Below are 57671 nucleotides of genomic sequence, written 5' to 3' on the forward strand. Positions count from 1 at the left end.
GAAAGATCTTTGCCGTTATTGCTCACCGGAGATTTCATTCCAAGCAAGGGCTGTTTCCCAAATGGAAGTTTACTTTTGACGCTGAGCAAGAGATGTACATCTGTCCGGCCGGCCAAGGACTGAAGTACCGCACAACGGACCGCAAAGGCTACCAGCAGTATGCGTCCGATCCGGAACAATGCAAAAGTTGTCCGTTTTTAAACCAGTGTACGCAGTCCAAAAACCACCGAAAAGTGGTAACCCGGCATGTCTGGGAGGACAGCAAGGATTGGGTCCGGAACAACCGGCTCAGCAAGTCAGGCAAGCAGTTGTATCGCAAACGAAAAGAAACCATTGAGCGAAGCTTCGCGGATGCTAAAGAGCTCCATGGGTTTCGCTATTGCCGGTTGCGCGGACTACCAAATGTCAGGGAACAAGCGCTGATGACGGCAGCTGTGCAGAACATGAAGAAGATGGCGATCCACCTGGATCACCGGGAAAAACGGGGTTAATCCCCTCATTTTCCCGTTTGCAGGTCGTTATTGAAATACAAAAGAAACCCATGTCATTTAAAGACCTGGGTTTCTCGACAATCTGAGCACAAACCAATGGTTTGTGCTTTTTTTCTAACAACCTCATTTGCCCTGAGAGGCTTGCCTCAACATTATTCTTTATAATAATTCCTTCAGTACATTTTTCGCCACGCGTATCTTCTCATTAGAACTGAGCGTTCATTGAAGCGTTGAATAAGGAAATTAATCGCAGGCAAGCAGATATAGTTTGAAATTGTTAACAATTAGAAAATTTCAAAGATTGCTCTCTTTTTCCTTGGCCAAAAACCAATCTTAAAATCACAAAATTTTAGAATCGAAGAAAACTTGCCTTACTTATGATACGGTTCTCCGCATTTCACCAGATGGTAAACCAAGTATTGAAGAAAACCAGAAGGTTATCTTCTTGATATCCTTCCGGTTCTGCTCCATTTGAATCTCTTTAACAATAGAACGTATCAAAGCTTTTTTCTCTTCCGCAGATGCAATTCCAAATAACTCGTTGAAATTTATCAATGCTTCGGAGATAACTTCTGTACTTACACTATTACTGTGGTTTATTTTTTCAATCTCTCGATTTAAAATTGCTATTGATTTATCAAGCTCATCAATCTTCACATGATATTTGTCAGACAGTCGACTAAATGTGGACGCCGTAATCTCATCATTCTCATATTCATTTTCTGCCTTCAATAGTTTTGCTTCTGTTGCTCTCTTTTCTTTTTTCAATATTGATATTTCTTTTGATTGCTGAGCGAATCCTTGTTGCTTTTCAAACTCGAATTTTTCGACAATCCCATTCATTATTTCAGTATTGTTAACCAACTTCCTAATAGCATCCAACACTTTGCTTTCGACATCTTCTCTACGTACAAGATTTGACTGACATGCCGCACTGCCCTTTGAATGGGAGGCTTGACACATATAATAATAATGATATCCTTCACCATTCCTCATCTTGCTTTTGCTCATTACCGTTCCCGCCCCACACTTCGGGCATCTTAGGATTCCGGTAAGAAATAGATTGCCTTTAAAATTTCGATTGGTGCTGTAAGCCTCACTCTGTGCCTCGTCTACCTTTTTGACTTTATGCCAAAGCTGCATATCAATAATGGGCTTATGTATCCCTTTAAGAGTTTGCTTCTTCCACTTAAGATTTCCTATATAGACTTCATTATTAAGAATGACTCTTATCGCAGAAATGGTGAACATTTCTGCTTTTTTCTTTTTACTCTCTTTAGTTCGATAGCCTCGGTCATTCAATGTTGCCGCTATCTTCTTGTACCCTATACCTTCTGAACGCATTGTAAATATGCTCTTAACGATTTCCATTTCCTGTTCATTCACTTCAAGAGAATCATTAATACTGTCATATCCTAATACAATGCCGCCATTCCATTTCCCGAGTTCAGCCCTCTTATCCATTCCCAAATGTACTCTGTCGATTATAGTTTCACGTTCATATTCTGCAAAAGTACCAAGCAACGAAATGAACATGCGCCCTGTTGGAGTTGATGAATCAATATCACAGGTACTTACAAGGATTTTCTTTTTCCTTGGATTAAGGTCTTTATCTATTAAAGACATTATGTCAGAGTTGTTCCTTGATAGTCTATCCACCTTCCAAATAAGGATGGCATCCAATTTATCATCAATCAATATATCCTTAAATAGCCGTTGAACTTCAGGTCTTTCATAATCTTTACCTGAATATCCATCATCGCAATATACGTCAACCAACTCGTACCCCATTTTCTCACAGTATGCCCGCAAGACAGCGTCCTGAGCTTCCAACGAAAAGCCCTCTGCTTGTTCTTCGAGGGAAACCCTATAGTAGTTACCTACACGCAGCTTTTTGGATTTCGCTTTCATCTCTATTTTCATTGTCATTTCTCTCCTTTGCTCTTTTGATTGGCGTATTGTTTTATTAAACCTGCAAGGATTGTTACGAGTTCTGTTTTCTTTACTTCTTCTTTAGTTGGAATAATGGCTGTTTTCTCTGTAATGGTAATCATTGTTGTTCCCCCGTATTTTCGGTTGTCGTTTAAGGAAAGGGAACGGCGCCTGTTCACTTGTTCCTTGCAAGAGTAATATATCGAATTCATTTTCACTTTTGGGCAAATCGAGGATTTATTTTTGTGAATCGGTCATTTTTTTCGAATTTAAAAGATAATCCCGAGAATTCAACATTCCCTGTTTTTCTTTTGCTATAATTGTCTGTTTCTCATTCAGTAAAATTGAAAAAAAGCACCCCAATAGGTGCCTATTACTTGCTTGTTTTAAAGTGCTAACTTCCGTAACATCGTTTCCCAGTTAGCGTAATTAGACATGTTACAAACGAATGTTAGTCTACTTCCCACATTTCAATAATATCGCTCCAGAAAGGTATCCTTTTGATACTTTCAAAGTTTATTTCATCATATTTCTTCAAGTCGAACTCAACCATCAAGTAGGATTTCAAGTTTTCACCGTAATAAATGATGTCTGTTTGATAAACCGAGAAGATTGGATTCCCTGATTCCTGAGGTATCTGAGGGATATATCTGTGTGAGTAAATTGGAATTAGCTTCGGTGCTCTTTGAAATTGCTCAATACAAATCTTCTGGGCTGATTCTAAATCGTTTGGCTTAGTTTCCCATTCCTTCAACCAAAAATTATTATGTTCAATATCGAACAACATACCCTCCAAACACCAATCTAATCTTTCCTGTATTAATTGAACATTGCGTTCAGTCATATCTCTCCAATTATTAAATTCATCTGATATAGGCAAAGCAATCGACAGAAATTGCTTTAAATCAGGCGGGAATGTAATATCATATTTTTGTTCGATAACTTCAAATTCAGTTTCAGTTAAACCATCTGCAAACTTAACCCCTGCATTTTTCATCTTACGTATTAATTCAATATATTCCATTCGTGATTTCACTCCATATATGCTTGAGTATCCTGCCTAATAGCGGAATGATTACTTTCATTCGGCGTATCAGCCTTCCGCCATCTTGTCTTTCTCAATAATTAGAACACCATTTTCAATCGCCCTTACAATAAACTTGTCCTTTAAGGCGTCTGTAATTCGACTGTAAGCCTCTGGCGATACAATGCTGAATGGTTCTGTCGATGGCAGCTCACCGTCTAGGATGTCCTTATAACTTGTCGGAGCCCCTATTTCATGATAGGTCTGGATTGTGTTTACTCCAAAGGACTCCCATATCTTTTCGGAAATATTAAATAGAGGCACTAATTTCGTACTGTCGTACTTTAAATATTTATTATCTAAGAAGATATCATCCTCAGGAAGAATCAAATTTAAAACAATTTCATTGGATTCGTACATCCAATATAAACGAAGATGTCTGTATAATTCTGATTCAAGTAGCATTTGTTTATAATCATGCTTCACATGCTGGGTAAATCCCAGTTTGAATTTCTTAGCAAGTTTGGATGTATTCCAACTTACTATTTCTTCTAACGTGTTTTTCTCAGCCATCCAATAACCCGATTTAAATGGGAATTGGCTAAAAATCATGGTGTATATATCATTCACAAAGCTCTTATTGTACGTCGAATACGGAAAAGTATAATGAACAGAAAAATATGGTGGCATTGGAGCAACTCCTACTATTCGTTTTCTTAAATACAAATTAGTTTCCAATGCTGAAATTCCTCTTTTTGGGACGAGAAGTTTCTAATGTATCTAGAAAGAGAAAATCCTTTGTTAGCCCACTTGACATGGAGCCTCTATGAGCACGATTACTTGCGAATACCGGCGAATCGTATGAGATTCGCCTTGGCTTAGCAGCCTATCGTGCCCATCTCTCCATGTAAAGCTTATCCTAAGAGGCAATATTTTAAGCTTCTTCTATTTTCGTTAGAAAAGCCATAAAAGATTTATCTTTCTCTCTAAGAGAAAATTCAAAAGCAACTTTGGTTTTAGGAGGGATATCAAAATCCGGTTCCCCTAACATCGTTATTCTTTCAAAAGAATCCGGGTCAAAGAGGGTATACAGATTGAATTCCCCTTTGTTCGTTTTGATTTTTTTCGTATTTAATAAGATAAACGCTTCTTTATTGATTAGTTTCATTTTTTGCACACTCCATATTTAAATTAAAGGTTTCACAATTCCCTTGCCTAAGATAGGAATAAATTTTCTTCTTGCTTATTAATAAACTACTGGAATCCGATAAAAGCTGTTTCGGGCTCACACTTTCTTTCAATGGTGATTCAACTGACTCAAGCGCTCTTCTTATTTCGGCGTAAATAGCTTCCACTTGTTCTTCCGTTTCATCACAATGGTCATCGCTAATTCTATGCAACACTCCATAACCCTGTATCTGGCGCTTGCTATGGAGCGATTCCCGTAGCACATTAAATTGCGCATAAGTCATTTTTCCATTGTCATTCTTGGTAATGTATTTAAATAGTTCACCATAATCTTCATCGCGGAATTTATCTATCATACAGGAATAGCCAAGCTCAACATTTTCTATATTCTTTAATGTTACTGTTTGTCCGGTTATCAATAGCAACCATATCTTCTGAATAATTATTTCTTCGAGACTAAATTTCCTGACCATCTTCCCACGCTTCAATGAATATACATTCCGCTCGGTTTTATCTGATAGAAAGTTATTTTCACATATCAACAAACAATGAAGATGTGGATGGTAATTATCCTGTTTATACGTGACCTCCAGAGACCTTAGTCCACCTAAATAACCCCAATTTTCAAACGATATTCCCTTTATCTTCTTATCTCCACGGATGTATCTATTTAGCTTTGAAAAGGCAGAAAACATTTCGTTTATTGCTTTTAAAAGCTCTGTTCCTTTTACACTCGGTATCGTTAACACCAGATGAAACATTTGATTATTCGTTGAGCATTCCTCTATGTACGGGATAAATCGAGACATTCGTGAAGCCTGTTTTAGCTTTTTGCAATTTGAACAGAATTTTTCCTTACAAGTCGAAGTACCTAAATAGTCCTTCACCGCTTGTTTTGAAAAGTTATCTATCCTCCAGAACCGATTACATCCTGAAATCCGCTCGATTTTGCACCAAGTTTTCCATTTTGACGAGGAGTCTGTCTGTTCACCATATAGTCGCTTATAATGCTGAATAATTAGCTCATTCTGTTTAATATTCTTATTTACTTTAGAAAGCAATTCCGCCTCAACTTCAAATGACTTCAACTTGCTATGAATACAAAAACTCCATTCTTTCTGCAAAACGCACTTTCCATGCTGAATATTGCAAAGGAGACAGCCGGCGTAGTTCCTATGAACGCCGCGTCTCATGCAATATCAGCGATATTCACTCTGTTATTTAGTTGATGCAATATCCATTAGGACATCATTTAAGCAATACAACGCCGAGTAACCACGAAATCCATTCATTCTTAGGAAACCAACCACATCTAATCGTTCTCGTTGTTCCTTAGATAAGGTTATTCCATAATTCTTCAACTCTTTAGTCGTACACATCATTATTGAAATTGGCGCTTCGCTGTCTATTGTAAAATCAAATACAGGAAGACCTGTTTTCTTTATTTCATCTTTCATAAACATTCCAAAGCCATTCGGTCGAATCGTTATATTCCGCATATCGTTTCACCTCCTTCCCACGCATAGTAGTTTTCAACCTTTTGGAATAAATCCTTTTTTCGATTTTAAAAATCTTAATAACATTTTCAAAAATGTCAATCATTTAGTGATAATTGAACTCGGAATTCTTGTTTTTACAATAAAAAAGCCAGGTTGCAAATTATGCAACCCGGCACACATCAGTCATATAGGTTTAATAACGAACAATCAACTGACAATTCCACTTTCTGCTTTACCATCACTTGTGGTACGGTTCTCCGCAGTAAATCTTCAACGAATCCCCCAGTAACCCTTCATTAAAAAGCTTCATTTTTTAATTTTTTTCTATTCCCTATAAGCCCCCCACCCTTGCTTCAAAAGCATCCCACTTAGTATCAAAACCTACACCGTAGTTCCATCCGCTGGAGCGCAGCTCCTCCCCTAGACGAATGTAATCTGCCCGCTGCTTATCCGTTAAGCAACCGACAAGGTCTCGTCCTGACTCTGAACTCTTTCAAGTAATCATGTAATTTCCACAGCGTAGCTTCCTTATCATCGTCTTCTTCCATTCCCATATGTAAAATAACCGAATCCATGGCATCATCCAATTCCTGAGGAACGAGAGGTTCTGTCTGCCAGTTATTATCTATTTGATGCTGCAGCGTGCTCACGATACCCGCTCAATCGCCTGCGGTAACGTTCTTTCATATTCCTTATGTAAAATATAACGTTGTGCGCCTCCCGATGCATCCACAGCTTCCCTCGCGTGTTTGACTGCAGCTTCGATGTCTCCCGCTCTGCGTTCCATTTCTGCAAGCAGTGCCGATCTCATCCAACGTTTCTTAATGGACTGCAGATGTTCCCGTGCCTGAGCACTTTTCCCGTCCTCCAACAATAGTACCGTTTCGTAATATGTCCGGTAATCCGGATAGCGGATAAGCGGTACAGCTTCCCCAGTAGCAGCCATATCTTTGCAGTAAAGCCCGTAAGCCGCCTTGTAAGCTGCCAATGCTTTTGAGTACTTATATTTTCTCATCAGCTTATCCATAGTCGTTTTTGCTTCGTCATCAAGCCTGTTCGCAAGAGCATAATGAATATAAACCCCAGGTTTATGTTTCTGGCTAAGTAAAAAATCCTCCACTCGCTCCACTCGCTTCTCCAGAACAAAAGGATAAACAAACAGAATCATATAACCAATCAGAGATCCCCCTACAGCAATCCCTACTGTCAGAGTAAGTGGATAGTCATTTAATCTCATAAATAATACAAAAACGAACAGCACGAAATAAAAGAAAAGTTTCCACAAAAAGCGCTTCATCATAAATCCCCTTTAACATCAAACTTAAAAACACATTTGGAAAAATTATACGTTGCTGCCTCCTGGCTAGTCAATGCACTAACGTTTATCTTATCCGGGCAGCCCTTCTAAATGCTGAGCCTAAGCAACTTATCCGCATAAACAACGTCCATATTAATATGGTAAACTCTTACTATTTGCAACAGGGAGGTTTATACATGCGTTATTTGACAGTGATTATATTGGCGGCTGCCATGCTCGCAGGATGTCAGCAGACGGATACAGCAGAACAAGCGGGCACTTCTTCGTCCCCTCCTCCGGCAACGCTCCAGACAGCTACAGTTACTCCGGCCACCCCTTCGTCCGCAGCATCCTTAACCCCGGAGGAGCCATTTCTCTATATTGAGCAGATGAAGATTCTGGGCGGAAACGGTCAAGTTGTGCAGGTGAAGTCCAATACCGATATTGACCAGGCTTCACTGGAGTCCGCACTGAAAAAAAGCCTGCAGATCAGCAATCCGCAGACAGCATTCAGCTATACGATGGAATGGGAGTCACCGAGGTTTGTGCAAATTCGTCTGCAGATGGACGAGGATACCGCTTTTTCCGGGACATTTAATCTGGATGAAGCTAACACAGCAGATGGACGAAGCTATGCGAGCACAGAGCAGCCTTACCGTAATACTGTCGTTGTCAGATCACTGACTGATCAGGGCAGTATACATTTCAAAGGCATCGTATCCGGCACTGAGCGGATGCTTCCAGTCTGGAAGACAGGCTGGGTCAAAACCGTCGATAACCAGCAACTCACCGGCCCCTCCTTTCTGTTCTATGGAGACGAAGAGCATCATCTGGTTCAGGCTCTGACAGGCCGGGAGCTTACGATTCCTTCTTTTCCCCGTGAGGAGGGCGCTTACGGCAATGACTACGGTTACCACGAAATGTATTCCGACCGCTTTTACCCCGGCTACACTTATATGGTATCAGGCAACAAAACGCTGTACCGGGTAGACCTCAAGGATTTCTCCCGCAAGAAGCTTCATGTTTTTGATAAGCCGGTCTATGGGATGTCTTCATCGCCGGACGGCACCCGTATCGCTGTATTGTACGCCCATAATGAATACATCGGCCCCGGAGCGGATTTGCTGATATTGGATCAGAAGGGAAATAAGCTGTTGTCCCGGGAGAACGCAGCTTTCCTCTCACACAGTGACGGCTTCCTGTTCGTGTATCCGCTGGCCTGGGAGGATAACTCGATCCTGATACTACCCGCAGACAACGATGAGAGCAACCCGCTAGGCAAAATCCGTTTTGACACCGGCAGCGGGGCTTCCAAAGTCTTGCCGGATGAGCGGATTACGGAGCAGGTTAAAGAGGATATTTGGAAACATGAGCGGCAGCAGGATTACTACCTTCTGTCTACGCTCCAATGGTCGCGGGACGGCAGGTTCGCAGCTTACATGTCCGGTACAGGTACAATCCTGCTGTATGACAAAAATGAAAGGACGATTGCTTTCGTGGCAGCAGGGGTTCTGCTTGGGTGGATGCCGGATGGAACGCTGGCCTGGGCCGATGTTGGCGGACATGCTTATACTTTTTGAGCAAACTTCCGGATTTGGCGGCACCAGAGTAACGAGATTACAACTGCCGGGTGTGAATTTTAATTATAATCATTTAATACATTGATAAATTTTCCATAATAGGATACTTTAAAGAAAGCTTAGCGATAAGCAAGTTCCGTACACGAAAGGGGATGTGATTTTAATGGCAGCTACTTATACGGTGGTTTCGTCTTAGAATCGAATAGCAGGCATACACGAAAAACGCGGGATGATGCCCGTATTCTTTGTGATGCCATCCAAAGTAACCTTTCGTGAAAATTGCTGTTTGCAAGATACGATGTGGATCGTGTCTTCAGGTGCGTTCTTATGCCGTGTATCAGCTGCTTCTTTAGAGGCTGCTGGTCCGCGGCATTTTTGCGTCCAAAAAACAACATTAAAGGAGCTAACAACACAAACATGACCGATTTAAAAACCTATGGCTATATTGAAACAGAAGATATTCAAGAAGGATTAGTGCCCGGCAGGGTTACCGAGCTGCGGCGCGAGCGCTTCACGGTTATAACTGAAAGAGGCGAAGTAACGGCGGTGCTCAAGGGAGCCTTTTATCACGGCGCGGATACGCGCTCCGATTTTCCATGTGTCGGTGATTTCGTCCTGCTGCAGTACAACGGGAACGGGGATTCGCTCATCGTTACGGTGCTCCCCCGCCGCTCCAAGTTTGCACGTGCAGATTACTCCGGGCATGCTGCAGGCTATGCCAAAAACATCCGGGAGCAGATCGTCGCAACCAACTTTGATTATGTGTTTATAGTGACTTCGCTTAACCTGGATTTCAACGTAACCCGAATTATGCGGTATTTGACCCAAGTCAGGCAGAGCGGCGGCCAGCCGGTCGTTATTTTGACCAAAGCTGATCTCGTTGAAGACTATAATCCCCTGCTCGCAGAAGTCATAAATAGCATTCCCGATGTGCCGGTTCACGCCATTTGCAGTCATACCCGCCTTGGGCTGAATGAACTCACCCCCTATCTGCTTCCGGGCAAAACAGCCGTTTTTCTCGGCATGTCCGGCGTCGGTAAATCCTCACTATTAAATGCGTTAATGGAACAGGATGTAATGAAGGTACAGGCGATCCGGGAGGTTGACAGCCGCGGGCGGCATACGACAACGCACCGTCAGCTGTTCATGCTCCCCACCGGTACGATGGTGATTGATACGCCGGGGATGCGTGAGCTCGGGCTTTTTGATGCCGCTGAAGGCATACATGCGAGCTTTGGCGATGTGGAGGAACGGTTTGGAAAGTGCCGCTTTGCCGATTACCGCCATGTGACTGAACCGGGCTGTGCCGTTCTCGCCGCGCTGGCGGATGGTTCGTTGCCGCGTGAACGTTGGGAGCATTATCTTACCCAGCAGCATGAGCACCAATATGTCCAGGATAAATCACGCTACCTGATTGACAAGCGGGCCCGAAACAAAACAATAGCCATGCATAGCAAGCAAACCAGGGAAAACGGGGGATGGAAAAAATGAAGATTACAATCGAAACATTAACATATGTCTTAAGCCAGCAGTTCAAGAAGGAAATCATCTCAGCTGACTTCACTACTAAGTCTCTGCAGGGCGGAACGGTGGGAAATGTTAATTTGGTAACAGGAACCGCCGAAACCTCGGACGGAGAGAAATTGCCGTACCGTGTCGTGCTGAAAATCCAGAAAAAATGGGAGCGCTACAGTGATCCGGGTTCATGGCGCCGGGAGTATGATCTCTATGCCTCTGACTTAGGAGCAACGTTCCCGGATACCTTCCGCTGGCCGGAATGTTACCACGCTGAAATGAATGCCGAGCAGAATGAATATCAGCTGTGGCTGGAATTCATCGATGGTGTATCCGGCTTAGACTTGACCGGTGACATGTATGAGCAGGCTGCACTGGAGTTAGGGCGTTATCAGGGCAAGCTGTATGCGGAACAGCCTGCTGTGCTGGAGCGTCTGACCAATTTGAGCCGGGCGGATCTCATGAAGAATACGTATCTGCATTACCGGTCATGGCCGCTCGTCTACAATTATATCCGTTCGGAGGATTGTGAATTTCCGCAGCATGTGCGGCAAATGCTTATTGATATCGACGAGCATTCAGAGGAGATTTTCGCCCGCATCGAACAATTGCCGCTCGTGCTGTGCCACCGTGACTTCTGGATCACCAATATCATCTATGACGGAGGGACAATCGCACTCATCGACTGGGATACCTCCGGATGGGGCTACCTGGGCGAGGATCTTGCCAGCCTGCTGGCGGATGAAGTGGATCTTGATCACATGATCGAATATTACCACCGGTGCATCCCCGCATATTACAAAGGCTTTGCAGAGTATGCGGATGCTCCCCCTGTCGCCGATCATTGCGTCTGCGAAATGATCCTGATCATATTCGGGTATAGACTTGTAGAAGGGTACCTCCACTCCAAGAACGAAGACGGGAAGTCGCTTAATCTCCAGACGCTCCACAAAATCTATGAAATGAAGAACACCCCTGTCCTGAGCTGACTTGACTCTTAATGCTCTAAAAGCTCTAAAAAACTCCGGATATCCGCCAATGCAGCGGGTTTCGGAGTTTTTTACTTGCTATAAGTCGTAATTGCTGAAAACGCGAACTAATCTTTGATTCAAATTATCATATTCTTTTATAAGATCTGCTTCATTTTTAGAATATTTACTTTGTACATAAAATCTGCTGCTGGTATACAAAAGAGACCATACTATATCTTTAGATACCCATCCTTCTTTACGAATCGATTCCTGGTAGGCATCCAGTGTTGTATGAAGACGTTGAATCAGGTCGTGATCAATCAAAGCGTTCCCATTCCCGCCGCCGTTTCCCCTTAACTTTACAGTAAGGGCTTTACAAATTACCTTTAGCTCTTTCTCCAGGTCAGATTCCACATGATCCCTCCATGTTCAAATAAACTCATAGCTGCCCCTGCGCTGCCTTTTCCGGATGATTGGAGGAGTTCAGCAGCACCACACCACCGATGATAGCGGCAATACCGAGGAAAGACACGAAGGTGAACGGATCGCCCCACACCACCACACCAAGCAGGGCTGTAATAGCCGTACCCACGCCCGACCAGACCGCATACGCGAAGCTTAAGGGAATGACCCGCAGACTCATGGATAGGCTGAAAAAAGATAACCCCATCCCCACAACTACCCCGAGACCGGGCAGCAGATTCGTGAACCCGTCTGATAACTTAAGCATCGTCGTCCCGAATATTTCAAAGCAGATGGCCATAGCCAGGTATATGTAACTTTTCAATTCAATCCCCATCCTCTTCTTTGCCCGTAAAATAAATCAATGCGTTCCGCCCGTAGCCAGCTTCAGTGTAATGACACCGCCGATGATCAGCAGCAGACCCAGTATTTTTTTTCGGTTAAGCCGTTCTTTATAAAAGAATACTCCAACCATGGCCGTTAACGCCGTACCCGCCCCGGACCAGATCGCATAAGCCGTGCCGAGTGAGATCGACTGCAGCGCCAGAGACAGAAAGTAAAAGGCTGAGCCGAGTCCAATCACCACCCCGAGTGACGGATATAGCCGTCTGAAGCCGTTGGATAATTTGAGCAGGGAGCTTCCGCAGACCTCTGACACAATGGCAACCGCCAATAAAATAAAGGGATTCACAATCCTTTTCCTCCTACACCGTCATTTTTAGTAGTTCCTGTATGACCTGTTCGCGCAGCTCTGCATCCAGTTTCCCTAAGCTGAACATTTCAGAGAACCACAGGCCGTCGGCAGCGAGCCGTACAATGGTGGAACGCACGGGATCGATCCGTCGTTTTCAATGTCTTTTTGCCAGAGCCCATACTGCTCCTGCAGCTTCCCAAGCAGCTCCGGCTTGCTGAAAAGCGCCGCAGTCAGCGCCGTGCTGATCCCGTTCCCGTCCTTGATATCACAGGCCACAGATTCCGTGTATGCCCTGCTCCACTTGCCTTCATTAACAGCTGAAACCGCCACCCGCTCCTGGACATCGGTCACGAATCCGTCCGTCAGCTCTTCGACCAGCCCTTGAATCAAAGCATTTTTATTCGGAAAATGGTGCAGCAGTCCGCCCTTACTGACGCCGGCCTCTCTGGCAACCGCCTCGAGTGTAAGCTTCTCCACCCCTTGGCTCCTGATTATTAAAGATGCGGCTGTCAAAATAACCCCGCGTTTAGAATTAACGTTCAATGGATTCACCTCTGGATTTACTATACCGTCCGGACGGTTTAAGTGTCAAAGTATTTTAAGCAGCAAAAAAACGCATCTGCCCGGTCTTGTCAGTCCTAATCAAGTTCCGGCAGACGCCGCCTGTTATGTGTACCTCTGCTTATTATGACTGATCCAGCCATGTAATGTCTGTGCTGCTACACCGCCGCAAACTGGCTGTTGTACAGCCTCGCATAATGCCCGCCGCTCGCCAGCAGTCCTTCATGAGTCCCGCTCTCGACAATGTCCCCGTCCTTCATATAGAGGATAATATCCGACTCACGGATCGTTGACAGCCGGTGGGCGATGACAAAGCTGGTCCGGCCCGAGATCATCTTCAGAAAAGCTTTCTGGATGCGTATCTCGGTCAGCGTATCAATGCTGCTGGTCGCCTCATCGAGAATCAGCATTGGCGGATCAGCCAGCATGACGCGGGCGATGGTCAGCAGCTGCTTCTGGCCCTGGGACAAATTGTCACCGGAGCCGCTGATCTTAGTTGCGTAACCCTCAGGCAGGCGTTTAATGAAGCTGTGGGCGCTCGCCGCCTTGGCGGCAGCGATCACTTCCTCATCACTCGCCTCCGGCTTGCCGTAGGCGATATTATCGCGGATCGTACCGCCGAACAGCCAGGTGTCCTGGAGAACCATCCCGAAGTTCTGCCGGAGGCTGTCACGGGTGAAGTGATTGATATCCACACCGTCAATACGGATGCTGCCGCTGTCCACAGCGTAGAAGCGCATAAGCAGGTTAACGAGCGTCGTCTTCCCTGCTCCTGTCTGGCCGACTATGGCTACACGGGTACCCGGCTTTACTACCAGACTGAAATTACGGATCAGCGGCCGCTCCGGCGCATAAGCAAAGCTTACTTTGTCAAAAGTAATCGTCCCCTGTCTTGCGCCCAGCACATGGGCGTCAGGAGCATCCGGCGTTTCCGGCACCATATCGAGAATCCTGAAGACGCGCTGGGCCGAAGCCGTCGCTGACTGCAGCTGAGTGATTACACCTGTGATTTCATTAAACGGCTTGGCGAATAGATTGGAGTAGATCAGGAAGCTCGACAGGTCTCCGACCGAGAAATGCCCGCCGATCACCAGCGCACTGCCGATCATCGCAATGACCGAAAAAGTAATATTATTGACCAGCCGGGTCGTCGGATTGGCCAGCGAGCCGTAAAACTGTGATTTAACCCCGGTCTGATACAGCTCATTGTTGCGTTCGGAGAATTGGGCAAAGGAGCGGTCCTCGTAATGGTAGGCCTGCACGACCTTTTGCCCGCCGACAATCTCCTCCACATAGCCGTTCAGTCCGCCGAGAATCTTCGCTTGCTCGCGGAACAGCTTCTGGGAGCGTGTCGTAATGAATCTGGCGACAAAATAAGTCACCGGTGCCGACAGTAGAACTACTACAGTCATAACAGGGCTGATATAGAGCATCAGTCCGATTGCTCCGGCAATTGTGACAATACCGGTCAGCAGGGTCGAGAAGCCCTGCAGGAGCCCGTCAGAGACAGCATCCATATCATTGACAAACCGGCTTATGCTGTCGCCCTGCGGATGATTGTCATGGAATTTGAGGGGCAGCGTATCCAGCTTATCAAATAAGTCACGGCGCAGATCATAGACCGTTTTGTAGGCGATTTTGTTGGTGTAATAGGTCAGTAGCCAGCCGAAAAAGCTGCCGGCAGCATACACGGCGCCCAGAATCAGCAGCAGCCGGAGAATTTCCGGAAAATCGACATTGTCCGGCCCGATCATGCGGTCGATTGCCCGCCCGATCAGCAGCGGGCCGATCAGACTTGCGGCCACGCTCAGGATGGCACAGATTACAGCTCCGATAGAAATGCCGCGGTATTGTCTTGTATAATTCAGCAGCCTCTTCCATGTTTCATTGGTATTCATTGCGCCACCTCCTGGCTGGACAGCTGTGATTCACAAATCTCGCGGTAAACCCCGCAGGTCTTAAGCAGTTCCTCATGTGTTCCTGTTCCGGCAATCCGTCCCTCGTCAAAGACGATGATCTGGTCCGCCTGCTGCACGGTGCTGACCCGCTGTGATACGAGCAGCACCGTCATATCCCGCCCGTACTCCCTAAGCGCCTTGCGGAGAGCGGCATCTGTTGCAAAATCCAGCGCGCTGAGGAATCGTCCAGAATCAGAATCGGCGGACGGCCGACTACGGCGCGGGCAATCGTCAGACGCTGCTTCTGGCCGCCTGACAGATTCAGGCCGCCCCGGGCTACCGGCGTCTCCATCCCTTCTGGCAGCTTGCTGATGAACTCCTCTGCCTGGGCTACCACAGCGGCCTGCAGCAGCTCTTCACGGGTGGCATCCTGCTTGCCCCAGCGGATGTTATCTGCGATCGTACCGGTGAACAGCAGCGCCTTTTGCGGTACGATACCGATCAGGCTCCGCAGCTGCTCCAGCGGGTAATCCTTGACGTTCACCCCTCTGACCCGAATATTCCCTTGAACGGAATCATAAAAACGCGGAATCAGGTTAACGAACGTCGATTTACCGGAGCCTGTACTGCCGATCAGCCCGACTGTCTGGCCTTGGATTATCTTTACGGTAATGTCCTCAAGCGCAAGCTCACCGGTACGGTTATAACCGAAGGAGACCTGTTCGAAGGAGATGGCAGGGACATTAGAAGGTGCTGCGGCAGGAATCGCGATATTCCCTTCATCCGGAACAGAGGTAGTTGAGGCCAAGACTTCGTTAACCCGGTTAGCGGAGGATGATGCTTTGGTGAACAAGATCACCAGATTCGATACGACGATCAGGGCCAGCAGTATCTGGGTGACATAGTTGATAAAAGCGATAATCTCCCCCTGCGACAGGCGACCGGCATTGATGTGCCAGCCGCCTGCCCAGAGGATGGCGATAATCGCCGCGTTGACGACCAGTGTCGTCATGGGTCCGAGCCAGGCGGCGATGCGGGAGACCCGGATCGCTGTCTCCGTCAGATCATCCGACGCCGCTGCAAAACGCTGCTTCTCGCGGCGTGACTCCGCAAATGCACGGATAACGCGGATACCGGACAGATTTTCGCTCAGCACCAGCGCCAGATGATCGAGCTTCTGCTGATATTTGCGGTATAGCGGGCTGCTGCGGGTGATAATAAAATACAGGATCACTCCGAACACCGGTGTTGCCGCCAGCAGAATCAGCGACAGCCGGAAGTCGAGGATCATCGACATGATGATCGCCCCGATGCAGATGAACGGCGCACGGACAACCAGCCGGATCAGCATGGCTACGGCCAGCTGCAGCTGGTTCACGTCATTAGTGATCCGGTTGATCAAGGATGGCGTTCCCAGCTTATCCAGCTCTGCGTATGAGAGCGAGGATACATGCTTGAACATTCTGTTGCGCAGCGATGTGCCGAAGCCCTGCGATGCGCGGGCGGCGTAATACTGGCAGACCATGGAGCAGCCAAAGCCCATTAACGTCATGAGAAGCATCAGACAGCCCATCCGGTATACATAGGCGCTATCCTGGTTGCCGATACCGTTGTTAACAATCAGCGCAACAACGGTCGGCAGCAGCAGCTCCAGTATCGCTTCAAGCAGCTTGAAGATCGGTCCGAGGATCACCTCTTTTTTATACGGTTTCAGAAAAACAGCCATTTTAAACATAAGTACTCACCAGCCTATACAGTATGTATCTCTATGCAATCATTAAAAGACCCGTTATGATTATGTCATATCTGCTACCATATTAATAATATTGGTTTCATATCTCTGAGATACGAATTTCATATGTCATTATAATCTAACAGGAGGTTAATGATGGATATCCGTCAACTGAAATATTTTCTGGCCATTGCCGAGGAAGGCCAGATCACTTCAGCAGCCAGGCGGCTGCAGATGGCCCAGCCGCCGCTTAGCCAGCAGCTGAAGCTGCTGGAGGAGGAGCTTGGGGTAAAACTCGTCGAGCGCGGCCCGCGCAGCGTGCAGCTGACCGAAGCCGGAATGATCCTACGCGGCCGGGCACAGCAGATTCTTGAGCTGGCAGATTCAACTACCCGGGAGCTGAAGGATTATGTGAAAGGCGTGTCCGGCACACTCTCCATCGGCACCGTCTCCTCCTCTGCCGCAACCCTGCTGCAGGAACGGCTGCTGGATTTCCATCAGCTCTATTCCGGCGTGAAGTTTGAGATTCATGAAGGCAATACGTTCCGGATTCTCGATTTGCTCAGCAAAGGAATCGTCGAGGTTGGAATCGTCCGCACCCCGTTCAGCAGCACCGGGCTGGAATGCATATATACGGCATCAGAACCTATGATTGCAGTGATGTCACCCGATTATGACTGGAGTGAAGGAAGAACCGCCATTGAAATTGGCGAGCTGCAGAACCAGCCGCTCATTGTCTACCGCAGATTTGAGCAGCTGATCCGCGAGACCTGTCTGGAGCACGGCTTTGACCCGCAGTTTTTCTGCATGAATGATGATGCCCGAACCACGCTGCTGTGGGCCAACGCCGGGCTTGGCATCGGCATTATTCCCAGATCCGCCTACAGTCTAGCCGCCAACAGCAATCTGATTCTCAAGGAGATCCGCAGCGACTCCCTCAATACACGGGTTGCAGCTGTCTGGATGAAGGATAAATACCTGTCCGCCCTGGCCGTGAAGTTTATTGAGAATTTCCGTGAGGGGTAGGCCTGGGGCGTGTTTGACTGCAGCAAGCATTGCTGTACGGGCTGCTGAATGCTTTTTCTGTAGCGGAACACTGCCGCTGCGAAACGCGCAAAAACCCGCCCCGGCAACGCCGGAAGCGGGTTTTATCTTTTACAGCTACTATACAGCAGCAGAAAACTGCCGCCTAAGCATTAGACCATAATTTTGCAGATATCGTTAGTGAACTGCACCGGATCGTTAACCTGCAGGCCTTCAATCAGCAGCGCCTGGTTGTACAGCAGGTTCGTGTACAGGCCCAGCTTCTCCTTGTCGCTGTCAGCAGCTGCTTTGAGCGATTTGAAGACGTCATGGTTGACGTTGATTTCCAGCACCTTGTCCGCCTGAACCTCTTGGCCGTTAGGCATCGCCTTGAGGATTTTTTCCATCTCGATGGTCAGCTCGCCTTCAGTGGACAGGCAGACCGGATGGGATTTCAGCCGCTTGGAAGCTTTGACTGCCTTCACTTTGCCGGCCAGAATGCCCTGCATCGCTTCGAACAGATCCTTATTCTCGTTCTGCTCCTCTTCCGAAGCTTTGTCTGCCGCATCTTCGATGCCCAGGTCGCCGCTGGAGACGTTTTTGAATTCTTTTTCCTTATAGGACATGATCATCTTGATCGCGAATTCATCGATATCGTCAGTGAAATAGAGGATTTCATACCCCTTGTCCAGCACCAGCTCAGTCTGCGGCAGCTTCTCGATCCGCTCTACCGACTCACCGGAAGCATAATAGATATACTTCTGGTCTTCCGGCATTCTTTCTACATATTCAGCCAGCGTAACTTGTTTCTTCTCCTTGGAGGAGTAGAACATGAGCAGGTCCTGGAGGGTTTCTTTTTCCATACCGTAATCATTGTACACGCCGAACTTCAGCTGTCTGCCAAAGGATTTGTAGAACGTCTCATATTTCTCTCTCTCATCCTTCAGCAGGCTGAGGAGCTGGCTCTTGATCTTGTTCTTGATATTCTTCGCAATCAGCGTCAGCTGGCGGTCATGCTGCAGCAGCTCGCGGGAGATGTTAAGCGACAGATTCTCGGAGTCGACCATCCCTTTGACGAAGCTGAAGTAATCCGGCAGCAGGTCCGCACATTTGTTCATGATCAGCACGCCGTTGGAGTAGAGCTCAAGTCCTTTTTCGTACTCCTTGGTGTAGTAGTCAAAAGGGGTGTTCTCCGGAATGAACAGAATCGCGTTATATACCACCGCACCGTCGGCGCTGATATGAATGTGCTTGAGCGGTTTGTCGAAGCCGTAACGCTTCTCGTTGTAGAAGTTGGTGTAGTCCTCTTCAGTCAGCTCGCTTTTGTTCTTGCGCCAGATCGGCACCATGCTGTTGACGGTTTGCTCTTCCTTCGTTTCTTCGAACTCGCCTTCGCTGCCTTCTTTCGGCTTGCTGCCGGTGATGTCCATTTTGATCGGGAAACGGATGAAGTCGGAGTATTTCTTGATGATCGCTTTCAGGCGGTACTCTTCCAGGAACTCGTCGTAGTTCTCTTCTTCGGTATTGGCTTTGATCTTGAGTGTAATCTCAGTACCTACGCTATCTTTCTCCGCCGGCTCGATTGTATAACCGTCTGCCCCCTGGGATTCCCACTTGTACGCCTGGTCGCTGCCCAGCGCCTTACTGATGACCGTAACATCCTCAGCCACCATAAAAGCGGAATAGAATCCAACCCCGAACTGCCCGATAATGTTATGGCCGTCCTTCACTTCGTTATCCTTCTTGAACGCAAAAGAGCCGCTGTTCGCGATAATCCCCAAGTTGTTCTCCAGCTCCTCCTGCGTCATCCCGATCCCTGTATCGGAGATGGTCAGTGTGCGGCTGCCCTTATCGGCGGTAACTTTAATGAAGTAATCTTCTTTATTGAACACCAGGCTGTCGTCGGCCAGTGCTTTGTAATAGATTTTGTCGATGGCATCGCTTGCATTGGAGATCAGCTCCCGCAGGAAAATTTCCCGCTGCGTATAGATGGAGTTAATCATCATTTCCAGTAGTCGTTTGGATTCGGCTTTGAACTCTTTTTTAGACATGAATATAGAATCTCCTTTCAAAAATAGCCTGCTGATTGCTTCCGGACGGTTAGCACTCCATAAGGGTGAGTGCTAACACTTCCTTTTATATACCATATTGGCGTTTTTGATGTCAATATCTTGCTGCATATCGGTGCTTAATGAACCTCATTATATATGTAACGTTCCGCCATGATAGCAGTAATAATGCTTCGCCTTGAGATTCTTCAGCAGCTCCAGAGATTGCTCCGCCAGCGGCATGTTGAGACAGTACTGTGGATTGGCGACCAGCAGCTCATTGCCTCCATCCTCTATGTAGGCGGCATCACCGGTAATCACGCTGCCCAGCTCCGGGAAATGAAGGGAGATATGGCCTGACGTGTGTCCTGGAGTTGCCATTACCTTGCATGCCCCACCAAACAGCCACTCCCCGTCCTTTACAGTCTGATCTACAGGAAGATGCCGCAGGCTCGTCAGCAGCTCTACGAACGACTGTCCGAAGGCCTTCTGCTCTTCAGGCATTTGCTCTAGCAAAGCCTCCGCCTGAACCAGACGTTCGGATTTCACCTCGCCGCTGATATAGACGGCCTCCCGTTCACTGGAGATTACCGTCACCCACGGATATTTTTCCTTAAAATCATACAAAGCGCCGATGTGGTCGTCGTCGTAGTGGGTAATCACAATGTGCTTCAGCTGCCTGATGTCATACCCCTTTTGCTCTATGGCATTTTCAATAAGGGGCAGGAAACCGGGATAGCCTGTATCGACCAGAATCAGCTCATTGTCAGATACAATCAAGCTGGGATAAATGTAATATTGCTGTCCTTCATACATAAATTCAACAGGAAGCTCGATAATGTTCATTGTGTCCTCCAACAGTTGTTATTTTATAGTTTCATTTTCAGCCCGGTGTGAGTGGCCTCGAATCCCAAACGCTCATAAAACCGCAGTGCATCCTCGCGCTGCTTATCTGTCGTCAGCTGAATCATGTAGCAGCCCTTCGCTTTAGCACGCTCAATTGCCCACAGCATCAGCTTACTTCCGACCCCTTTTCCTCTTATGCGGGATGCAGTCCTGACCCCTTCGATTGTTGCTCTCCAGCTGCCCTGATGGGTTAAATAAGGTGTAAAAGTAAGCTGGAGAACACCAACAATCTCCTCACCAAGACAAGCCACAATCAATTCATTGTTGGGGTCAGAGTCAATTTTTTCGAAGGCTGTAAAATAGCTTTGCGGAAGGGGAGTCTCATAACGTTCCCTTTGTCTGCCCAGTTCATCGTCCGCAAGCATCTGTACAATAGCATTCAGATCATTTATGGTGGCAATCCGGAAATGGACCATGTTCTCCCCCTGTTGATAAAAAATTCGGTTTAGCGGCAGCAGTCCAGGCCACCCGATTCATACCGCAGCCTTCTTGGCCTCAGCATCGGTCAGCAGCATTTGGATCAGTGACTGCAGCGGCAGCGACTTCCACTTTTTCGGATGAATGAGCAGCTGCAGGTCAAAATGAATCTCCGGATGGGCAAACGGCAGCTCAGCCAGATTCCCCCGCTCAATCTCCTCCTCGGCCACTATTCTAGGCAGCAGGGCGATGCCCAGGCCGTTACGCACGCAGCGTTTGATTGCTTCCAGATTGGACAGCTCAAAGCCGATCCGGAACACGATGCCGTGCTCGCGGAGCAGATTCTCAAACATGCTGCGGTAAATGCAGCTTTCTTCCGAAACAATCAGCTCACAGTTATTCAGATCCTGCAGCGATACCTTAGTGAGCTTGGCCAGAGGATGTCCTGCAGGAGCGACCAGCACCAGCGGCTCATCCCGGATGATCGTCCGCTCCAGCGTGGAATCGGCCGTGCAGCGGTCCAGCATCAGTCCAATGTCCACCTCGCCGTCCCTGATTTTGGACACGAGATTCGCTTCCTGCTCGGTCTGCAGATGAATATTCAGTCCGGGAAACGTTGTCCGCAGCTGCTGCAGAAAAGGCGGAAGATAGAATGCGGCCAGCGAGTCTATCGTCCCTATGGTCAGAGTCCCTCCGATTTGCTGGGCAATGGTTTCTTTTGACCTGTCATACAGATCAAGAATCTCTACAAACAGCTTCAGCAGCTCTTCTCCAGGCGGGGTCAGGCGCAAAATCCGGCCGTGGCGCTCCATCAGAGTTACTCCGTATTCTTTTTCAATCTTCTGAATCTGCATCGTTACGCTTGACTGGGCATATCCCAGCTCCTCTGCCGCTCTGGTGAAGCTCTGGCGCTTTGCCACTTCGCGGAAGGTTCTCATATATGTTAAATCCATGCTATCACCCTTCATAACGTGAACATGAGTGTATCAGCAGATCAGACCCGCCGCCCGGCTCAAGTTCATTAGATATAACATCAATATTATTGATGCCCCATATCATTTATTATAGCTAACACCGATGAATTATTCCATGCTACAGTAGAATAAACGGTTATACAAATTTGGAGGACGATATTCATGTTAACAGAAGAGCAGATTTATGGAATCTATGTTCCCGTGGTAACACCGTTCGATGCAGCCGGCGAGATTGATCTGGCTTCGTATCAGCGGTATGTGCAAGGCATTATCAAGAACAACATTCATGGTCTGGTCGTAAATGGAACCACTGGAGAATCGCCGACAGTCAGTATACAAGAATTACAATTGTTAATTGATGCTTCTAAACAGCTGTTGCAGGGCAGTGATATTCCGCTCGTAATCGGTACGGGCACCAATGACACGATGTCTACAGTCAAACGTACGGAGCTGGCCGCCAATGCCGGAGCTGATGCTGCACTCATTGTTGTTCCCTATTACAGCCGTCCTTCCCAACAGGGGATCATCGCACACTTCCGAAAAGCGGCTGAGGTTGGTATTCCGATCATCGCCTATGATATCCCCGGCCGTGCCGGAGTTGGAATGACCGTAGATACCGCCCGTACAATTCTGGAGATGGACAACGTTGTCGGCCTTAAGGACTGTTCCGGCTCACCGCTGCTCGTCTCCGAGCTGTCGCGTCACGGCTCGAAGCCTGTTCTCTGCGGCGACGACCTTTCCTTCTTCGACATGCTGGGGTGCGGTGCCGCCGGAGGCATGCTTGCTTCCGCCAATGTGCATACGGCCAAATTCCTCGACATATACGAACAATACAGAGCCGGCCAGGTAGAAGCTGCCAGAGCCGAGTATGACCGGCTGGTGCCGCTGATGAAGCTGCTGTTCAAGGAATCCAATCCCGCACCGATCAAGTGGCTGCTCAGTGCCAAAGGCGAGATTTCCTCGGATACCCTCCGCCTGCCTATGACTTCAATCAGCGACGCACTCCGCGAGGAGCTGGGCGCTCATCTTGCCGGCTAGCCCTTGCCCGGATTATGCCGGCTGGACGCCGTAGACGCAAAAACCCGTATTGTACTCTCTGCCGAGAGTGCGATACGGGTTTTTGTGTACAAAACGCTGCTATTTGAAACTATACTCGTTCCTGCTGCCTATTAGCCTCGCGCAGCTCCTGAGGTGTTCCGTCCATTTCCGCCGGACCGGTTACCAGCAGATCTGCCCGCTCCGTTAGCCTGCGCTCTATCAGCTACAGGAGTCCTTGCTCCGCCAGCCTGCGCCTTACCAGCCCCCGCAGCACGTGCTCCACCCGCCTGTCCTTTGCCGGCACCACCAGTCCGCGCTCCGCCAGCCTGCTTTCTGCCGGCATCGCCAGTCCGCGCTTCGCCTGCATTCCCTCTAACGCTGCCAGCAGATCTGCCATCCTTGCGGTCCGGCCATTCTACCTTGGCCCCTTCAGAGCCGCTGCGCGGGCGCTTGCCCTGAGTGAACCATTCTTCCTTCGGCTTGCGTGCCGGATTGGCTTTGGCTTTTGGCTGGTTGCCTGCTTTGGCTGAAGCAACAGTCTTACTCGCTTTAGCCACCTCCGCCGCCAGCGCCGGATTAACCTTGATCATCGGATAAGGATGGCTCTTCACCTCCGGAATCGTCTTGCCGATCAGCTTCTGGATATCCTTCAGGTACGGAAGCTCCTCTGCTTCGCACAGGGATATGGCGATGCCGCTCATCCCGGCACGGCCGGTGCGGCCAATCCGGTGCACATACGTTTCCGGAATATTCGGCAGGTTGAAGTTGATCACGTGTGACAGCTCGTCAATATCAATACCGCGGGCAGCAATATCAGTAGCTACCAGTACCCGGGTTACTCCGGTTTTAAAATTACGCAGCGCATTCTGCCGTTCATTCTGCGATTTGTTGCCGTGAATCGCCTGGGCGGCAATATTGACTTTGCCCAAATCGCGCGCAACCCGGTCCGCTCCGCGTTTCGTACGAGTAAACACAAGCGCAGATACAATCGACTTATCCTCCAGCAGACGGTTCAGCTGCTTCTGCTTACAGCCATTCTCAAGCAGATAGACGGATTGTTGAATTCTGTCCACTGTCGAAGAAACCGGAGTAATTTCAATCTTGACCGGATTCACCAGCAGCGTCTTGATCAGCTGTGAAATCTCCTGCGGCATCGTTGCGGAAAAGAACAGGGTTTGTTTTTTAGCCGGCATCTTGGCAATAATCCGCTTCACATCATGAATGAAGCCCATATCCAGCATCCGGTCTGCTTCATCGAGGACGAGCAGCTGCACCTGTTGCAGGTCAGCATGCTTCTGGGCAATCAGGTCGATCAGACGGCCTGGAGTAGCAATGAGGATATCCACACCCAAGGCCAGAGCGCGCTCCTGGGATCTTTGTGAGACACCGCCAACAACAGCAGTAGAGCGGATACCGGTGAACTTGCTGTAGACCTGAATATTCTCATAAATCTGCAGCGCCAGCTCACGTGTAGGGGTAAGAATCAGAGAACGGATCGGGCGTTTGCCGCTCCGGTTAACATTCTGCTTGCTAAGCAGCTGAATAATGGGCAGCGAAAAAGCTGCCGTCTTCCCCGTTCCGGTCTGCGCACAGCCCAGCACATCTCTCCCGGTCAATGCTGCGGGGATTGCTTCTCTCTGAATAGGTGTAGGTGATGTATAGTTTGCAAGGTCCAGCGCCTTAAGAATCGACGGGCTCAGACCCAAATCATTAAAAGTCATGGTTGTCTCCTTATTTCAAACACATATATTGTCAGTTCACCCGGACTTGCGGGATTACGCTTATCCATACGTTTCCACAATGCGCAAAGCTAAGACATAACGCATAATGATACCATAAATCTGCAAATAAAATAACCCCGTAATCTAAAACAGGCCTTCATTACACAAAAAAAGAGCGGAGGAACATTCCCCCGCCCTTCTCTCTGCTATAAAAATAAAACTAATCTACAATTTCAGCAGTGTCGCCGTTGTTGGCACCTGCAGCATTCGCTTCATCGGTATCGATGTGCATATCAAGCTTAAAGCTGTCAGATACACGTGCAATCACGTTTTCCAGTACGAGGCCGCGTTCGCCGCCAAGGCGTACCTTGAGCATTTGCTTATCGGCGATACCCCAAGCTTCTGCTTCGGAAGTGTGGAAGTGAATGTGACGGGCTGCAATGATTACGCCAGTCTCCAGCTCAACTTCACCTGCTGGTCCTTTAAGAGTAATGCCTGGTGTTCCCTCAATATGTCCGGATTCGCGGACAGGGGCTTTCACACCGAGGCTGAAAGAGTCGGTGCGGGAAATTTCGAGCTGTGATGCCGGACGGGCAGGTCCGAGAATTCTTACTTTGTCGAATTTGCCTTTGCTGCCGATAACGGCTACTTGCTCGTTTGCTGCGAATTGTCCTGGTTGGGAGAGCGGTTTGAACTCAGTCAATTGGTATCCTGGGCCAAACAATGCTTCCACGTGCTCCTGCGTAAGGTGAATATGCCGGGCCGACACACCTACGGGTACAGTCTTGCTCATTGTAAGTCACTCCTTGTATTTTCTCTAGTATCTGTACAAGCCACTGAACATTATACAACTTCTTACCCAAAAATAAAAAGGCCAGGGTCACATTAAGCGTTAATTTTTCGACATTTCTCCGACAATTCGCATTATTTCCTCCGCCTAAGTCACCTTTTCGCCATTTTATTAATAAACCCTTGAAGGCAGTTGTTTGCTCAAAAAACGCATGGCATTCCCATGCAGCCAGCCTATCACCTCATCCTCAGGATAATGCTTAAGCAGCAGATCAGCCAAAGCCGTATATTTTCCGGGATGCTCCAGTCCCTCAACCCAGGCATCAATACCGTCGAAATCCGACCCGAACATCAGCTGCCGTGATCCGCCCAGACTGCAGACATGCTCGATATGCTTCAGAAGATCCTCTGCCTTGGCCCCGCCCCCATTACGGACAAACCAGGGAACAAAGGTCAGCCCGATCCGCCCGTCCATTGCTGCCAGCGCTTTAATCTGTTCGTCACTCAAATTGCGGGGATGACTGCACACAGCGGCCGCATTGGAATGGGACGCTATAAAGGGGCGTGTACTGAGCTCAGCCAGCTCCCAGAACCCGGACGGAGAGAGATGGGACACATCCAGCAGCATTCCGCTGGTATTGCACCATTCGATGAGCTGCCTGCCTTTTTTCGTAAATCCGCCGTTTCTTGGCTCCAGCACCCCGTCTGCCGCCCAATTCGCATAATTCCAGGTGATCCCAAGAAACCGCACTCCAAGCTCAAACAGCAGCTCTGCATAAAACAAATTCCCTTCCAGGCCGTCCACCCCTTCAAGTGAAAGCAACGCCCAGGCTGGTGCCGGGGCAGACGTTATAACTGCTTCCTCTTTCCAGCGAAGCCACCGCAGGCCCTCCCCGCTGATAACCCTCTTTCTGAACAGCTCAAGCTGACCGAGTATCCTTTCAAACCCGGGTTTTCCCAGAGTCTCGGACAAATAGACCGCAAAAACCTGCAGTCCCACATTACCCGCTGCCAGCCGCTCTGCTGTCACATCCAGCCGATGATCATTTTTAAAATGAATATCCGGTTCCGCCTGCAGCTTGCTAAGTGCATCACAATGAAAATCCGCAACCTTAAATTTTGCCGCTGTCCCCATCTTCTCCCCGCTTTCCATACCACTAAAATACCGTGCAACATCCTTATTCATTTCAAATCATAACGTCAGCCGCTTACATTAACAGCTTATGCCTTCAATCCGCTCCTTTTCCCAGAACAGCAAAAAACCTGTTTACCTAAGTAAACAGGTCCATCAGAAAAAGTTCATAAATTATCTGGGTTCCACAATGAGTTTAATCGCCGTCCGGTCCTCCCCGTCAATTACGATATCCGTAAAGGCTGGAATACAGACCAGATCAACACCGCTTGGCGCGACAAATCCCCGGGCGATGGCAACTGCTTTGACTGCCTGGTTCAGTGCTCCTGCTCCAATAGCTTGTAGCTCGGCCGATCCACGTTCACGAAGAACACCTGCTAATGCACCGGCAACGGAATTCGGATTGGATTTAGCTGATACTTTTAATACATCCATAGTAAGTACCTCCCCTGGGAAAATGATGGTGTTCTTCCACTACTGTAGATGTTATTCGCGGGAGAAGAAATAATTCCTTCTTTTTGCGGACTACGCTGGAGAAAATGGTACAAAAGATACTCTTTTTCGATATAAAAAAGATCACACTTTATCCAAATACGGCGATTTTTCCCGAATGTCCTACTTCCTAATATCCGGGCCTAGCTCATAACCCATTCATCTTCACGCAAACGAATCTTCTCCAGCCGTGTCGCTTTACCTGTAGCCTCGTCAATCTCCGCGAATAACCCGTTCAACTGCCATTTACCTTCGTCTACCACAAACCTCGACGGGAGCTGGGTAGTGAATTTATAAAGGACTGCATCCTTTTCCATACCCAGAATTCCTTCCCTTGAACCAACCATGCCCGCATCGGTCAGATAAGCGGTTCCGCCTGGAAGAATGACATCATCGTTACTTTGTACATGCGTGTGGGTGCCGACTACAATAGATGCCATGCCGTCCATAAAATAACCCATGGCAATCTTCTCCGAAGTCGCTTCGGCATGAAAATCAACGAGAATGCATTTGTGGGTACGGCGCAGCTCCTCCACAATTTCTTCCCCTACCCGGAACGGGTCATCGATCGCCGGCAAAAAGGTGCGTCCCTGCAGATTGACAATCGCCAGCTGTTTGCCGTTGCCTTTAACAACCGTATACCCTCTGCCCGGGGTTCCCGGCGGAAAGTTGGCCGGTCGGATCATCCGCGGCTCATCGTCGATAAATTCAAAAATATCCTTATTGTCCCAAGTATGATTACCCAATGTAATACCGTGTACACCCCAATTAAAAAATTCATTGGCAATTGCTGAGGTAATTCCTCTGCCTGCGGCTGCATTTTCACCGTTAACGATGATAATATGCGGCTGGTATTTGCTCTTTAATGTGGGCAGCATTTCCCGCAGAGCCTTTCTGCCGGTATTGCCTACAATATCTCCTATAAATAAAACTTTGATGTTATTCTCCTCCTAGTCAGAAAAGAAAAAAGGCCCCGCAGGGGGGCCAATTTCCTTGCTTATTTTGCGTATTCGACAGCCCGTGTCTCGCGGATAACGGTAACCTTGATATGACCCGGATAATCCAGCTCACTCTCGATCATCTTCGTAATGTCGCGTGCCAGACGGAAGCTTTCCGCATCGTCGATCTTCTCAGGCTGCACCATCACGCGAACCTCGCGGCCCGCTTGAATTGCATAAGACTTCTCGACGCCTTCGAAGCTCTCGGAGATCTCTTCCAGCTTCTCCAGACGTTTGATGTAGGTCTCCAGTGTCTCACGGCGTGCGCCAGGACGTGCTGCCGACAAGGCGTCAGCTGCTCCGACCAGCATAGCAATAACCGAGGTAGCTTCGCAGTCTCCGTGGTGGGACGCGATACTGTTGATAACCACCGGATGTTCCTTGTATTTCTTCGCAAGCTCAACGCCAATTTCAACGTGCGAGCCTTCCACTTCATGATCCAGCGCTTTGCCGATATCATGGAGCAGCCCGGCACGTTTAGCAAGCACGATGTCTTCCCCAAGCTCACCGGCCATAAGTCCAGTCAAATAAGCAACCTCCATGGAGTGCTTGAGTACATTCTGACCATAGCTCGTACGGAATTTCAGACGGCCCAGGATCTTGATCAGATCCGGATGCAGACCATGAACGCCAACCTCGAAGGTAGCTTGTTCACCGTACTCGCGAATCCGCTCATCCACTTCTTTGCGGGATTTCTCAACCATTTCCTCAATCCGTGCCGGATGGATACGTCCATCGGCAACCAGCTTCTCAAGTGCCGTACGGGCCACTTCGCGGCGGATCGGATCAAATCCCGACAGAATAACAGCTTCCGGCGTATCATCGATAATGAGGTCAATACCTGTAAGAGTTTCCAGTGCCCGGATATTACGGCCTTCACGGCCGATAATCCGGCCCTTCATCTCTTCATTCGGCAGAGTTACCACAGATACCGTTGTCTCGGCAACGTGATCAGCTGCACAGCGCTGGATAGCCAGTGTAATGATTTCGCGGGCTTTCTTGTCCGCTTCCTCTTTGGCCTGCTGTTCAATTTCCTTGATCATCTGCGCGGTTTCATGGCGAACTTCCTGCTCTACATTGCTCAGAATGATACTTCTGGCATCATCGATGCTCAGGTTGGAGATACGCTCCAGCTCGGTAACCTGATTCTTGTAAATAACATCAATTTGCTGTTGTGTTTCGTCAATTCGTTTCTCTTTGTTAGCTACTTGTTCTTCTTTTCGTTCAAGCGATTCCATTTTTTTATCCAGCGATTCTTCCTTTTGCAGCAAACGTCTCTCTTGCCGTTGGATTTCATTCCGGCGTTCACGAGTTTCTTTCTCAGCTTCAGTACGGATTCTGTGTACTTCATCCTTAGCTTCGAGTACCGTTTCCTTCTTCAGCGCCTCAGCGTCTTTCTTCGCGTTCTCCACGATGACGAGTGCTTCCTTCTCTGCGCTTTGAATCTTAGCTTCTGCAAGGGATTTACGAATAAAATAACCGAATCCAAAGAATATTGCAGCTACAACGAGAACGATTATGACCCAGATTGCAGTATGCATCTGTTCACCTCCTCGTTGGTTCCTCCAAGGAACTTGCCTTGGGAATTGTGCAGTTGTTAAACTATCCGTTCATCACCATACAAAAAACCGGTAATACACCGATTGCCATACTGCACATGCTGCACATGCACACTGCCCGCCTTATCCGGCGATTACATTTCATATGAGTTGTACGCGAAGCGGCTACCTAAGAGTCTGCTTTTTGGGAAGGAAAAAGGATTCTTAGTTTATGCCGATTCATGTTATATTTTATTATTTATAAAAAGACATTGTCAAGAGAGTCGATAACGCCATTAAAGTCAAGAGAATGTCAAGCGGTTCACTCAAAATCGTAAAATTCGTCATCATAGCCTTCCGCGTTCTCTTCCTCACGCAGAGTATTCAATACCTGGCGAACCACTTCACCCGGGAAACCGCGCCGCATCAGGAAAGCGCCGGTCTTTCTGCGCTTGTCGTTCATATCCCCGCGGATCATGTTCCACTTCTTGCGTCCGGTCTGCAGTGCGCTCTCCAGTTCCTCTTCAGGCGAAATATTCTCCAGCGCTTCAGCGATCAGCGATTTGTCGATTCCCTTCTCCCGCAGCTCCTGGCGGATCCACAGCTTGCCCTTGCGCTGATTCGTTATCCGCTGCTCTGCCCACTGCTTCGCATACAGGGGATCGTCAATGAAACGTTCCTGCTGCAGACGCTGCAGAACTTCTGCAATTATAGTCTCTCCTATTTCTTTCTCCCTTAAACGGCGGGCCATTTCCTGGGCCGTCCGCGGCTTGCGCTCCAGATATCTCAGGCCCTCGACATAGGCCCGCTGGCGCTCATCTGCCACTACGATCTCTTCAAGGTCTTGCTTCATGAAGGAATTCCCGGAGATCATCCGGTATTTAATCATGACATCCTCATGCACAGTCATGTTATAGGCGCCGAAATGTATAATATAGCGGTGATCCGACTTCTTCTGCCTCTCTACCTTAGTTATTTCCAGCAGCTCACCGTCCGGAAAATCCGCCAGTGCCTGCACCTCCTGATCTTCCGGCTCAGGATTAAGTTGAATTACCATAGGTTCGTTCACCTCTCACTCTAACGGTATAAAATGTGAAATCTTAACTATTAATTATCAATAAATAAGCGCCCTGCTGCAATCTTACACAGGGCGCTCAATATCAGGTTACGTATTATTCAATTTCAAGCAGCAGGTTTTCTTCTTCCTCTTTCTCTGCTGCAACATCAGCTTCCGAAGGGGCAGCAACAATGGTGGTCAGGTTGCTTGCTTCACGGATCTTGTTCTCAATTAGCAAGGCAATTTCCGGATGCTCCTTGAGGAACTGCTTGGCATTCTCCCGTCCCTGGCCAAGGCGTTCGCCTTCATAGGAATACCAGGCTCCGCTCTTGTTGACAATGTCCATTTCCGTTCCGATATCGACAAGGCTTCCTTCCTTCGAGATGCCTTCACCATACATGATATCAACGTCTGCCTGTTTGAACGGAGGAGCTACCTTGTTCTTCACGACTTTAATCTTGGTACGGTTACCGACTACATCATTACCCATCTTGATGCTCTCTACACGGCGTACATCAAGACGTACCGAGGAATAGAACTTCAATGCCCGGCCGCCCGGAGTCGTTTCGGGATTACCGAACATAACGCCGATCTTCTCACGCAGCTGGTTGATGAAGATGGCGATCGTATTGGATTTGTTGATCGCACCAGACAGCTTCCGCAGAGCCTGGGACATCAAACGGGCTTGAAGACCAACGTGGGAATCCCCCATATCGCCTTCAATCTCCGCCTTAGGCACCAGTGCCGCCACGGAGTCAACGACAATAATGTCTACCGCACCGCTGCGCACAAGTGCTTCAGCGATCTCTAACGCCTGTTCTCCTGTATCCGGCTGGGACAGCAGAAGTTCATCGATGTTGACGCCAAGCGCGTTGGCATATTTAGGGTCGAGCGCATGTTCCGCATCGATGAAGGCAGCTTGTCCGCCAACCTTCTGTACTTCAGCGATAGCATGCAGGGCAACCGTTGTTTTACCGGAAGATTCCGGTCCATATACTTCTATAATACGTCCTTTTGGAAGTCCGCCAATACCCAGGGCAATATCAAGTGCCAAGGCTCCACTTGGTACAACTTCCACTTTCATGTGATTGGATTCACCCAATTTCATGATCGAACCTTTACCAAATTGTTTTTCTATTTGACGAAGCGCCATATCCAGCGCAGCACGACGATCTGACAATCAGACCACTTCCTTCACTTGTTTATAGTAATATAATACCGTGTTTTAGAGGTCTTGCCAAGCTTTTTTTCGAACATACATTCGTTTTTTTTGACCGCGGGCGAAATATACCCTTTTATTGTAAGCCCCCTTTCCTGATGAATGTACCATACATAGTCATTAACCAGCCGGTGTAGCAGACTCACATTTAAAGGCTAACCGCAGCCACAAAAACAAAAAACCGCAGCAAAAGGTTCACTATGCCACGGTTCTTCCGTATTTACAATTATATACCGCCCTGCGGAACTATTGCAAGGCTGATCCTTCAAGCGGTGTCTCCACCTTGCGTTCCTCCAGCCTGCGCCACAGACGGTACAGCAGCGCTTTGACAGAGCGCAGCCGGATGTTCTCGCGTGTTCCTTTGAGGTTAAGCTCAAAGACCTCCGTCTTGTGACCGCGTTCGGCCAGGCCGACGTATACCAGCCCGACCGGCTTGCGCTCCGAGTATCCCGGTCCTGCTACACCGGTAACCGATAGTCCGAAGTCGGTGTCTCCCAGCATTCTGACCTGCTCCGCCAGCACCTCTGCAACCTCGCGGCTGACAGCTCCGACGGCATCAGGACCTTCCAGATAAGAGGCAGGCACGTTCAGCAGCTTTTTCTTAATTTCGTTGGAGTAGCAGACAATACCGCCCTTGAACATGGACGCGCTGCCCGGAATGTTCGTGATGCTCTCCATTAACAATCCGCCGGTGCAGCTCTCGGCTGCGCTGAGCGTCAGACCGGCATCCGCCATCCAGTCCACCAGCAGCTGCTCCAGCGGGACATCGATATTGGCATACATATTCTCAGGCAGGATTGCCTTAATCTGCTCCTCCAGCACATCAAGCTTCAGCATCGCTTCCCGTTCAGAAGGCGCTTTGGTGGAAATACGGACCGTCACCTCACCTTCCTTGGCGTAGGGGGCAATGGTAGGATCTGTCTGGTTGCGGATCAGATCTATAAGCTTGTCCTCCAGGAGCGATTCACCGATACCCGCGAACTTGAGCATCTTGGAATAGATCGGCATTTCTGTGGTGAGGGCATGCTGCAGCAGCCAGGGCTTGACTTTGTCCGTAAACATCGGCTTCATCTCACGCGGAGGTCCGGGAAGCACAATGTAATATTTACTCTCATGGGCAAAAGCAAGGCCGACGGCCAGGCCGATTTCATTCGGAAGCGGCGTAGTTCCGTCAATAATAACAGCCTGCTTGCGGTTATTCTCGGTCATTACTATTTTACGTTCATCGAAGAATCTCTGTACATGATCCATCGCAAGCTGGTCTATATGAAGTGAACGTCCAAGCGCTGCTGCCAGCGCATCCTTGGTAAGATCATCTTCCGTCGGACCGATGCCGCCGGTGAACAGAATAATATCCGCCCGGCTCCGGGCAATCTCAATCGCCTCCTGGATCCGGCTCTTGTTGTCCCCGACTACGGTCTGAAAATAAACATCAATCCCCATTGCGGCCAGCTCTACCGATAAAAACTGGCCGTTGCTGTTAACGATTTGTCCAAGCAATAGCTCTGTACCGACGGCAATAATTTCTGCTTTCATAGCTGGCGTTCTCCTCCTGATGATAATGTTATGACTAGTTAAGAATTAGGGTTAGGCGTTATGAAGCTCGAGCAGTTCCTTGTTTTTCACAAAATAATCGATCCCAGAGTAAATCGTTATCAGAGCCGCCGCCCAGATGGCAATGTCATCCAGCGGAATGCTCACGAACTGGAACGGGAAATTGTTAAGCAGCAGCAGTGAGATGGCAACAATCTGCGTCACTGTTTTTATTTTACCCCATTTGCTGGCAGCCACCACTTTGCCTTCCAGCAGCGCAACCTGGCGCAGTCCGGTAACCGCAAACTCGCGGCTGATGATAACGATGGCAATCCAGGAATCGCATCTGCCCAGCTCTACCAGCGAGATCAGCACTGCGGATACCAGCAGCTTGTCCGCAAGGGGATCAAGCAGCTTGCCGAGATTGGTAACCATGTTATATTTCCGGGCAATGTACCCGTCTATCCCGTCTGTACTGGCGGCTAGCAGGAAAATTACGGCTGCGATCAGATGATTAATGGAAAGCTGGAATGATCCCCAATGAATCGGCTCGGGATAGAACTTAAAATCCACCAGCAGAAAAAACATCATAATCGGGATAAGACAAATACGAGCAAGTGTAATACGGTTGGGCAAATTCACTGAAGTTCCTCCCCTGATCCATCCTGATTCCTAAATATGTAGATAAAAGACCCCGCTGCGGCAGTTACGCAAACACTGCGGGGTGCATAAGCTTACTTTAAATTGTTAAACTGCAGATCCAGCGGCAAATCAGCTTTACGCAGCATTTGGATGATCTGCTGCAGATCATCACGGCTTTTGCCGGTTACACGGATGGTATCTCCCTGAATCTGGCTTTTCACCTTCAGCTTGGAGTCGCGGATGAGGATATTGATCTTTTTGGCATTTTCCTGATCGATGCCCTGCTTGAGGCCCAGACGCTGGCGGACTGTACCCAGTGCAGCTGGCTCGATTTTGCCGAAATCCAAATTTTTGAGTGTGATTCCGCGTTTGACCATTTTGGACTGTAAAATATCAATGACAGCATTCAGCTTATATTCATCCTCGGAGGCAATGATAAGCGCGTCCTTCTCCAGCTTCAGGCTGCTTTTGCTGTTTTTGAAGTCAAAACGGTTATCAATTTCCTTCTCCGTCTGGTGAACCGCATTGGTTAATTCCTGCATATCCATTTTGGATACGATGTCAAATGAACTTTCCGAACTCATTCTTCCACGTCCTTTGCTTACAATTATTCTTTTCTATTATATGAGATAGGGCACATGAAGTCTAATTATGGAAGGAAGCTGCCGGGCATGCAAGAAGAAACGGCTTTGCCGTCCTTCAAGGGCGGTATCCGTTTCTGCGTAAATAGAAAATAATTTAGAATGTGCAACATATAAAGTCTTATCTTTCAAAATGCCTTGAAACGGCAGCGCCGCCTGTAAGGCGGCACCCGTTTCTGTGTACAACCCCGTCCCCCGGCAGCATCCGTTCCCGGGAGACTTCTTCACTGGCCTTATCTGCTGCGTGCGGGAGCCCGGAACATATCCAGAATTCCCAGCACAATATGCGCCAGTCCAAAACCCAGAATTCCATAGCCCCAGGCGCTCGGTGTCAAATAATACCCGAGAAGGCTGACAATAATGCCAAGCCCGGTAACAATCCAGCTGACAGTCATGAGATACACCTCACTTTGGCGTAAGAACTGTAAATCATTCTTAGGTTCTCCAAATTACCAAAGTCTATGCAGGACTGGCTTTACTCACCTGTATTCTCACTTCCGGCAGTGTTTTCCGTTCCTTCAGCACCGCCGGAAGCACCGCTGTCCAGCTCAAGCAGGAGACGGGAAGAAGTTTTACCGTCCGTAATTTCCTGTCCGTTCACGGTAATAGTGGTGGCCGGAGAGTATCCGGATTTGATATACAAGCCTTCCGCACCCAGCGTAAAGCTGAGGGAATCACCAGCTGCTGTATTACCGAAGCTGAGCTTCTCGCCCTTGGAATTCTCGCCCTTGTAAACCTCAAGCCAGCTTGTACCAGTAGCTGCAATCTTAACCTCCACAGGAGTACCGGAGGATGCAGTTACTTTAAAGATTGTTGTCTTGCCTGATTTGCGGTCCTCAGTAACCGTCACCGGGCCTGCTGTCGGCGAAGGAACAGGTGTAGCTGTCGGCGCAATTGTAGGCGATGCTGTTGCAGTTGCCGTGCTGTCCCCGCCCGCTGTCGGAGAATTGCTGACAATTCCGCCGCCGAGGCCGTCGGCGAAGGCTGGATCTTAGACGGATCCTGCTGTTCATTCGTTACATTGGACGAATCTACCGTTTCGGGATCGGATTTGTTCATATTTGAGGAAGCGTACCAGTAGATCACCGCGATGATCAGGACCGGAAAGGTCCACATCAGGACTGTCGGCAGCCATTTGGCATTCCGTTCCGTCTCCGTCCTGCGGCTGCGCTTCTGAATCACCGTTTCCATCGTGGTATCGACAGGAGCCGCCGGAACATTGCCGTGCTCTTCCATCAGCTCGTCCGGATTAACTCCGACAGCTTCGGCATAGGTTTTGATAAAGGCCCGGACATAAAAGCTCCCGGGAAGCACTTTGTAATCCCCCGCTTCGATGGCTTCTAAATATTTTTTGCGAATCTTGGTTACTTCCTGGACATCGTCAAGACTCATCCCTTTTTGCAGACGCGCCTCTTTCAAATGCCGGCCCAGTTCCGACATACCATCACCTCCTAAAAGTTTTGTGAGCAATACTTCCACGATTTAGCTTCGTACAAAACTCGCTTCGGAAGCATACTCTTAGTTTTGTGAGCAATACTTCCACGGATTACTTCGTACAAAACTCGCTTCGGAAGCATACTCTTAGTTTTGCGAGCAATACTTCCATGATTTACCTTCGTACAAAACTCGCTTCGGAAGCATACTCTTAAGTTTTGTGAGCAACACTTCCACGATTTAGCTTCGTACAAAACTCGCTTCAGAAGCATACTCTTATTTATAGATCATCACTGTAGCTTGTCGTAAACGACTCGTACAATATTTCTTCTGCAGGGTTGTTGCGCAGCTCGATAATGATATCGAAATCATCAAAGGTATACTCGGATTCCCGCACAAAAATATCCGGGTGCTCAATCACCTTCGTGCTCGGCATGCTCATGACCTGCTGCAGCAGATTGTAATGCTTCTCGTTGGAGCGGATGGTGCTGACAATGCCGTCAATAATGAAGACATTATTCGGATTCATCTCATCCTCGGCCAGCTGGCTGCGCACCGTTTGTCTCAGCAGCGTGGACGAGACAAAGGTCCAGCGCTTCTGCGCACAGACGCTCCCCGCAATGATCGACTCTGTTTTGCCGACACGCGGCATACCTCTAAGTCCTATAACCTGATTGCCTTCCCTCTTAAACAATTCGCCGAGAAAGTCGACAAGCAGACCCAGTTCATCCCGCGTGAAGCGGAAAGTTTTGCGGTCATCCGAATCCCGGTCAATATATCGTCCATGACGGACAGCCAGCTTATCCACCAGACGCGGGGAGCGCAGCGCTGTAACCGTAATATTATCCACCTTTTTGAGCATTTCACCCATCAGCATAATTTTCTCGTCGTCGCTGGTTTCCAGCAGCATCCCGCGTGTCTTGCCTTCGACACCGTTAATCGTCAGGATGTTGACTTCGAGCATACCAAGCATTGAAGCGATATCACCAAGCAGACCAGGTCTGTTCTTATGTATCTTGTACTCCATGTACCACTGTTTATATTCCACTGATTCGCACCTCATAGATTCCTTTTCCCTGTAAGTTGCCATAACCTCAAAAAAACCGGCTTCGGCATAGCTTCTGAAACACGGGTCATGTTAATGATATATAAAATAAAAATGAAAGGCAAGGACACTGTTGTAATAATTGCAGAAAAGCTCCCGCTATGGGGAGCTCCTTCCGCTTGCCTATGCGTTTTTCTTCGCCAGCTTGACCATGAGGGAAGCAATGGTATACTTCTCATCGTCCGTACCGACATCCCACAGCTCTTTGATCGCCCGGTTGGAGTAGTTGCCCGGATCGACTTTTTTGTCGAGGAATTCCCCGATTTCAAAAGCCAGCTTGGTGATGGTTTCTTCACTCATCCCCATTTTTTCAGCCTGAATGACCCGTTCACCCAGAAAGCTCTTCCAGGTATCAAAGTTCTTTACTACGGATTCTGTTGACATCTTAAATCCTCCTTCATGGTTACGGTCCGGACGCCCTGTTCAGCCGTCAGCCGTCTTACGTGATGATTTAAAAGCAACAGTATTAATATGTCTCGTACGTGCTGTTCTTATGCTGGAGATTTCTCCAAGCCGCCCGGAAAAACATATACGCTAAGTAATCCAGCCGCCGTTCGGACTGATCACCTGGCCGGTGATATAACCCGATTCAGGCAATGCCAGAAAATAGACAAGTGAAGCCACCTCTTCCGGTGAAGCAAGCCGGCCGGCCGGAATTTCCTCCTCCAGCATGCGCAGCTCCTCCTCCTGAAGATTATTAAGCATCGCTGTATTCACGGCCCCGGGCGCCACAGCATTCACCGTCACCCCCGAAGGGGCCAGCTCCTTGGCCAGCGCCTTCGTAAAGGCGTTGACGCCGCCTTTGCTTGCAGAGTAGGCCACCTCACAGGAGGCGCCGGAAATGCCCCAGACGGAGGATACATTAATAATCCGGCCAAAGCGCTGCGAGACCATATAAGGCATAAAAATCTGGCTGCATAAAAAGGTTCCCTTAAGGTTGACTGCCATCACTTCGTCCCATTCCTCTTCCGTGACATCGGCCAGCATCCCATAATGGGCCTTTCCGGCATTGTTGACCAGAATATCCGGCAGCATGCCGCTGCTTTCCAGACGTTCAGCCATACGCAAAAGCTGGCTGCGGTCTTTCATGTCCGCAGCCACGGTCATCACCTTTGCCCCCATTGCCAGACAGCGGCGGGCAACATCATTTGCCGCTTCATGTGAATTCATATAATGAATGACAATGTTCATGCCTACAGAAGCAAAACGCTCGGCGATTGCGCCGCCGATTCCCCCGCTTCCTCCCGTTATGAGCACGGTCATCTCATTGATTGGTTTGCCGCCCTCTCCCGTTAACGCCATTAAGGGCTCACCACAAGCGATACGCTAAGCTGTTCCCAGTCAACATGGGCACGGAGACGGTCATTGACCTCATCCAGTGTAATCGATTCGTAGACCGGAAGCACTTCAAATAAATCACCGCCGCGGAACTGATAGCGCGTGAATTCATGCGCGATGCTCTCCGGCGAATTCAGCATGCGCAGATAACCGCCGATTTTCTTTTTGCGGGCCCGTTCAAAGTCCTTCTCGGCAAAGCCGGAAGCAAGCACCGCATTAACCTCTTCCTTGATCCGCTTCAGCAGCAGATCCGGGTCCTTCGTATCTCCGCCGACCGCCGAAAAGGCATATTGCGGGGAGCTGTTGAATTCATGGCCGAAGCTGTCTGAAATCAGCTCTTCATCGTACAGCTTCTGATAGAGCGCCGTGCTGCTTCCGAACAGCAGGTCAAGCATCAGCTTCGTTGTCAGGTCTCGGCGTACCGCAGCTTCCCCGGTCAGCCCCTCCGGTTTCTCCTTGAAACCGAACAGGCATTTCGGCATGGATACAGCAAGCCGGCTTTCTTTGTGTTTCTGTGCTACCTGGGCAGGCTCTTCTTCAAAAATACGCGTAATTTCACCCTGTTTGTCATAGTCCTTGGCTGCCTGGTTGCTGCGGACCAGCTCAAATACCTTCTCGGGCTCTACACCGCCGACAACGAACAGCAGCATATTACTCGGATGATAAAAGGAATTGTAGCAGGTGTAGAGTGTTTCTTTGGTGATCGTAGCAATGGAGTCAATCGTGCCGGCGATATCAATATGCACCGGATGCTTGGAATACATCGCCTCAATTAATCCGAAATAGACGCGCCAGTCCGGATTATCGGCATACATATTGATTTCCTGCCCGATGATGCCCTTTTCCTTCTCTACATTTTCATCCGTAAAATAAGGACGCTGCACGAAATCAATCAGGGTGCTGAGATTGGTCTCAATATTTTCGGTTGCCGAAAAGAGGTATACCGTCTGGTCAAAGCTGGTGAAAGCATTCGCAGAAGCGCCGTTGGAGGCAAAGGTAGCAAAAATATCGCCTTCCGGCTCCTCAAACATTTTGTGCTCCAGGAAGTGGGCAATCCCGTCCGGTACTGTTGTTTCTTCACCGCCGGCCACTTTAAAATGATTGTCTACCGAACCGTATTTGGTCGCAAAGGTCGCGTAGGTTTTTTTGAATGCCGGTTTAGGCAGGACATAGACCTGCAGCCCGTTGTCCATAACCTCGTGATACAGCGTTTCCTGCAGCTTGTCGTAATGAATTTTGTTCATCTGCTATTCCCCCTTCCCTGTAAGGAAATAAATCGTATCCAGCTGGAAGGTGTCGGCAGCCGCCTTCACGTCTTCAGCACCAATTCCGTCCACTTGTGCAAGCAATTCCTGCGCTGAACGGTCTTTTCCGGACAATTGGCGGTTAAAATCAAACGAAATCAGCTCAAATGCAGAGTCCTGTATCTCCGACAACAGGTTGCGGATCATCGCTTTGGTCTGATTCAGCTCCAGATCACTGATATTCCCGGCTTTCAGCTCATCGAGCTGTTTGCGGATAATGTCAACGGCCTTGCCATAATTCTGCGTTTCGATCCCCGACTGGATGGTGCCGATCCCCTTGTGGCCGTCATAGCGGGAGGAAGCATAATACGCCAGACTTTCCTTTTCACGGACGTTAACAAACAGCTTGGAGTGCGGATACCCGCCGAGAATACCGTTGTACATCAGCGCTGAAGCATATCTGTCGTCTGAATAGGTTATGGAGGTGCGCAGGCCCATGTTGAGCTTGCCCTGATTAACATCCAGCTTTTCTTCCACCGTGCGGACCTCTGAAACAGCCACCGGCTTAAAGTTGGAGCTGTAACCGGACGTTTCCTTGTGGGCACGGCCAAAATGACGGATAACCAGCTTCTCAACTTCTTCAGGCGTTGTATCGCCAACCACATACAGATCAAGAATGGCGCCGTTCAGCCAGGCTGTATAAGATTCATACAGGCTCTTGGGCGTGATGCTGTCCAGGTCGGCTCTCTGGCCAAGCGGATGCAGACGGTAAGGCTCCTGGCGGCACATTTCCTCAATGCAGCGTTCGGCGGCGTAGCGGATTTTATCGTTGACGATTGCTTCCAGCTTCTTGCGCACCGTTTCGCGCTCGGTTGCCACATAAGAGGCGCGGAAGCTTCCGTCCTCCAGCAAAGGCCGGGTCAGCACCTCACCGAGGAAGGCAAACGACTCGCCCAGCAGACTTTCCTTGCTCTGGACAAAAGAATCGTTGATCGTGTCCATCCGGAACTGGACAATCTGATAATCGCCCCGTTTGTAGACGTCAAAGCCGAATCCGGCTCCGTAAAGCTCTTCCAGCCGCTCGCGGAACTGCATGGTCTCCGGGTAAGTGGCTGTGCCTCTGCGGAGGACAAAAGGAGCCAGCGCTGTCGGGGTGACTGTGCTCTCATCCAGAGGCACTCCGGCATAGAGGGAAATGGCGAAGGTTTTAAACGCCTTGGTGGGCAGTACATGGATGCGCATGCCTGCGGCGTTGCCATGTTGAAATCCATTGTTTGTCAAGTCCAAAACTCCTTTACGGCGTGGATAGATGCAGTACTATTTAAGTTTATGAAGTATTATCCATTCTAAACCATTCCAAAGTAAGGAAGCAACCGGCAGAAGAATTACCGGTTGCTTTAAGTCGGTGTATAGTCTTACATACAGAAAATATGTTCCCCGATCGTCATTACCTGCGGCCGGGTCCAGATCCATTTGGAAGTTGCCGTCTTCGGGTTAAAATAATACAGGCAGCCGCCGGAAGGGTCCCAGCCGTTAAGCGCCTGCTGAACCGCCTTGCGGGCCTGTTCATTTGGTTCGAGGTAAATCTGCCCGTCAGCTACAGCCGTAAAAGCTCCCGGCTGAAAAATAACACCTGACGGCGTATTGGGAAAGCTCGGGGATTTAACCCGGTTCAGGATTACCGCAGCCACCGCCACCTGTCCCTCAAACGGCTCCCCGCGTGCTTCGCCGTATACGGCATTGGCCATGATTTTCAGGTCATTTTCGGACAAGCCCATGGTGTTGCCGGAGGATAATTCTGCAGTTGTATTCGTTTTGCCGGTATTGCCTGTCTTGGCGGCCGTGTTGTTGCCCGTATTCTTTTTGGCTGTTGTGGTTGAAGGCTCTGTCGGCTTCCATGCTTTGGTCGCATTATACAGCTTCAGCTTTGTTTTAGCCCCGACAATACCATCTGCCTTCATCCCGAATTTCCACTGGAACCAGGTTACCGCATTTTTGGTCTTGGCACCAAACTGGCTGTCAATCTTTCCGTTATAGTAACCAAGATACTTCAGTCTGCCCTGCAGCTCATATACATCCTGGCCTGATGAGCCAACCTTCAGCGGAGTCGTCCCGAAAGCCGGCAGCGCCTCTTCCCCGGAAAGAGGGCTAACGGATTCGGTCTGCTGCTGCGGATTGGCGTAGACATCCTGGTTCTTGAAAAGGACTCCCGCAAACGGTGCGGCTGCCAGTACCAGAGTCATTAAGGCAAATATCCACTGCTTTTGTTTTTTCATTGGGGTCGCTCTACCTTTCTATTGTAAGTTCAACATGGATGGCTAAAGTTATTATGACGACTGGCAGGACATCCTATGCATGGGCGAGCTGAACTCTGCTGCATATCCTTCGGAAGGAGTGCCTTTCCACAGCAAAAAGCACCCTTTCCGTAAAGGAAAGAGTGCTTTGTCAATAAGGTTTAAGAGCTGATCCGGTTCTGCTGATACTGCTCCAGCGACATCAGCACTTCACGCGGCTTGCTGCCCTCGTAAGGACCGATAACCGACCGTGCTTCCATCGCATCTATCAGCCGGGCGGCACGGGTATAGCCTACCCGCATACGCCGCTGCAGCAGCGAGACAGATGCCTGCTTCGCTTCCAGGACGATCTGTACAGCCTGATCATACAATTCATCCTGTGGCTCCTGATCTTCTGAAATGGCATCATCCACTTCAGGTACAAGTGTCTCGTCGTATTCAGCTTCTCCCTGGCTGCTGACGAACTGTACGATCGACTCCACCTCCTGGTCGCTCATGAATGCGCCCTGTACACGGACTGGCTTAGACGCACCCATCGGGAGAAAGAGCATATCGCCGCGTCCCAGCAGCTTCTCTGCACCCGGCATATCGAGAATGGTCCGCGAATCCACATTCGAGGATACGCCAAAGGCGATCCTTGAAGGGATATTCGCCTTGATCAGGCCGGTAATAACGTCAACGGATGGCCGCTGGGTAGCGATAATAAGATGAATGCCCGCAGCACGCGCCATTTGTGCCAGACGGCAGATTGCGTCTTCCACATCGTTTGCTGCAACCATCATCAGGTCGGCGAGCTCGTCCACAATAACAACAATGTAGGGAAGAATTGCCGCAGGGTTGTCCTTCATCAGATTATTGTAGCCTTCAACATTGCGTGTTCCCGATTTGGAGAACAGCTCATAACGCTTCTCCATTTCTACCACAATCTTCTTCAGGGCCAGACTCGCACGCTTCGGATCGGTAACGACCGGTGCAAGCAGATGCGGGATACCGTTATAGACATTAAGCTCAACCATCTTGGGGTCGACCATCAGGAACTTAACCTCGTCCGGCTTGGCTTTGTACAAAATGCTGGTAATAATCCCGTTGATGCAGACCGACTTACCTGATCCCGTAGCCCCGGCAACGAGCAGATGGGGCATCTTGGCCAGATTGCCGACAATGGTCTGGCCGGAAATGTCGCGCCCGAAGGCAATGGACAGCCTGGATTCGGCATCCTGGAAAATCTGTGTTTCCATTACTTCACGCATCGTAACAAGCGAAACCTCCGGATTAGGCACTTCGATACCGATAGCCGATTTGCCCGGGATCGGAGCCTCCATCCGGATATCCTTAGCTGCAAGCGCCAGCGCAATATCATCGGTCAGATTAACAATCCGGCTGACCTTAACCCCGATATCCGGCTGGATTTCATACCGGGTTACAGCAGGCCCGCGGACCACCTCAAGCACCTTGGCTCGGACGCCGAAGCTCTCCAGCGTCGCCTCCAGCTTACGGGCAGTCTGCATGTAATCGTTCTGGTCTCCCGCTTTGCCGCCGCCGTTCGGTTTGGACAGCAGCCTGAACGGCGGAAGCTTATATGGCTTGGGCGGCGGCGGAAGCGGCGGAGCCGGAGCAGGCTCTCCGCTCTCGGACGTACCCAGCAGGCCTTCAAGATCTACCGTGACATCCTCATCCGGCACAAGATCTGTAACAGGCTGCCTTGCGGCTACAGGAGTGCCTGGGGCACCTGTACTACGTGCTTCTGCACTGCGCGCGGCAGGTGAAAATCCGCCCCACTCTTCCCGCTCCTCCTCACTTAGTCCTTCAGAACGGATATGCTCGAAGAAGTCACGGATGATCGGAGTTACCGGCTCCAGATCCTCATCGGCAAATTCAGATTCAGACCTCTCCTGAACAGCATCCAAGCTGTCTGTTTCAAATCCTGAAATTACCGGAGATACAGTCATGCCCGGATCCGGCGTCCTCACATCAGAGCCTGACTCGTCGCCCCCTGCTTCAACAGATCCGGTGGACCCAGATCCGTTAAGCCAGCCGCCGATCCGGCGGAAGAACAGCGGCTGGCTTCTTCTTGGAAGAGACGGCTCGTCCTCTTCTTCATCGTCCTCGTCATCGTCGGGAGGCGGTGGTGCAGAAGACCTGCCGCCTCTGGACGAACGGGGTGAAACCGGAACCGCAGCCGGGCGGTTGGCAGCTCTCTGCCTGAGATTCTCCAGCAGCTTCACGGAGCGTACCCGCAGCAGCGAGAACAACTCCACATAGGAGAGGTTGGTAACCAGCATGAAGCTGATTGCCAGCATTACGATCATAATCAGCTTCGCACCCAATGTACCGAACAGCCACAGCAGTGCTGCGAACTCCAGCGCACCAACATATCCGCCGCTGATGTCCTTGCCCAGCAGGTAGACACTGCTGTCATTGGTACCGAGCTTCAGCGCACCGGATAGATCATTATGTATTTGCGCCAGCACATTGCCGGGATGCAGCATATTAATAGGTCCCAGCTTCTGCTGCATGGCTGAGATCGAACTCATAAGGCATAAGGACAGGACCAGCATCACCGCACCGGTATAACGAGTGTTCCAGCCGGATGGCCACTTCCTGTGTATCATGACCATTAGCCCGTAGATGATGCCGACGACCGGCAGAACAAAATAAAATCTGCCCAGCAGGTATCCCGCCATACTGGACAGAGACCGCCCTACGGCAGCTTCGCCGGACAGGGCAATTACCGAAATGGTAATAAGCATAATACCATAAATTTCATATTTAAGAACGCTGCCGATTGTCGCTTTTTTCTTTGACTTTCTCTTTCTCCGTTTAGCCACGCCAGCCACCCCCGGCAACATTATACCATATAATGGCGTGGCGTACCTATGTTCTGTTCTGTAAAAAAATGCAACTTTATGGCGCTCCGTTATTTATCGTAATCGACAACTGCACCGGGAGCGAACGCCGGGTCAAGATACTTGTCCAGCGGACACTGAAGCAGACGTACAATCCGTGCCTGCCTGCCTTCCAGCGGCTCTACCTGCATCAGCATCCCCCCGATTGTCACCTCCTGCAGCTGCTGCCCGTTACTGTAAGCCCCCTCAAACATTTGTTCAAGCGGCACAACGGTATAAAAGGTCATTGCGGCAGGCCTCCCTGAGCAAGCTCACCGGCTCCGGCAGCTGGTATTACTGTACCGGCTATCATCCGGTTTAAATGCGCCAGGGCGGCGCCGATTCCGCCAACCTCGTCCATCAGCCCGAATTTAACGGCATCATACCCGCCTACCGCGGTACCGATATCACGGTTCAGCTCTCCTGTTTTGAACATGAGATCCTTGAACATCTGTTCACTGATCCGCGAATGGGAGGTGACGAACCGCACCATCCGCTCCTGCATCCGTTCCATATATTCAAAGGTCTGCGGCACGCCGATCACAAGCCCGTTCATCCGGATCGGATGAATGGTCATCGTTGCGCTTTCGGCAATTATGGAGTAGCTGGATGCTACAGCAATCGGCACACCGATGCTGTGTCCGCCTCCGATAACCACCGTAACCGTAGGCTTGGACAGGGAAGCAATCATTTCGGCAATGGCCAGCCCGGCCTCTACGTCACCTCCGACAGTGTTCAGAATAATCAGGAGGCCTTTAATATTCTTGTTCTGTTCTGCCGCCACAAGCTGCGGAATAATATGCTCATATTTAGTCGTTTTATTATGCGGCGGGAGTACAAAATGCCCCTCGATCTGGCCGATGATCGTCATGCAGAAAATATCCGGCTCTGCGCTCGGCACCGCCGTCTGGCCCAGCTCTTTAAGCATATTTACGGCAGGCGGGACTGCTTCAGGAGCAGCTGTCCTGGTTTCCTCCGGCTGAACCTCCGCGTTGCTGATGCCCGTATGCAAACCTTGCTTCTTATCCACTTGCAGCTCACCCTTTCCGCTTGCAGCTCTTATAAAGCTGCAGCCATACTGACTGTGCTTAGTATGACATTTACGGTGAGCGGCTTATGCAGAAACGGGCATTTCCTTTTAGTACTTGTCGACGACAGCCCCAAGCACAGCGCCCCGGATATAACTTTGTCCCTGCAGGCTGGCCAGGCCGGGAGCTGTACCTGTAACAACTACGCCCAGAATACGGACATCACTTGCTTCCGGTGCGGTTTTATCCTTTTTCAAATTCTCAATGATCTGCTTATATTCTTCATAGTATATGTCCTTGCGCGACAATCCGCTTTGAACGGAGTCTACAAAGTCTTCAGGTGTTACTTTATCGTAGTCGGGACGGATTCCGAAGCCGTATACCCCATAACCTGACATTGGCAAAGGGTAGCTTGTTCCTCCGTTTCCGTCTTCGCGGGGTTCAAACTGAAATCCTTTACGCTCACCATAGGTATCAACCCAATACCATACAGGTCTTACGCCCGCTGGCAGCATGGCTCGCACCTCTTCAAACGAATAGGACTGATCGAATGACAGCGACATTTCCGCAAGCTTCCCGGGCTCCATTTCACTAAGCAGCGACAGGTCATTAAAAATCTTCCCGTTATAATCCACTTCCGGGATATAGTAGAGCATTTCCCGCTGGCCATTGTAAGGGTTATACTGTCTGCCGTATTCATAACCGGCCTGCTCCAGCTCGGAATTGCTGACTGTCAGAGCTGATGTCCCTCCGTATGCGCCTGTAGTGAACGGAAACCACCATTCATTATAATTCGTCCATTCTTGATCCCAGGGTATAGGAACACCCTCAATTATTTTGTAGGTGTTCGTTTCCAGCACGCCGGATAAAAATCCGCGGGTATCTTTATATCCTGATTCATATTCGTTAGGACTGCTGATCATCCTGTACATCCACTCGCTCGTAAGGGTCTCTGAGGATCTGTGATTCACCATCTGGGCAGCACCAAAAAATATAGCGGTTAATGTAACAAGCACTACGGCCAGCGAAATTAAAATGCTGCGCACCGTACTTTTGCGTTTTGCCTTTTTCAAGACCTGCGACAGCTGCTTGTCCTCTTCTTCATTCCATGGGGCAGTCAATGTGCCTCACCTCCGTAAAATTGTTGAAACTGTTGTCTTGCCCGGTATAGAGACGCTTTTACCGTTCCTTCACTGATTCCCAGTAATGCTGCGATTTCCTTATAGGATAAGCCCAGCTCATATTTGAGCAGAATCAGCTGGCGGTTTGCCGGAATCATCCGGCTTAGCGTCTGCTCAATCCGCTCCTTCTGTTCACGCTGCAACAGCTGCGACTCCGGCTGCTCCTTATCCGGCGCTGCCTGCTCCTCTGCCTCCATAGTGTACTGAAACCGTTTATGTCTGCGGCACAGATCATAATAGCGGTTTATTGCAACCTTATAGAGCCAGGCGCTGAAATTGCGCTCTTCAATCCCGCTTATATACTGCAGTGCCTTGCAGACCGTATCCTGTACAATATCCTCCGCATCTTCAGGCGCTGCGCCCAGGCGGATGAGATATCTGCGGATCTCGGCCATTTTGGATCCCAGCAGCTGCTCCTTAAGCTTAGCCCCCATTATGCACCTCCCTGGCAGTATAACGATTAGACGAAGGAAATGTTGTCTCTTGCCGTAAAAATAACAAAAACCCCTCCTCCCCAGGAAACCGTCCAATATTTCCGGGAGAGAAGGGGCTCTTGCGCCCTGCTTATTTAAATAGAAGAAGCTATCTTCTTAAACTTCCATAATAATCGGCAAAATCATCGGTCTGCGGCGCGTCTGTTCATACAGGAAACGGCCGAGGGAATCTTTGACGCTCGTCTTGAGGGAAGCCCACTCATTGACCTTCTCGCTCATCAGACGCTGCAGCGTGCTGGATACAATCCGGTTGGCTTCGTCCAGCAGTCCTTCGGACTCACGGACATATACAAAGCCGCGGGAAATGATATCCGGCCCGGAGACAATCGCTCCGTTCTGTTTGCTCAGTGTAACGACGACTACGAGGATACCGTCCTGGGACAGCAGCTTGCGGTCGCGGAGTACGATGTTACCTACGTCGCCGACACCCAGACCGTCGATCAGCACGTTGCCTGCAGTAACCTTACCGGCTCTGCGGGCTCCCCCGCCCTGAATCTCAATCACTTCACCAATCTCCGTGATGAAGATGTTACTCGGATCCACGCCGACGGATTCTGCCAGAAGCGCATGTCTGCGCTGCATCCGGAATTCACCGTGGATTGGAATGAAGTACTTCGGCTTCATCAGGTTAAGCATCAGCTTGAGCTCTTCCTGGCTGCCGTGACCGGATACGTGAACGCCGGAGTTCGAGCCGCTGTAGATTACATTGGCGCCGAGACGGAACAGTTCATCAATGGTACGGCCGACATACTTCTCGTTGCCCGGAACCGGAGTCGCCGCAATAATAACGGTATCTCCCGGCAGGATATCCACCTTACGGTGACTGGAGCGGGCCATGCGGGTAAGTGCCGACATCGGCTCACCCTGGCTGCCTGTGCAGAGCACGACAACGCGGTTGGCAGCCATGCGGTTCATTTCCTCCGGCTCAATCAGCATACCGTCCGGTACATGCAGGTATCCAAGCTCGGAAGCAATGGCAACTACGTTAACCATACTGCGTCCGATAACAGTGATCTTGCGGCCTGTCGATTCTGCAGCATTAACCACCTGCTGAATACGGTGCACGTTAGAGGCAAAAGTCGCTACTACTACGCGCTGGTCGGCTTTGCGGAAAATATCCTCAAGCACGATACCGACATTTTTCTCCGAAGGGGTGAAGCCCGGCTTCTCGGCATTGGTACTGTCAGACATAAGGGCGAGTACACCCTTCTGGCCGATTTCCGCCATCCGGTGCAGGTTCGCATATTGGCCATTGACTGGTGTATGGTCAAATTTGAAGTCACCTGTATGAACGACGTTACCTTCCGGGGTTTCAATGCATACGCCTACGGAATCCGGAATACTGTGGTTGGTTCTGAAGAAGGTTACCTGCAGGGAAGTTCCCAGATCGATAACCGAATCTTCGTTAATCAGAATACGCTTCGTTTCGCCAAGCAAATTGGCTTCCTTCAGCTTGTTCTCGACCAGGCCGAGCGTAAGTCTTGTTCCGTATACCGGAACATTCAGGTTCTTGAGCACATAAGGCAGACCGCCGATGTGATCTTCGTGTCCGTGAGTGAGGACGATCCCTCTAACCTTATCACGGTTCTCAGTCAGGTATGAGATGTCTGGGATAACAATATCAATACCGAGCATATCCTCTTCCGGGAATTTAAGTCCTGCATCCACGACCACAATGTCGTTAGCATATTGGACTACATACATGTTCTTACCGATTTCTCCGACTCCGCCCAAAGCGAAAATCATTAGCTTATCGTTGTTGTTATTTTTTTTGGACAAATGAATCTAACCCTCCTATGATGTTGGACGTCACCCTTTTATTGGCAAATCATTAAGCTTCATATTTCAGCGGCGCTGAACACATTGTTCAAATTGCCGATAGCTTCCATAAAAAACAGGGATATCGCTTCAAGTCTGATCATATCTGCTGTGCAATGCGAAAAATCCCGAAACCGAGAAGTGAGTAGCTTCTTGAACTGGATAATATCCGTCAAAGGCCAATGCTGCGCCCCTCGCGCAAAAAACCGACAGCAATAGCACAGACTTATAGAAGGACCTACCCTGTCTCACAATGTAAAAAAACATTGACGGAAGATTACCGCATATTTAATTAACCGCACCCAGTCACTTAAGAACATTATACATGATTTTTTTGGCAAAAGACAAGTCATCCGCTATGTAAGCTTATTCTTTCCTTAGAATTCAGGCATTATTTGCGGTAAAGGTGCATAAACCAGCCCAAATAAAATGCGGATTTTCATCAAAAAAACCGGCTCCCATTAAAGGGATACCGGTTTAAGTTAGTAAAGATTCTGTATCGGATCAAGGCTAATTCAGCAGCGCTTTGATAAAAGCGGCCTCAGCTTCATTCGGGCCGACCAGCGGGAGCCGGACAGAACCGACGTCCATTCCGCGCAGCGACAGCGCATACTTGACTGCGGCCGGATTCGGCAGCGGCTGCGGACATTCAAAGAGACCCTTGAACACAGGGAACAGCTGACGGTGCAGGTCTCCTGCCCGCTTCACATTTCCGGCCAGGTATGCCTGAATCATCTCTGACATCTGGGAGCCGATAATATGTCCCGCCACACTGATAATTCCGTGCCCGCCGACCGCCAGGGTAGCCAGACCTGCAGAATCATCGCCTGTGTAGACATGAAAATCTTCAGGGCATGCCGTAGCAATCAATGTAATCTGGTCCACGGAGGCACATTCCTTGGTGGCGACAATGTTCGGAATCTCCGCAAGCCGCAGTGTCGTTGCCGCACTCATGCTCACACCTGTTCGTCCGGGAACATTGTACAGGATACATGGCAAAGAGGTGCTGCCGGCAATCGCCGAGAAATGCTGATACAGCCCTTCCTGGTTCGGTTTGTTGTAGTAAGGAACGACCAGCAGAACACCGTCTACGCCGATCTTTTCTGCTTCCTTCGTTAGATGTATGGAATGTCTGGTGCTGTTGGTGCCGGTTCCGGCGATAATTTTACAGCGTCCGTCTGCTTTATTCAGGACAAAGGAAAACAGCTTCAGCTTCTCCTCATCGGTCAAGGTAGGCGATTCCCCCGTCGTCCCGCAGACAACCAGCGCTTCGGATTTCTGTTCTTCGATCAAATAATCGACCAACCGGGAAGTTCCTTCCCAGTTGATTTCTCCATCCCCGTCAAAGGGGGTTACCATCGCAGTGATCAGTCTACCGAAATCCACTTTGAATTCCTCCTTGTCAGCGGTGCAATTCAAATTTGGCATGCAGCGCACGCAGCGACTGCACCATATCTTCCTTTTTCACAAGAACCCAGATGGTAGTATTCGAATCCGCCGACTGCAGGATCTGAATATTCTGCGAGCTGAGCGCCTCAACGATCCGGGCCATAATCCCCGGTACACCGTTAATTCCTCCCCCGATTACCGAGACCTTGGCGCAGCCGGATAAGCTTTTGGGACGGAGCCCCAGCTCCTGCAGCGCAGCGATAGCCCGCTCGGATTTGTCGTCATTGACGGTATACAGCGCCTCTGTAGGCGTTACGTTAATGAAGTCAACGCTGATGCCGTTGTCGGCCATGCTCTTAAAAATCTGGAGCTGTACGCCTGTGCCGTTGCCGTCAGGGCATTCCACAGAAATCTGTGTAATGTTGCTTACATAGGCTATCCCGGTTACAAACCGGTCTACAATGCCGTTGGATACATCATTAAACCCTTCAGGATGGGTAACCAGCGTACCTTCTGATTCGGAAAAGGTAGAGCGTACACGTACCGGAATATTGGCCTGCATGGCAATTTCCACGGCACGCGGGTGAATAACCTTAGCCCCCTGGTAGGCCATGTTGCAGATTTCGGTATAGCTGACATAGGTCAGAGGCTTGGCATCCTCAACAATCCGCGGATCAGCAGTCAGAATTCCGTCCACATCGGTATAAATATCGACCATATCTGCACGGAGGGCGGCTCCGAGCGCAGTTGCCGAAGTATCACTTCCGCCTCTGCCAAGGGTCGTGAAATCCCCGGCTTCGGTCTGACCCTGGAACCCGGTTACTATTACTACTTTATGCTCGCGCAGTTCGCGTAGAATCCGTTCGGTGCGGACATCGAGAATTCTTGCATTTCCGTAATTACTGTCAGTCAAAAAGCCCGCCTGTGCCCCCGTCAGCACAGTGGCACGGATGCCCTGCTCCTCCAGCAGCCCGCACAGCGTAGTTGCCGAGATAATCTCTCCGCAGCACATCAGCAGATCCTTCTCGCGGTCAGGCAGCGCGTTGCCGTTCTGTACCGCCCAGTCCAGCAGGGTGTCGGTAGCATAAGGCTCGCCTTTGCGGCCCATTGCAGAAACAACGACTACAAGATTGAATCCGCTTGCCAGCTCCCGTTTGACATGGCTGATGACATGCTCTCTTGCTGCCGGTGTCGAAAGTGAAGTACCTCCGAATTTTTGCACTAAAATACCCATCGTATAATTCCTCCATTACTTCTCTAAACAAGCTAAAAAAGTGCTGAACCGCCCCCAGCATGAGGACGGCGCAAGTAAGGCTTATAAATCAATTCAGGTCTGCTCCATGCAGACCTTCATGCTATGCTGAATGAAACCGTTCGATAATCATCGGCTGCAGCTGTTTGCCCTGCAGAGCGGCGTAGCAGGCTTCAGGAATGAGCTCCATGCGTGCTACAAGCGAATTGGGCTTGCCCTCAGGGTTATCCTGGCCGAACGGCACAAAATAAATATGTTTGGCTACCAGAAGCTTCGCAATATTCGCCGCGTTCAGACCCAGGCCGTCATTAGTCGAAATGGCCAGCACAAGCGGACGGCCGTTGCGCATCTGCGATTTGGCAGCCATCAGGACAGGGCTGTCAGTCATGGCGTTAGCCAGCTTGCTCGTCGTATTGCCTGTGCAGGGAGCTATTGTCAGCACATCGAGCAGCTTGGATGGACCCAGCGGTTCCGCATCAACAATTGTAGAAATGATATCATTCCCCGTTATATCTTTCAACTGTTTTAGCCAATTTTCCGATGTGCCGAACCGGGTGTCCGTATTCAGCACGGATGCGGAAACAATCGGCACCACTTTCGCTCCCCCGTCCATAAACCGCTGAATCTGCGGCATCACCTCCGCAAAGGTGCAGTGTGAGCCGGTAATCGCATAACCTACTGTTTTTCCGTGCCAATCCATTTATTGGTCCCCCTTCGTTAGAATCTCCTCCGAGATCGACTGTACCAGCGCATTGCCCATAATCATCCCGGCGCTTTTCGGGGCGACAATCCCGGGCAGCCCGGGTGCCAGCATCGCCTTGATGCCGCGCTTCTCCGCATACCGGAAGTCGCATCCGCCCGGCGCCGAAGCCAGGTCAATAATGACGCTACTCTTGGGAACACGGGAAAGAATCTGTGCTGTAATAATCATGCTTGGTATCGTATTAAAAATCAGATCAGTATCGCCAACCTGCTGCAGCAGCTCCCCGGTCATAAACGGCTTCCAGCCCATCTCCTCCGCCCGGGCATAATGATCCTGCTTCCTTACACCCACCTTGACTGTGGAGCCGAGCCCCTGAAGTGCCCTTGCCATAGTAAAACCGGTGCGTCCCATCCCAAGCACCATGGAAGTGGAGCCGTGAATGGTAAAATCGGTATTCTGAATGGCCATGACCAGCGCACCTTCCGCTGTCGGAATCGAGTTATAGATCGCCACATCATCCCGGTTCAACAGCTCTATGAGCTTAAGCTTATGTCTTGTGCACAGGCTTCGCAGATAGCTTTTGGCTATTCCGGTGTATACTGTACATCCTTCCGGCAGGGCAGCAGCATGCTCCTCCAGCAGCTGCAGACGGCCGGATGAAAACAGCGCGTTGATATTCCCTTCCTCGTCACAGCCCACCGTAGGCAGCACCAGCACATCCGCATTGCCGAGCAGCTCAGGCGACAGCTGTTCCAGGTTCACCCCCGGGCTAGGGGCCTCCCATTTCTCAAATCCGGCGGCGCTGACCGCCGCATCCATTTCCACACACTTTCGAATGACTTCAAGCTGTCTCGCGTCCCCGCCCAGGAACACGATCCTGATGCCAGTAAGCATAGGGATGACGCTCCTTTCCACATACACTATCGACTATAAAGCATCTTATGCCGGGGCACGCGGATGGGTGAAAAGCGGAGAATAATTCCTGGGCGCACCACATAAATCACAGAACGCTTTTAAATCCGGAACAGATGCAGCAGGATCTGGACTTTTCGATCGGGAAAGTCCATCCTTCTCTGATTAACGGCTGGAGCAGCGGACAGAAGCAGGTCATAGAATCTGCCTACAGCAAAATCGGGAAGCCGCAAAGCGACGCAGATTTTTATTTCACCGCAAACGAGATTGTCTCGTTGATGCATGACGGGCATACGGTTTTATACTGGGAGCTGGAGAACCTAAAGTTCCTTGATCTTTCATTGTTTTGGGCGCGTGACGGACTGGTGGTTAATAATAACCGGGGCAATGTGCGTGGTGCAGATCAGGATGATGGAGTAGTGCAGTCGCTAAGGCAGCTAATCGAGAACGACATGAAGACAGACTTTCCATACAAGGGCAAGCCCTATCTGCTGACCTCTCCCCAAACCTTCAGCTCCGCCAACATGTTCGCTGTCATAGTCCAGGATAACGGCCTCGGCCAAATTATCGGTGAAGCAACAGGCAACCAGCCGTCATCCTACGGCGATATCCTTACCTTCCAGCTTCCTGCCTCGGGCATCCATTTCCAGGTTTCGTTCAAATAATTCACCCGTTCCTTACCGGAACGTGATCCTGCAGATTCCCTGCAGCCGGATATTGAAGCCTACACTACAGCCAAAGATATTATCGGACGGCGGGATGCGCAGCTGGAGAAGCTGCGGGAGGTTGTGCGTGCAGATCTGAAAATGAATAGTAGTGGCAAATAAAGACCCTTCAAAAAGAAAAAAGCTTGCAGATAGCGCCCCTAAAGGGCGGTTTATCTGCAAGCTCTTAAATGTGCAATAAATCCTTACTTCCCGGTATGGCCGAAGCCGCCGGCGCCGCGTTCTGTTTCGGACAGCTCTTCCACTTCCACCAGCGTTACTGACGGAACGGCCTGGAACACCATCTGGGCAATCCGCTCATTGCGGGCAATGGCGAAAGGCTCCTGCCCCAGATTGATCAGCAGCACCTTGATCTCACCGCGGTAATCGGCATCAATGGTTCCCGGTGTGTTCAGGCAGGTAATGCCGTGCTTGAAGGCCAGCCCGCTGCGCGGTCGGATCTGCGCCTCCAGCCCGTCAGGCATTGCCAGAGCAATGCCGGTAGGGATTAGGGCGCGCTCGCCGGGAGCAAGTACTACCGGCTCTGCTACTGAGGCATGCAGGTCAAAGCCTGAAGCCTGCTCCGACATTTTGCGCGGGAGCTGCACATCCTCATTTCCCGAAAGCTTGTTAATTTGAACGTGATAAGACAAGATCATCTCTCCTAACATTGGCAATCGCTTTATCTGTTGAGCCGACCATCGCCAGTGCGAGAGGTTCAGCAAACATATGGTCCAGCAGCCGGTTCACATCATCCATCGTAACCCGGCTGATTTTTTCAATCATATCATCAAGTGTGTCATGTCTTCCCAGCATCAGCTCATTTTTACCAATCCGGTTCATCCGGCTGCTGGTGCTCTCGAGGCTGAGAATCAGGCTGCCCTTAAGCTGCTCTTTGCCTTTTCTCAGCTCATCTTCGCTGATGCCCTTCACAGCCAGCTCCTGCATCATTTCCTTGATCAGCTCGGTTACTTCCTTCGTCTGCTTGGGTGCGGTTCCCGCATACACGGTGAACAGGCCGCTATCCACCTGGGAGCTGTGGTAGGAATAGACGGAATAGGCAAGCCCCCGCTTCTCACGGATCTCCTGGAACAGCCGTGAGCTCATTCCTCCGCCAACGGTGTTGTTAAGCAGTACCATCGGATACTGCAGCGGTCCGCCGCTCTGTACACCCGGCAGGGAAATACAGATGTGGTTCTGCTCGGTTTTTTTGCGGTGGAACAGCAGTCCGCCCTGATAATCAGGCGCTGTAAGCTCCGGAGCCTGGCCATGATTGTCGAATTCGCCGAAGTGGCGCTCCAGCAGATCAATCAGACCGTCATCGATGTTCCCGGCTACGCTGATTACGGTATTTTCGATCGTATACTGCTCCTTCATGTAAGCGCGCAGATCATCCGGCGTCATCTCAAGCAGGCGTTCCTTCAGCCCGAGAATCGAGTAAGCAAGCGGATGCTCCCCGTAAGCGGCAGCACACATCAGGTCATGCACCAGATCATCCGGCGTGTCCTCGCACATGGCGATTTCTTCGAGAATGACGTTTTTTCCTTGGCCAGCTCTTCGGCGTCCATCTTTGAGCGGAAAAACATATCAGACAGCACATCCACCGCTATCGGCAGATGCTCATCCAGCACTTTTGCATAATAGCATGTATATTCCTTTGAGGTAAATGCATTGACGTTGCCGCCAATCGCATCAAACTGCTCGGCTATATCCTTGGCGCTAAAGCGGTCGGTGCCTTTGAAGAGCATATGTTCAATGAAATGGGAAATACCGTTGTTCAAGGGATTTTCATTGCGGGAACCGGTTCTGACCCAGATTCCAAAGGAAACGGACCGGCCGGTCGGGATTTTCTCCGTCACCACCCGCAGGCCGTTCGATAACACTATTTTTTCCAATTGTACGTCCTCCTGGCATAGCCCTGTTTCTGTTCTGCCCAAAATCTTAAGCGAATTTAATCCTACCAGAAAATAACGGCTCACTCAACATCAGAGGGTAAAAGCCGCTCTGCTGACAAGGTCTCGCTGACGGTTCCGAGCTTTAGTCCTTTTGCCTTAACCGCCCGGATCATCCCTTTAAGCGCCCTGGATGACGAGGCTGTCGGATGCATCAGCACCAGTGTCCCTGGCTCCGCCTTTGCACTGATTTTGGCTACAACGGCTTCAGGGGCGGGGTTGCGCCAGTCTACCGTATCCAGGGTCCAGAGCACCGTCTTCAGCCCGAGCGCTGCAGCAATCTCCACGGTCTCCTGGTCAAAATCCCCCGACGGCGGGCAAACCACTGATTGGTTACGCCCAGGCTCTCTTTTAGCAAAACCTGCGTCTTCTGGATCTCGGCGGTTGCCCTTGCCCTGCTCAAAGTGCTCATATTCGGATGGGTGTAAGCATGGTTCTCCATCTCGTGCCCGCGCTTCAGCATTTCAGCCGCAAGTTCCTTGTTCTTGCTCAGCCAGGTGCCGTCCAGAAAAAAGGTCACCTTCACCTGTTCCTCATCCAGAATATCAAGCATCGGCTTAATATACTCATTGCCCCAGGCCACATTGATCATGAAGGCTACCATCGGCTTGGCCGGATTGCCGCGGTAGATCGGATGAGCCCCCAGGTCATTCAAAGAAACCTTGGGCTGCGTCTGGCGGTAGACCAGCTTCAATCCTTCCCCCGACCCCTGCAGCAGGGTATTCCGGTAACTGGCTTCCACATCCACCTCAAGGCCGTTATAGCCCGGAATAGCCTTCCAGACACGGTCTACCGTGGCATCCACCGGCGGTGCATTCAGTTCAGCTGCTTTTTGCTCCACCTGTGCCCGCAGATCTTTATGGCCCTTCTCTCCCGGCAGTTCAGCCGTTACCGCAAGGGCATCCTGCGGCTTAAGCTGCGCCAGC

At 49.8% G+C, this 57671-nt stretch carries 57 protein-coding genes and 3 pseudogenes (1 of these 60 running past the window's edge); 7 read left to right on the plus strand and 53 right to left on the minus strand.

Annotated features, from left to right (window positions below; translation table 11 throughout):
- Positions 1 to 491, plus strand: a 491-nt coding sequence (locus tag AWJ19_RS11635; protein ID WP_198536546.1) for a transposase, incomplete at its 5' end; no start/stop codon positions are given.
- A 375-nt stretch (positions 492 to 866) separates the two neighbouring features.
- On the opposite strand, the gene AWJ19_RS11640 is transcribed toward AWJ19_RS11635, so the two are convergent.
- From AWJ19_RS11640 to AWJ19_RS11675, 8 genes are all read right to left on the minus strand, one after another.
- On the minus strand, positions 867 to 2414 hold the full coding sequence (locus AWJ19_RS11640; RefSeq protein WP_241781704.1) for a recombinase family protein: 1548 nt from the start codon (positions 2412 to 2414) through the stop codon (positions 867 to 869).
- Between the two features lie 2 nt (positions 2415 to 2416).
- The gene (locus AWJ19_RS37270) at positions 2417 to 2545 is read right to left on the minus strand and encodes a hypothetical protein (RefSeq protein WP_277815801.1); all 129 of its coding nucleotides are present in this window, start codon (positions 2543 to 2545) and stop codon (positions 2417 to 2419) included.
- A 329-nt stretch (positions 2546 to 2874) separates the two neighbouring features.
- On the minus strand, positions 2875 to 3447 hold the full coding sequence (locus AWJ19_RS11645; protein WP_068723871.1) for a hypothetical protein: 573 nt from the start codon (positions 3445 to 3447) through the stop codon (positions 2875 to 2877).
- A gap of 69 nt (positions 3448 to 3516) precedes the next feature.
- On the minus strand, positions 3517 to 4185 hold the full coding sequence (locus AWJ19_RS11650) for a hypothetical protein (RefSeq protein WP_241781705.1): 669 nt from the start codon (positions 4183 to 4185) through the stop codon (positions 3517 to 3519).
- A 196-nt stretch (positions 4186 to 4381) separates the two neighbouring features.
- The gene (locus tag AWJ19_RS11655) at positions 4382 to 4615 is read right to left on the minus strand and encodes a hypothetical protein (RefSeq protein WP_068723874.1); all 234 of its coding nucleotides are present in this window, start codon (positions 4613 to 4615) and stop codon (positions 4382 to 4384) included.
- On the minus strand, positions 4599 to 5759 hold the full coding sequence (locus AWJ19_RS11660; RefSeq protein ID WP_082707843.1) for a protein rep: 1161 nt from the start codon (positions 5757 to 5759) through the stop codon (positions 4599 to 4601). Before AWJ19_RS11660 ends, AWJ19_RS11655 begins: the two co-directional genes overlap by 17 nt.
- Before the next feature lie 93 nt (positions 5760 to 5852).
- Positions 5853 to 6134 (minus strand): hypothetical protein, encoded by a 282-nt coding sequence (locus AWJ19_RS11665; RefSeq protein WP_068723876.1) that lies wholly within the window; start codon positions 6132 to 6134, stop codon positions 5853 to 5855.
- Positions 6135 to 6780: 646 nt separating this feature from the next.
- Positions 6781 to 7434, minus strand: coding sequence for a hypothetical protein (locus AWJ19_RS11675; RefSeq protein WP_198536547.1), 654 nt, complete (start codon positions 7432 to 7434; stop codon positions 6781 to 6783).
- Positions 7435 to 7628: 194 nt separating this feature from the next.
- Between AWJ19_RS11675 and AWJ19_RS11680 the strand changes: the two genes are divergently transcribed.
- From AWJ19_RS11680 to AWJ19_RS11690, 3 genes are all read left to right on the plus strand, one after another.
- Positions 7629 to 9011: a TPM domain-containing protein gene (locus tag AWJ19_RS11680; protein WP_068723881.1), complete on the plus strand. Its 1383-nt coding sequence runs from the start codon at positions 7629 to 7631 to the stop codon at positions 9009 to 9011.
- A 417-nt stretch (positions 9012 to 9428) separates the two neighbouring features.
- Entirely contained in the window at positions 9429 to 10502 is a 1074-nt protein-coding gene (gene rsgA, locus AWJ19_RS11685; RefSeq protein WP_068723882.1) for a ribosome small subunit-dependent GTPase A, read from the plus strand.
- Entirely contained in the window at positions 10499 to 11515 is a 1017-nt protein-coding gene (locus AWJ19_RS11690) for an aminoglycoside phosphotransferase family protein (protein WP_068723884.1), read from the plus strand. Before rsgA ends, AWJ19_RS11690 begins: the two co-directional genes overlap by 4 nt.
- 78 nt (positions 11516 to 11593) lie before the next feature.
- On the opposite strand, the gene AWJ19_RS11695 is transcribed toward AWJ19_RS11690, so the two are convergent.
- From AWJ19_RS11695 to AWJ19_RS11720, 7 genes and pseudogenes are all read right to left on the minus strand, one after another.
- The gene (locus AWJ19_RS11695; RefSeq protein ID WP_068723886.1) at positions 11594 to 11911 is read right to left on the minus strand and encodes a hypothetical protein; all 318 of its coding nucleotides are present in this window, start codon (positions 11909 to 11911) and stop codon (positions 11594 to 11596) included.
- A 25-nt stretch (positions 11912 to 11936) separates the two neighbouring features.
- Complete coding sequence (locus tag AWJ19_RS11700; protein WP_082707849.1) at positions 11937 to 12284, minus strand: multidrug efflux SMR transporter; 348 nt, start codon at positions 12282 to 12284, stop codon at positions 11937 to 11939.
- A 36-nt stretch (positions 12285 to 12320) separates the two neighbouring features.
- Positions 12321 to 12650 (minus strand): multidrug efflux SMR transporter, encoded by a 330-nt coding sequence (locus AWJ19_RS11705; protein ID WP_068723889.1) that lies wholly within the window; start codon positions 12648 to 12650, stop codon positions 12321 to 12323.
- 13 nt (positions 12651 to 12663) lie between these two features.
- Positions 12664 to 12777, minus strand: coding sequence for a hypothetical protein (locus tag AWJ19_RS36515; protein ID WP_347231107.1), 114 nt, complete (start codon positions 12775 to 12777; stop codon positions 12664 to 12666).
- Positions 12726 to 13130, minus strand: a complete 405-nt coding sequence (locus AWJ19_RS11710) for a TetR/AcrR family transcriptional regulator (RefSeq protein WP_241781706.1) — start codon at positions 13128 to 13130, stop codon at positions 12726 to 12728. The genes AWJ19_RS36515 and AWJ19_RS11710 overlap by 52 nt, the downstream gene beginning before the upstream one ends.
- Positions 13131 to 13372: 242 nt before the next feature.
- On the minus strand, positions 13373 to 15112 hold the full coding sequence (locus tag AWJ19_RS11715; RefSeq protein ID WP_068723891.1) for an ABC transporter ATP-binding protein: 1740 nt from the start codon (positions 15110 to 15112) through the stop codon (positions 13373 to 13375).
- Positions 15109 to 16847: pseudogene (locus tag AWJ19_RS11720) on the minus strand (ABC transporter ATP-binding protein). Before AWJ19_RS11720 ends, AWJ19_RS11715 begins: the two are co-directional and overlap by 4 nt.
- Positions 16848 to 17000: 153 nt before the next feature.
- Here AWJ19_RS11720 and AWJ19_RS11725 point away from each other — a divergent pair.
- Positions 17001 to 17870, plus strand: a complete 870-nt coding sequence (locus tag AWJ19_RS11725; protein ID WP_068723893.1) for a LysR family transcriptional regulator — start codon at positions 17001 to 17003, stop codon at positions 17868 to 17870.
- Between the two features lie 170 nt (positions 17871 to 18040).
- Here AWJ19_RS11725 and htpG read toward each other — a convergent pair whose 3' ends face one another.
- The 4 genes from htpG to AWJ19_RS11745 all read right to left on the minus strand — a co-directional run bounded on the left by htpG (position 18041) and on the right by AWJ19_RS11745 (position 22191).
- Positions 18041 to 19918: a molecular chaperone HtpG gene (htpG, locus tag AWJ19_RS11730; RefSeq protein WP_068723894.1), complete on the minus strand. Its 1878-nt coding sequence runs from the start codon at positions 19916 to 19918 to the stop codon at positions 18041 to 18043.
- Positions 19919 to 20068: 150 nt separating this feature from the next.
- A complete protein-coding gene (locus AWJ19_RS11735) occupies positions 20069 to 20761 on the minus strand; it encodes an MBL fold metallo-hydrolase (RefSeq protein WP_068723896.1) in 693 nt (230 codons plus the stop codon).
- Positions 20762 to 20784: 23 nt separating this feature from the next.
- Entirely contained in the window at positions 20785 to 21237 is a 453-nt protein-coding gene (locus AWJ19_RS11740; protein WP_068723897.1) for a GNAT family N-acetyltransferase, read from the minus strand.
- A gap of 57 nt (positions 21238 to 21294) precedes the next feature.
- Positions 21295 to 22191 carry a LysR family transcriptional regulator gene (locus AWJ19_RS11745; RefSeq protein WP_068723899.1) on the minus strand — a complete coding sequence of 299 codons (897 nt, stop codon included), beginning with the start codon at positions 22189 to 22191 and terminating at the stop codon, positions 21295 to 21297.
- A gap of 183 nt (positions 22192 to 22374) precedes the next feature.
- On the opposite strand from AWJ19_RS11745, the gene dapA (AWJ19_RS11750) reads away from it, so the two are divergent.
- On the plus strand, positions 22375 to 23250 hold the full coding sequence (gene dapA, locus AWJ19_RS11750; RefSeq protein WP_068723901.1) for a 4-hydroxy-tetrahydrodipicolinate synthase: 876 nt from the start codon (positions 22375 to 22377) through the stop codon (positions 23248 to 23250).
- A 131-nt stretch (positions 23251 to 23381) separates the two neighbouring features.
- Here dapA (AWJ19_RS11750) and AWJ19_RS11755 read toward each other — a convergent pair whose 3' ends face one another.
- The 31 genes from AWJ19_RS11755 to dpsA form a co-directional block, all read right to left on the minus strand.
- Positions 23382 to 24971: a DEAD/DEAH box helicase gene (locus AWJ19_RS11755; RefSeq protein ID WP_082707844.1), complete on the minus strand. Its 1590-nt coding sequence runs from the start codon at positions 24969 to 24971 to the stop codon at positions 23382 to 23384.
- 220 nt (positions 24972 to 25191) lie between these two features.
- Positions 25192 to 25764 (minus strand): phosphate propanoyltransferase, encoded by a 573-nt coding sequence (locus AWJ19_RS11760; RefSeq protein WP_068723903.1) that lies wholly within the window; start codon positions 25762 to 25764, stop codon positions 25192 to 25194.
- A 168-nt stretch (positions 25765 to 25932) separates the two neighbouring features.
- Entirely contained in the window at positions 25933 to 26895 is a 963-nt protein-coding gene (locus AWJ19_RS11765) for a membrane dipeptidase (protein ID WP_068724058.1), read from the minus strand.
- Between the two features lie 171 nt (positions 26896 to 27066).
- On the minus strand, positions 27067 to 27327 hold the full coding sequence (locus AWJ19_RS11770) for a stage V sporulation protein S (protein ID WP_068723905.1): 261 nt from the start codon (positions 27325 to 27327) through the stop codon (positions 27067 to 27069).
- A gap of 200 nt (positions 27328 to 27527) precedes the next feature.
- Positions 27528 to 28322 (minus strand): TIGR00282 family metallophosphoesterase, encoded by a 795-nt coding sequence (locus AWJ19_RS11775; protein ID WP_068723907.1) that lies wholly within the window; start codon positions 28320 to 28322, stop codon positions 27528 to 27530.
- Between the two features lie 59 nt (positions 28323 to 28381).
- Positions 28382 to 29923, minus strand: a complete 1542-nt coding sequence (gene rny / locus AWJ19_RS11780; protein WP_068723909.1) for a ribonuclease Y — start codon at positions 29921 to 29923, stop codon at positions 28382 to 28384.
- A 319-nt stretch (positions 29924 to 30242) separates the two neighbouring features.
- Positions 30243 to 30977: a RecX family transcriptional regulator gene (locus tag AWJ19_RS11785; RefSeq protein WP_068723911.1), complete on the minus strand. Its 735-nt coding sequence runs from the start codon at positions 30975 to 30977 to the stop codon at positions 30243 to 30245.
- A gap of 115 nt (positions 30978 to 31092) precedes the next feature.
- Entirely contained in the window at positions 31093 to 32157 is a 1065-nt protein-coding gene (gene recA / locus AWJ19_RS11790; protein ID WP_068723912.1) for a recombinase RecA, read from the minus strand.
- Between the two features lie 285 nt (positions 32158 to 32442).
- On the minus strand, positions 32443 to 33732 hold the full coding sequence (locus AWJ19_RS11795; RefSeq protein ID WP_068723914.1) for a competence/damage-inducible protein A: 1290 nt from the start codon (positions 33730 to 33732) through the stop codon (positions 32443 to 32445).
- A gap of 51 nt (positions 33733 to 33783) precedes the next feature.
- Entirely contained in the window at positions 33784 to 34371 is a 588-nt protein-coding gene (pgsA, locus tag AWJ19_RS11800; RefSeq protein WP_068723915.1) for a CDP-diacylglycerol--glycerol-3-phosphate 3-phosphatidyltransferase, read from the minus strand.
- 92 nt (positions 34372 to 34463) lie between these two features.
- Complete coding sequence (locus AWJ19_RS11805; protein WP_068723917.1) at positions 34464 to 34955, minus strand: YajQ family cyclic di-GMP-binding protein; 492 nt, start codon at positions 34953 to 34955, stop codon at positions 34464 to 34466.
- A gap of 36 nt (positions 34956 to 34991) precedes the next feature.
- The gene (locus AWJ19_RS34760) at positions 34992 to 35198 is read right to left on the minus strand and encodes a hypothetical protein (protein ID WP_128083579.1); all 207 of its coding nucleotides are present in this window, start codon (positions 35196 to 35198) and stop codon (positions 34992 to 34994) included.
- Between the two features lie 47 nt (positions 35199 to 35245).
- Positions 35246 to 35407, minus strand: coding sequence for a hypothetical protein (locus AWJ19_RS35795; RefSeq protein WP_167347618.1), 162 nt, complete (start codon positions 35405 to 35407; stop codon positions 35246 to 35248).
- Between the two features lie 80 nt (positions 35408 to 35487).
- The gene (locus tag AWJ19_RS36520; protein ID WP_241781707.1) at positions 35488 to 35862 is read right to left on the minus strand and encodes a DUF4115 domain-containing protein; all 375 of its coding nucleotides are present in this window, start codon (positions 35860 to 35862) and stop codon (positions 35488 to 35490) included.
- Positions 35859 to 36452, minus strand: a complete 594-nt coding sequence (locus AWJ19_RS36525; protein ID WP_241781708.1) for a helix-turn-helix domain-containing protein — start codon at positions 36450 to 36452, stop codon at positions 35859 to 35861. The genes AWJ19_RS36520 and AWJ19_RS36525 overlap by 4 nt, the downstream gene beginning before the upstream one ends.
- A 274-nt stretch (positions 36453 to 36726) precedes the next feature.
- Positions 36727 to 37509, minus strand: coding sequence for a DUF3388 domain-containing protein (locus AWJ19_RS11815; protein ID WP_068723918.1), 783 nt, complete (start codon positions 37507 to 37509; stop codon positions 36727 to 36729).
- 165 nt (positions 37510 to 37674) lie between these two features.
- A complete protein-coding gene (locus AWJ19_RS11820) occupies positions 37675 to 37935 on the minus strand; it encodes a DUF3243 domain-containing protein (protein WP_068723920.1) in 261 nt (86 codons plus the stop codon).
- A gap of 150 nt (positions 37936 to 38085) precedes the next feature.
- Positions 38086 to 38853, minus strand: a complete 768-nt coding sequence (gene fabG, locus AWJ19_RS11825; protein WP_068723922.1) for a 3-oxoacyl-ACP reductase FabG — start codon at positions 38851 to 38853, stop codon at positions 38086 to 38088.
- On the minus strand, positions 38853 to 40133 hold the full coding sequence (locus tag AWJ19_RS11830; RefSeq protein WP_068723924.1) for a pitrilysin family protein: 1281 nt from the start codon (positions 40131 to 40133) through the stop codon (positions 38853 to 38855). The genes fabG and AWJ19_RS11830 overlap by 1 nt, the downstream gene beginning before the upstream one ends.
- A gap of 3 nt (positions 40134 to 40136) precedes the next feature.
- Complete coding sequence (locus tag AWJ19_RS11835) at positions 40137 to 41375, minus strand: pitrilysin family protein (protein WP_198536549.1); 1239 nt, start codon at positions 41373 to 41375, stop codon at positions 40137 to 40139.
- Positions 41376 to 41548: 173 nt separating this feature from the next.
- Positions 41549 to 42409, minus strand: a complete 861-nt coding sequence (gene sleB / locus AWJ19_RS11840; RefSeq protein ID WP_068723927.1) for a spore cortex-lytic enzyme — start codon at positions 42407 to 42409, stop codon at positions 41549 to 41551.
- Positions 42410 to 42588: 179 nt separating this feature from the next.
- Positions 42589 to 45255, minus strand: coding sequence for a DNA translocase FtsK (locus AWJ19_RS11845; protein ID WP_241781709.1), 2667 nt, complete (start codon positions 45253 to 45255; stop codon positions 42589 to 42591).
- Between the two features lie 89 nt (positions 45256 to 45344).
- Positions 45345 to 45560: a YlzJ-like family protein gene (locus tag AWJ19_RS11850; protein WP_068723930.1), complete on the minus strand. Its 216-nt coding sequence runs from the start codon at positions 45558 to 45560 to the stop codon at positions 45345 to 45347.
- On the minus strand, positions 45557 to 46312 hold the full coding sequence (locus AWJ19_RS11855) for an ATP-dependent Clp protease proteolytic subunit (RefSeq protein ID WP_068724063.1): 756 nt from the start codon (positions 46310 to 46312) through the stop codon (positions 45557 to 45559). The genes AWJ19_RS11850 and AWJ19_RS11855 overlap by 4 nt, the downstream gene beginning before the upstream one ends.
- 138 nt (positions 46313 to 46450) lie before the next feature.
- On the minus strand, positions 46451 to 47461 hold the full coding sequence (locus tag AWJ19_RS11860) for an anti-sigma factor (RefSeq protein ID WP_068723932.1): 1011 nt from the start codon (positions 47459 to 47461) through the stop codon (positions 46451 to 46453).
- Positions 47458 to 47955, minus strand: coding sequence for a sigma-70 family RNA polymerase sigma factor (locus tag AWJ19_RS11865; RefSeq protein WP_068723934.1), 498 nt, complete (start codon positions 47953 to 47955; stop codon positions 47458 to 47460). The genes AWJ19_RS11860 and AWJ19_RS11865 overlap by 4 nt, the downstream gene beginning before the upstream one ends.
- Positions 47956 to 48111: 156 nt before the next feature.
- Positions 48112 to 49794, minus strand: a complete 1683-nt coding sequence (locus tag AWJ19_RS11870) for a ribonuclease J (RefSeq protein ID WP_068723936.1) — start codon at positions 49792 to 49794, stop codon at positions 48112 to 48114.
- 549 nt (positions 49795 to 50343) lie between these two features.
- The gene (gene dapA / locus AWJ19_RS11875; protein ID WP_068723938.1) at positions 50344 to 51219 is read right to left on the minus strand and encodes a 4-hydroxy-tetrahydrodipicolinate synthase; all 876 of its coding nucleotides are present in this window, start codon (positions 51217 to 51219) and stop codon (positions 50344 to 50346) included.
- Positions 51220 to 51235: 16 nt separating this feature from the next.
- Positions 51236 to 52456 carry an aspartate kinase gene (gene dapG, locus AWJ19_RS11880; RefSeq protein WP_068723939.1) on the minus strand — a complete coding sequence of 407 codons (1221 nt, stop codon included), beginning with the start codon at positions 52454 to 52456 and terminating at the stop codon, positions 51236 to 51238.
- A 121-nt stretch (positions 52457 to 52577) separates the two neighbouring features.
- Positions 52578 to 53174 (minus strand): dipicolinate synthase subunit B, encoded by a 597-nt coding sequence (locus AWJ19_RS11885; protein WP_068723941.1) that lies wholly within the window; start codon positions 53172 to 53174, stop codon positions 52578 to 52580.
- Positions 53175 to 54071, minus strand: a complete 897-nt coding sequence (gene dpsA, locus AWJ19_RS11890; RefSeq protein ID WP_068723943.1) for a dipicolinate synthase subunit DpsA — start codon at positions 54069 to 54071, stop codon at positions 53175 to 53177.
- A 134-nt stretch (positions 54072 to 54205) separates the two neighbouring features.
- On the opposite strand from dpsA, the gene AWJ19_RS11895 reads away from it, so the two are divergent.
- The gene (locus AWJ19_RS11895; protein ID WP_068723945.1) at positions 54206 to 54754 is read left to right on the plus strand and encodes a S41 family peptidase; all 549 of its coding nucleotides are present in this window, start codon (positions 54206 to 54208) and stop codon (positions 54752 to 54754) included.
- A gap of 245 nt (positions 54755 to 54999) precedes the next feature.
- On the opposite strand, the gene dut is transcribed toward AWJ19_RS11895, so the two are convergent.
- The 3 genes and pseudogenes from dut to AWJ19_RS11910 form a co-directional block, all read right to left on the minus strand.
- Complete coding sequence (dut, locus tag AWJ19_RS11900) at positions 55000 to 55449, minus strand: dUTP diphosphatase (RefSeq protein WP_198536550.1); 450 nt, start codon at positions 55447 to 55449, stop codon at positions 55000 to 55002.
- Positions 55424 to 56688 (minus strand): annotated as a pseudogene (locus AWJ19_RS11905) (pitrilysin family protein). Before AWJ19_RS11905 ends, dut begins: the two are co-directional and overlap by 26 nt.
- A gap of 80 nt (positions 56689 to 56768) precedes the next feature.
- A pseudogene (locus AWJ19_RS11910) lies at positions 56769 to 57671 on the minus strand (polysaccharide deacetylase family protein) (it continues 86 nt past the right edge of the window).

The organism is Paenibacillus sp. DMB5, assembly GCF_001517085.1.
GTDB lineage: Bacteria > Bacillota > Bacilli > Paenibacillales > Paenibacillaceae > Paenibacillus_AQ.

What these genes read in the sequence shown, in the direction of transcription:
- AWJ19_RS11745 (WP_068723899.1), bottom strand. Translation starts at nt 22,191, where the DNA reads ATGGATTTAACATATATGAGAACCTTCCGCGAAGTGGCAAAGCGCCAG.
- AWJ19_RS11835 (WP_198536549.1), bottom strand. Translation starts at nt 41,375, where the DNA reads ATGCGCATCCATGTACTGCCCACCAAGGCGTTTAAAACCTTCGCCATT.
- AWJ19_RS11665 (WP_068723876.1), bottom strand. Translation starts at nt 6,134, where the DNA reads ATGCGGAATATAACGATTCGACCGAATGGCTTTGGAATGTTTATGAAA.
- rny (WP_068723909.1), bottom strand. Translation starts at nt 29,923, where the DNA reads ATGCATACTGCAATCTGGGTCATAATCGTTCTCGTTGTAGCTGCAATA.
- AWJ19_RS11740 (WP_068723897.1), bottom strand. Translation starts at nt 21,237, where the DNA reads ATGGTCCATTTCCGGATTGCCACCATAAATGATCTGAATGCTATTGTA.
- AWJ19_RS11755 (WP_082707844.1), bottom strand. Translation starts at nt 24,971, where the DNA reads ATGACTTTTAATGATTTGGGTCTGAGCCCGTCGATTCTTAAGGCGCTG.
- AWJ19_RS11690 (WP_068723884.1), top strand. Translation starts at nt 10,499, where the DNA reads ATGAAGATTACAATCGAAACATTAACATATGTCTTAAGCCAGCAGTTC.
- AWJ19_RS36525 (WP_241781708.1), bottom strand. Translation starts at nt 36,452, where the DNA reads ATGTCGGAACTGGGCCGGCATTTGAAAGAGGCGCGTCTGCAAAAAGGG.
- AWJ19_RS11820 (WP_068723920.1), bottom strand. Translation starts at nt 37,935, where the DNA reads ATGTCAACAGAATCCGTAGTAAAGAACTTTGATACCTGGAAGAGCTTT.
- AWJ19_RS11675 (WP_198536547.1), bottom strand. Translation starts at nt 7,434, where the DNA reads ATGATGAAGCGCTTTTTGTGGAAACTTTTCTTTTATTTCGTGCTGTTC.
- fabG (WP_068723922.1), bottom strand. Translation starts at nt 38,853, where the DNA reads ATGGCGTTAACGGGAGAGGGCGGCAAACCAATCAATGAGATGACCGTG.
- AWJ19_RS11645 (WP_068723871.1), bottom strand. Translation starts at nt 3,447, where the DNA reads ATGGAATATATTGAATTAATACGTAAGATGAAAAATGCAGGGGTTAAG.
- sleB (WP_068723927.1), bottom strand. Translation starts at nt 42,409, where the DNA reads ATGAAAAAACAAAAGCAGTGGATATTTGCCTTAATGACTCTGGTACTG.
- AWJ19_RS11850 (WP_068723930.1), bottom strand. Translation starts at nt 45,560, where the DNA reads ATGACCTTTTATACCGTTGTGCCGCTTGAACAAATGTTTGAGGGGGCT.
- rsgA (WP_068723882.1), top strand. Translation starts at nt 9,429, where the DNA reads ATGACCGATTTAAAAACCTATGGCTATATTGAAACAGAAGATATTCAA.
- AWJ19_RS37270 (WP_277815801.1), bottom strand. Translation starts at nt 2,545, where the DNA reads ATGATTACCATTACAGAGAAAACAGCCATTATTCCAACTAAAGAAGAA.
- AWJ19_RS11885 (WP_068723941.1), bottom strand. Translation starts at nt 53,174, where the DNA reads ATGGATTGGCACGGAAAAACAGTAGGTTATGCGATTACCGGCTCACAC.
- AWJ19_RS11830 (WP_068723924.1), bottom strand. Translation starts at nt 40,133, where the DNA reads ATGAACAAAATTCATTACGACAAGCTGCAGGAAACGCTGTATCACGAG.
- dpsA (WP_068723943.1), bottom strand. Translation starts at nt 54,071, where the DNA reads ATGCTTACTGGCATCAGGATCGTGTTCCTGGGCGGGGACGCGAGACAG.
- AWJ19_RS11765 (WP_068724058.1), bottom strand. Translation starts at nt 26,895, where the DNA reads ATGGGGACAGCGGCAAAATTTAAGGTTGCGGATTTTCATTGTGATGCA.
- AWJ19_RS11805 (WP_068723917.1), bottom strand. Translation starts at nt 34,955, where the DNA reads ATGAGTTCGGAAAGTTCATTTGACATCGTATCCAAAATGGATATGCAG.
- AWJ19_RS11815 (WP_068723918.1), bottom strand. Translation starts at nt 37,509, where the DNA reads ATGAGGTGCGAATCAGTGGAATATAAACAGTGGTACATGGAGTACAAG.
- AWJ19_RS11785 (WP_068723911.1), bottom strand. Translation starts at nt 30,977, where the DNA reads ATGGTAATTCAACTTAATCCTGAGCCGGAAGATCAGGAGGTGCAGGCA.
- AWJ19_RS11895 (WP_068723945.1), top strand. Translation starts at nt 54,206, where the DNA reads ATGCAGCAGGATCTGGACTTTTCGATCGGGAAAGTCCATCCTTCTCTG.
- AWJ19_RS11760 (WP_068723903.1), bottom strand. Translation starts at nt 25,764, where the DNA reads ATGAGCAAGACTGTACCCGTAGGTGTGTCGGCCCGGCATATTCACCTT.
- AWJ19_RS11735 (WP_068723896.1), bottom strand. Translation starts at nt 20,761, where the DNA reads ATGAACATTATCGAGCTTCCTGTTGAATTTATGTATGAAGGACAGCAA.
- AWJ19_RS11680 (WP_068723881.1), top strand. Translation starts at nt 7,629, where the DNA reads ATGCGTTATTTGACAGTGATTATATTGGCGGCTGCCATGCTCGCAGGA.
- AWJ19_RS11770 (WP_068723905.1), bottom strand. Translation starts at nt 27,327, where the DNA reads ATGGATGTATTAAAAGTATCAGCTAAATCCAATCCGAATTCCGTTGCC.
- AWJ19_RS35795 (WP_167347618.1), bottom strand. Translation starts at nt 35,407, where the DNA reads ATGACTGTCAGCTGGATTGTTACCGGGCTTGGCATTATTGTCAGCCTT.
- dapG (WP_068723939.1), bottom strand. Translation starts at nt 52,456, where the DNA reads ATGGGTATTTTAGTGCAAAAATTCGGAGGTACTTCACTTTCGACACCG.
- AWJ19_RS11865 (WP_068723934.1), bottom strand. Translation starts at nt 47,955, where the DNA reads ATGGGGGCTAAGCTTAAGGAGCAGCTGCTGGGATCCAAAATGGCCGAG.
- AWJ19_RS11655 (WP_068723874.1), bottom strand. Translation starts at nt 4,615, where the DNA reads ATGAAACTAATCAATAAAGAAGCGTTTATCTTATTAAATACGAAAAAA.
- AWJ19_RS11640 (WP_241781704.1), bottom strand. Translation starts at nt 2,414, where the DNA reads ATGAAAATAGAGATGAAAGCGAAATCCAAAAAGCTGCGTGTAGGTAAC.
- AWJ19_RS11795 (WP_068723914.1), bottom strand. Translation starts at nt 33,732, where the DNA reads ATGAAAGCAGAAATTATTGCCGTCGGTACAGAGCTATTGCTTGGACAA.
- AWJ19_RS11715 (WP_068723891.1), bottom strand. Translation starts at nt 15,112, where the DNA reads ATGAATACCAATGAAACATGGAAGAGGCTGCTGAATTATACAAGACAA.
- htpG (WP_068723894.1), bottom strand. Translation starts at nt 19,918, where the DNA reads ATGTCTAAAAAAGAGTTCAAAGCCGAATCCAAACGACTACTGGAAATG.
- AWJ19_RS11725 (WP_068723893.1), top strand. Translation starts at nt 17,001, where the DNA reads ATGGATATCCGTCAACTGAAATATTTTCTGGCCATTGCCGAGGAAGGC.
- dapA (WP_068723901.1), top strand. Translation starts at nt 22,375, where the DNA reads ATGTTAACAGAAGAGCAGATTTATGGAATCTATGTTCCCGTGGTAACA.